The organism is Bradyrhizobium sp. CB82 (assembly GCF_029714405.1).
In the GTDB taxonomy this organism is placed as follows: Bacteria; Pseudomonadota; Alphaproteobacteria; order Rhizobiales; family Xanthobacteraceae; genus Bradyrhizobium.
The window spans coordinates 230,564-286,283 of sequence record NZ_CP121651.1 but is presented as its reverse complement, the minus strand read 5'-3'; the positions used below and the strand labels follow the sequence as shown (position 1 = coordinate 286,283).

Below are 55,720 nucleotides of genomic sequence, written 5' to 3'. Positions count from 1 at the left end.
CCGTAGGCTCAGTTTTTGCTCTGATGCTTGCAGGTTTTGCTTTCTTGGCGATGAAACGGGCAACCCTGTCACGGACCCGAAGAGGGGGCGGCTTTTCGTTCTTGAGCTTGGTTTCTGTCGGCGGATCGGTCTTCAATGACGCGAATTCGATCGGCTGATGAGCCGCCGTTCCGGTAGCCGCTTGGTATGATGGTTGACGGCTGCAGCCGACCAAGGTCGCCGCGAGCGCGATCATGAGAAGCGTTCTCAAACAATCCACCTCAGAGGATGAATGTCCGCCGTCATTCGCTTTGCGTATTGATCTCCGCGCTAAGGGTCTATCTCTTGCGCAAAAATGTTAAGGGCGCACTAACCGTCAGGGGTCCGTAGTGCGCGATCCCCCATATGGTTAATGTCGGCTCGGCTGTGGCAACGTCGAGTTTCCACCTTAGCGAATTTCTGTCGCCAACGTGCCTCTCGCACCAGAACCGGTCATATGTCAGCTTGTGTGCCCGAAGGCGAAGATCGCGATGGCCTTCGGCACCTCAACAGTCGAGGCCAGACCGGACATGGCGGAGACGCGACCAAATCGACGCGAATGATGTGGTGGACGACGCCCGCTCCCGGCATCGAATGTGCCAAAGGGTGATCGTTGAACCACGAATCACCGGAGGGGGGTCGTCCACATGCAGGTTAGCACCATCGGCGTTGATCTCGCCAAGAACGTGTTCCAAGTGCACGGCGTGGATAGTGCGGGCAAGGTCGTCATCATTCGTCAGTTGCGGCGCAAGCAGGTCATTGACTTCTTTAGCAAGATTTCCCCTTGCCTGGTCGGCATGGAAGCCTGCGGAACCGCGCATCATTGGGCGCGCGAAGTCTCCAAGCTCGGTCACACCGTCCGTCTGATGCCGCCGAGCTACGTGAAGGGCTATGTCAAACGGTCGAAAAACGATGCGGCCGACGCAGCCGCCATCTGTGAGGCCGTGACACGCCCATCGATGCGGTTCGTGCCGATCAAGTCGGCCGATCAGCAAGCCTTGCTGATGTTGCATCGAACGCGGGATCTTTTAATCCGTCAGCGCACGCAGCTGATCAATGCGCTCCGAGCCCACCTTGCCGTGCGGTTGGGCCGGGTGACTCGAACAGCTCACTTCCCGGGGGGCGGCAGCAGATTTCCTCATAAGTGCGGTCATGCCAGCGGTACATCGAGTATTTGAAGCCCTGGACGTCGCCCTTGCCGTCGAAGGTGATTGGCCCGAGCACGGTCTCGTACGTGCCTTCGTGTAATGCCTTCTCCAGCGCGTCGAGTTCGGACGACCCCGCCCTCGTGCCGGCCTCCGCAAAGACTTGGATCGCGGCGTAGGCATACAGGGTATAGCCCTCGGGGCTGAAGCCCTCAGCTTCGAATCTTTTTACCACCTGAGCCGCCGAGGCCAGCTTACGCGGCTCGGGGCCGAAGGTCATCAACGTGCCCTCTGCGGCAGAACCGGCGAGATCCCAATACTCCTGATTGAACGAGCCTGAAGTCACCATCATCGTAGCGGTCAGGCCGTACTCGCGCGCTTGGCGCACGAACAGGCCGCTCTCGGTGAAGTAGCCGCCGAAGTAGATCAGCTCGATGCCGACGGCCTTCATCTTCGTGATCAGGTCACTGAATTCCTTGTCACCTTGCGCTATGGCTTCGTACATCCTCTCCCGGACGCCACGCTCGTTCAGTCGCCTTCTAAACTCATCGGCGATGCCTTTGCCGTATGCGCTCTGATCGTGGACAACGGCGATCCTGTCTGCCAGTTTATGGTCGACGACGTAGTCAGCGGCAAACGCGCCTTGAACGTCGTCACGTCCGCACACGCGGAAAACGTTCGCAAAGCCTTGGTCGGTGAGCCGCGGGTTGGTCGAGGCTGGGCTGATCATCAAGACGCGCTTCTCGTGGTAAACCCGTGAGGCCGGGATTGAGGCGCTGGAACAATAGTGCCCATCGATGAAAACGATCTCCTGCCTAGCGAGTTCGTTGGCGACCTCCACCGCCATCTTGGGGTCGCAGCCGGCGTCGTCGGCGATCACGAGGGTAAGCTTCTGGCCATTGATACCCCCGCTTTCGTTGATGTCGCGCACCGCCAGCTCAGCGCCCCGTCGGAGCTCTTCACCGAACGTCGCGTACTGCGCGGTCATTGGGGAGACGCTCAGCGGGCCGACAACGGCAATCCTGATTTCAGCCCGTGCAACAGCGGTTGCGCCCGCGGTCCCAATCGCAAGGACCGTCGCGCGGATGAGACGCCGGCGGAATGGTGCTGGAAAGTGCATCTTTCCCTCCCTGTTCGATGCCGTTCGCTCGCCGTCTACTTCTGGTCCTCGAGCCGTTGTAGACATCCCGCCCAGTTATTCCGGAATTGTAGCCTAAAGAACGTCGGACCCGGGATTCTTTTTGATGCCTGTGCTGGATGCTCCAACCGATAATGGGCTGTACCGGTGGAGCGGTTGCGCCATTCGGGAGATAGAGTCAATATTGCCGGGCGCCCGATCGTGGGCTCCGTTCGACACCCTCGGGCGGGTCGCAGCTATCCGGCATCGAGGCCGGCGAGGCTCTTCGCTCGACCGGCGGTCGAATAACGCGTAGCGCTAGCTGTACTCCGTCGTTCTCGCTACGCGGCAGAGAGCGCGGCACGGAGGACGAGACCATGCCGGGGCCTGTGAGCGTACGCTGGCGGCTACTGGTTGCGTTCCTCGGCATCAGCGCCTTTGCCGTGCTCGCCGCCGCGGCGTCGATGTGGGCCTTACTCGTACTCGGCAGGGTCGTCGAGCGGACAACTGAGGAGCGTGCCCCGGCGGCCCTCGCCTTGTTGCAATTGTCGCGCCAAGCCGAACGGATCGCGGCCGCCGCTCCGGCGCTTCTCGCAGCCCCGGACGAAGCCGGTCGCACAAAGGTTGCCGCCGACATCCGTACGCAGCTCGCCAAGCTGGAGGCGATCCTTGTTGAGCTGCGCGCCACCAGTGACCCGACCGTGTTCGGCCCGATCGAAACCTCGGTGGCTGGGCTCGGCAGCAATCTCGATGCGCTCGACGGACTCCTCGCGGAGAGGCTCGCGACCGCCCAGACCAAAGCGAAGCTGCTGAGCCGGCTCTCGACCACAGTGGTCGGCAGCAACCGGCTGGTGGCGCCGGGCATTCTCGTGCTCGATTCGCAAATCGCGGTATGGCGGCACGCCGGGGGTGAGGGATCCGGCGAGAACCTCGCCCGTGCGGTCGCAGGTGCCGTTCCACTGCAAAAAGCGCAGCTCGAGATCGCGGCGCTCAATGACAGTCTGCTCAAGGCCGCTGACGCCCGCTCGTCGGCGGACCTGTCGCTGCTCGCCTTTCCGCTCAAGCGCTCGCTTTCCGCGCTTGAGGCGATCGCGGCTGAATTTGAACCGTCGCTCCGGGATCGCTTCCATGACCGGCTGCATGAACTCGTCGTACTCGCGGAGGGGCCGGATGGCTTGCCGGCTGCCCGCGAGCGCGAACTCCAGGCGCTTGGCCGTGGCGAGCGAATGCTGGCCGAGAACGCCGCCCTTTCCCGTGGTCTTACCGAGGCTGTGGATCGACTCGTGGCCGGTGCTAAGGCCGACATTGCGGCCGCCAGCACAGAGTCGAGGCGTGTCCGGGAACTGAGCACCGCTGTGCTTGGCGCAATCGTGCTGGCCAGCCTTCTAAGTTCGGCGTTGATCGTCTGGCTCTACGTCGATCGGCAGCTGATTGGCCGGCTCAAGGCTCTCGCCGGCACCATGCTCCAGATCGCTGGCGGCGAGCTCTGGGTACCGCTGCCCGTGCCCGGAGGGGACGAGATCGGCCGCATGGCCGAGGCGCTCCGCGTATTCCGCGATACAGCCGTGGAGGTTGAGGAGCAGCGGCTGCGTGAACGCCAAGTGGTCCTAGATACGATCGACTATGGCGTCCTTATCCTCGACCCCGAGTTGCGGGTGAGGATGTACAACCGCGCTTTCCGCGATCTCTGGGAGCTCCCCGATGAGGTCCTCCGGGCGCGCCATACCCTGGAAGAGCTGCTGCTGGGCTACAGCCGGCGCGGCCTGCATGGCGTGCCCGAGGAGGAGTGGGATGGTTATGTTGCCCGTCGCTTGGCTGAGGTGCACACGGCATCGACGCCGCCGCAAGAGTGGCATCGCCCCGACGGGCGCGTGCTCCAGTACGAGGTCGTGGCTCTCCCAGATGGCGGGCGGATGCTCACCTACTTCGACTTGACGCGTCTCAAGCGCGCCGAGGAGGCATTGGTCCATGCTCAGAAGATGGCGGCGCTCGGGCAACTGACCGCCGGCATTGCTCATGAGATCAAAAACCCCCTCAATTTCGTCAACAACTTTGCCGGCCTCTCGGTCGACCTGTTGGAGGAGCTGAAGGACGTAGCGGCGAAGGCGGTCGGCGCCCTCGATCCCGGCAAGCGGGCCGAGATTGTCGAGACAATTGGCATGCTGACCGGAAATCTGAAGAGGATCGTCGAGCACGGTCGCCGCGCTGACGGCATTGTTCGGAGCATGCTACAGCACTCACGAGGTAGCAGCGGCGAGTGGCAAGCGACTGATCTGAACATGCTGGTCGAGGAGGCCCTGAATCTTGCCTATCACGGGGCGCGCGCTCAGGATCAAAGCTTCGACATCACATTGGAGCGCAACCTCGACCGCGACCTCGCACCGGTTGACGTTGTACCTCAGGAGCTGACTCGCGTGCTCCTGAATCTCATCGGCAACGGCTTCTATGCCGCTAACAAGCGGAGTCGCGAGAACGACGGAGCTTACCGCCCGGAACTGAAGATCACGACCCGCGAGTTCGGCGAAAGCGTTGAGGTCCGCGTGCGTGACAATGGCATTGGTATTCCGCCGGAGAACAGGGAGAAACTGTTCCAGCCTTTCTTCACGACCAAGCCGACCGGCGAGGGCACGGGGCTTGGGCTGTCGATCAGCTACGAGATCGTAACGCAACAGCACGGCGGCACCATCACGGTCGACAGCGAAGTCGGCGAATTCACGGAGTTCACGGTACGGTTGCCGCGCCGGCGGCATGCAGTGGCGGGAAGAATGGGATGAGCCCAGATGTCGGCAATTGGCCCCATCGCGTCATTTCGCTGCGTTGCGGTATTTGGTCGGTATCGGGACATTGCGGACATCATGCAAAGTCGCACCAATCAAACTCGATTTATGAAACGCGCCCTAGCTAGATATTCCGTGCAGATCGCGGCGAGCGCATTGCCTTGTAGTGATCGATTGGGATTGTCCGGATCGCGCGGCTTGGTCGCCTTGGCTATCGCCCGCTCGACGATCCCGAATTGCTCTCCGTACAGAATGAACGTCATGTCGCGGAATGGCGACCGATCGCCGTCCGGCAATTCGGGCATCGCCTCAAGCTCGCCGATCCCGACGGACAGTTTCGATAACTCGTCCTCGCTGATGCCGGTAAGCCCGATCTCGAAACCGCCTTCCAGCAAGTCGCTCAATTCGAGCCGCAGCATCTCGTCATCCCAATCGCTCGCGTCAGTGAGCCGATTGTCCGCGATGACATAGGCGCGCTTCTGCTGATCGCTCCACTCGCGGGCCACGATGACCGGCACCTCGGCGATGCCGAGGAGTTTGCCTGCCGCCAGTCGGCCGTGACCGGCTAGAACCATTCCATGATCAGCCGCGAGGATCGGCATCGTCCAACCCCACTGCCGGATCGACGCCGCGATCTGCTCGATTTGCCCGGGCGAGTGCCGCCGCGAATTCCGCTCATAGGGCCGCAGGCGATCAATGGGCCATGTTTCCACGGTCGGTTTGACTAGCACATCCATGATTTGCCGCCTGCAAGAGCCTTGCCGGTTGTGACCCACGATGAAGCGAACTGCCGTAAGCACCTGACGGAACTGCGGGCGATCGTCAGCTTGGCAACCTTAGTAATGTCTATTGTTGGCCATCGCGCCGCGTCGCTTGGGGAGCGAAGCTGACATCACTTCGGTGCGTCACGCCACACACAGAGTCAGCGGAGTGCATCGAAAGAAGCCCGCCATTCGCGACGGGCTCAAGTCAAGGGAGGAAAGCGCCATGAAGACGCAGCTGAAGTCTACGACAAATCGCGCCGATGCTGTGTATCGCGATTGACACAGTGAACACCAAACCAGTCGTGAGCTGGTATCCCGCTCTTCTGGGCAGCTGTGAGCTTTGCAGCCAAGGTTGAGAGTAGGCGAAGAAGTAAGGCCGCGTCAGTTGGCGGCCGCTTGTTGAACGGCGACCTGTGGCAGACGACCCTTATGGTGGCCGTCGGCCTGGGGAGCGCCCGCGAGCGCCCATATAGCCTCAGCGAGCGCCATGGATGCCGCCAAAACGCAACTTTGTCGTGCTCCCCCTCGTCTACTCCATCAACATCAAAGCACGTAAGCACCGGTAAGCAATTCTGGCGCCGCCCAGATCGTGCGCAACGTCGCTAAGCGTAAGCCGCCTCCGTTCGGTCGGATGTCGCCTTGTGGCCTCTCGCGACCGCTCGAGACTTGCCTCGACATCAGCTGTCAGGGGCACTCCCGACATGGCCGTCACCGGACGGACATCGGTCAGATCGAGTCCCGCTATGGAGCCGGCTCCTGCGCGCCTTGAGTTGATATGTGAACCTCGCCGCAGCCGGAACATACTCACATTCATAGGCGCAGTAACAATTCGCTCGGGAGTAGCAGGGGGCGTTGCGTCGTGCTGGTCATGCGCTGGATTTCACTAATCGCGGCTATGGGGCTTTGGCTGATGCCATTGCCGACGATGGGGCGTGACCTCGACGGGCGTTACGCGAGCTCTCCACTCAAGCCGTGGTTTGACCAACTGAAAAGCCGCAACGGCCTCTGCTGTTCGTTTGCCGACGGCTACGTCGTTGAAGACGCCGACTGGGAAGCGAAGAACGGTCACTATCGCGTGCGAGTGCCAAAGAGCCCCGACTCCAAAATCATGCTGTGGGTCGATGTGCCGGACAATGCCGTCATCACCGAGCCTAACAAAGCCGAACGAACCATGGTCTGGCCTGTCTATTTCGAGGGCGATACAGACGACGAAGGCTATCCATACGTAGCGATCCGCTGTTTTATGCCAGGGACCATGACCTAGATCGGCAGTTCGATCAACAATGGACGCATGTGAAGCAGTTCACATCGGTAATAGGTGGTCGAGTTTAGATTAGCTTAGGTTTAAGGAGCCACTCAACGGCTGGATATTTCGTATGCGCATCCCTTAGCGAGGAGAAATAACCATGCGCTTTCCTTACATCGTAGTTGCGACAATCGCCGTGACGATCACCGCTCCCGCCGTCGCCGACCCAAGTATTACGAGCTATTACCTCGTTCAAGACAAAGAGACGAACACGTGCAAAGTCTTGGACGTTAAGCCAACCCCTAACGGGGTTCCAACGCTTGTTTACGAAAGTCGTGCGCTGGCTGAAGCTGCTATAGCTCAAGCATCCGCGTACGATTTTTTTGATTGCAGCATCACCGGTGCATTTACCGACGTTGCGCAAACAAAGTAGGGCGTGTGGCGGTCGGCCGGTCGCCGAAGTCAATTTCGTGAGCCCACGAAGCGAGGCTGCTTCATTTGGTGCACGGGGATTTTGCAGGAAACCAAAGACCAAAAACGCGGTCCCGAAATACGCTGATGGCGGGCGGTCCGCGATCCCGCGCCGTTGCGGCTTTCCCAAAGTACCTTAGCAATCAATGGCCCTCCGGGGGCCTCGCGCCTCGGTCAGTCGATCCACGTAGCGCGCCAGCCTTTGCGGTCGGCGTATCCGAGAACCCGCTGCCGATCCCATCCGATCATATAGCGGAGGATGGGTGCTGCTCTCGTGACCCGCCGGGTCTGGTCGACGACTACGGCAGCGTAGAAGTGGGGCGCGTCGATAACAATCATGTCTTCCGAGCGCGAGCCTGATCCAACTCGAATAACTCGACCTTGAGCGCAGCGTCTCGGAAGCCTAGCGAGACCAGCGCATTGTGGGCTTCCTCACGAGAGATGGCGCCTGAGAGGTAGCGCTCGGTGATGCTGCGATAGTATGCGCGCCATTGCGCGAGATAGGCGGGATCGAACCGATTGACCGACCTGTCTCGCGCGACAGGCTGGATCAGCACCGGATCAGTCCTTGTAGGGCGGGACGCCGGGCGCGGGATCTTCCGGCTTATCCGCCTTCGGCTGCTCCTGTTCGACCTTGTCCGCAGGCGGCTTGTCCGCATGGCGCCGGTCCTCGTGCTCGTCTTCTTTCGGCTTGCCTGGCATGGCACCCTCCGTGTTAGCGGCGCCGGATCGACATCGCCCGGATGACCGCAATGGCGAGGTTTTAGCGTCATCTCCTGCCGCATCACCTCGGCGAAGTCCTTGTAGAACGGCACGTCTTGCCGGATCGGGACCGACGGCCGAAGCGAATACATCAGCTTGATGCGGCCACTACGCTTCCGGCTCGACTTGCCCTGGCGTTGGAAGATGAACACACCCGCGCTTGAAGCTGTTCCGCAAGTTCTTCGGCTGTTGCTGGGTCGGCACGGCGCCGCCGCTCGTCCGTTGCACGTTGACCGATGATGGGATCGAGAGGTTGCCGCCCTTAGCCCGGCGCGTGCCGCCCTTGGCATGCAGGGACAGGTTCGCCCGGCCGAGCTTGTCGTAAATCTCAACCGTCAAGTCGCCCTTCGTCGCGCGCGATCCCTTGGTCGTCAGCGCGGCCTTCATGAACGATCGATTGCGGACCGTGACCGACGACGGCCATGTCGTCTCGATCAGATACGACCGGGTATTCTCGGCGGCCATGTTGAGGGTGGTCGCCATGATGTAGGGCATCTGATCGGCGGTCGCGCCGAGAGCCAAGGCTCGCTGCTCGATCTGCGAGAAATCGAAATCGACCCCGAACGTCGGCATAGGTGGTAGGTGTGCTCACTAAGCGTAGATGTCCGCTTCTGACGGGCCAGGCGGAAATCTTACGCTGAGCCAGAGCATTACTGCTCGTGACCCGAAGCAATCTTAGAGCAAGGAGTCGAACCGATGGTGAATCAAGGCAGGCAGTTTATCCTGAATTCTGTGCGACATCTTTTCTGACCTATTTCGCCGTGGTGGGCGTGCTCGTGACGATTTAGGCTAGGACTGCTAAATCCTCTTCAGATTTCCGAATATATCAATTCAACAATTTTCAAGGTGAGGAGCCGCTAGCATGACAACAGCAGATTCGGCACCAATTGTACCCATCGGGGTAAACCACATCGTGTTGAACGTCCGCAACATTGAGGAAAGTCATCAATTCTGGACGGAGGTCGTCGGCCTACGTCTCGTCGGCGAATTCCGGCAACGACCGGGTCGTAAGATGTGGTTTTATAGCGGCATGGGTCCCCATGGCCTCCATCACCACGATCTTGCGCTCGTCGAGAACACGAACCTGCCGGTGCCGCCTGCCGGATGGCAAATGTGGGACTCGCCCATGGCAATCAATCACATTGCGATTGCTTACCCAAGCCGCGAGGCGTGGTTGCGTCAGCTCGCCTATCTCCAAAGGAAGGGCGTGAAGTTCGACCGGCGCATCGATCATGGCATGACGCACAGCCTTTATCTCCACGATCCAAACGGGTATGGCGTCGAGTTGGTTTACGAACTGCCACGGGATGTCTGGGAGGGCGACATCGACGCCGCACTGAACTTTGCTGAGGTACGACCGCACGAAGGGGCCGAATTGCTCGTTGATCGCACCGACGTTCCGGTGTTCGGCACACAATCGAGACCATCAAACTAATCGAAGCCAGCGGAAGCTTTTGCCTAGGCGTCTTCGGCGCAGGTCTGCTAAAGCGGGATGGGGTTAGCTTGAATCGATTTGGGATTCCCAAATCAGTGTGTTTCTGATTCACCATGCTGGCTGGACTGGAGGCCAGCATGGATGGGCAAGCCTTATTCTCTGGATCTTCGCAAGCGGGTCGTGGCGGCAATTGAGAGCGGGATGTCCCGCAATCAGGCCGCCAAGCAGTTTGGGGTAGCGATCAGCACGGCCATTGGCTGGATGAAGCGGGTCGATGAGACCGGCAGCGTTGAGCCCAGTCAGATGGGCGGCTACAAGCCGAAGGCGATTTCGGGCGAGCATGCGGCCTGGCTGTCGCAGCGGATCAAGGACGGCGATTTCACCATCCGTGGTCTCGTTGCCGAGCTTGCCGGCCGCGGCCTGAAGGTCGACTACCACTCGGTGTGGGACTTCGTACATGCCGAGAAGCTCAGCTTCAAAAAAAAGCGTGGCGGCTGGCGAACGCGATCGTCCCGAGGTCGCGCGGCGGCGAGCCCAGTGGGCAAAGTATCAAGGTCGCGTCGAAGCTGAGCGACTGGTCTTCATCGACGAGACCTGGACCAGGACTGATATGGCCCCCTTGCGGGGATGGGCGCCGCGCGGGCTCAGACTTCACGCCAGGGTTCCTCACGGCCGCTGGAAGACCATGACCTTCCTGGCGGCCCTGCGCCATGACCGGATCGATGCGCCATGGTTCCTCGAGGGGCCGATCGATGGCGTGAGCTTCCGCACCTACGTCGAGAAGATCCTCCTGCCGACCCTTCAGCCCGGCGATATCGTCATCTTGGATAACCTCGGCAGCCACAGGAGCAAGGCAGTTCGCCAGCTCATCCGTTCGGTCGGCGCCAAACTCTTCTTCCTGCCAAAATACTCGCCCGACCTGAACCCGATCGAACAGGTCTTTGCCAAGCTCAAGCACCTGCTCCGCAAAGCTGCCGCGCGAACCGTCGATGCGGTCTGCGCCGCTATCGGCCACGCGCTCGACGGCTTCACCTCCGAGGAATGTGCCAACTACCTCAAAAATTCAGGCTATCGAACTTAATGCCATCACGCTTTAGTGGCCCAACCCCGACCTTGGGTGAGGCCCGCTCTCGCGCCGGTGTGGACTACGCGAACCTCCGCGATCTGGTCGATGCAGCGAAGCTTCTGGCGGCGTCCGGGCCTTACCTGCCGCCATTCATGCAGGGCAATGTCGGCGCCTGCTTCGCCAATTGCATGCGGGCGCAGGAGCTTGGGGTCTCGCCGCTCGCCCTGGCGAAGTGGACCTATGTCGTCGAGCAGTTCGTCGGCGGCCAGAAGGTCGAGCAGATCGCCTACGAGAGCCAGATGTTTCACGCCGTGATCGAGGCGCGCGCGCCGATCACCACGCGCCTGCAAGTTGCCGATGAGGGCGAAGGCGATATGCGGCGGTGCCGGGTGTGGGGGCGACCTTCAAGGGCGAGAAGGAGCCGCGCTATTTCCCGCCGCTCGATGCCGCGCCGGATCAGTTCACGCTCGGCAAGTTGCGCCCGAAGCGGAACGACAGTGGCCGGATCAAGGGCTCGCCGCTGTGGGACATCAAGCCCGACCTTCAACTGTTCTACAACATGAGCCGCGATTGGGCGCATGTATGCGCCCGATGTCATCTCCGGCATGCACGGCCGCGACGAGATGGAAGACGCGGGCTTCACCGTCGCGTCTGAGGCCGCGCGCGATGTCTCGCCGCGCCTCGCCGAGCGTCTGCGCGGCACCGCGCCCTCGATCGGTCAGGCGGCAATCGCCGCGATCGATGCGCAAGCTGCATAACACGCCCCGAAATCAAAAGCGAAGGCGCCTGCCGAGGGGTCCTCGGACGACGCGTAAAGACTGGAAGGAGTGGGAAATGCCTGACTGCTGCGACCCCGACGGCTCGCCCTGTACTGCGCCTATCATCGCGACCCGGATCGGCGACGTTCGCGGCGAACCCCGCCCGCCGAGCCGGTGGCCGAAACGCTCATTCCGAAAGCGGGAGGATCACCAATGAGCGCGGAGAAGGCGTTCGTTCATACGACGGTGCCCTACGGTGACGATGGGAAGCTGGTGCGCGGCGTCATCGCGCGCTGTGGCGCCCCGGGCTGCGAGGCCGCCATCCCGCTCGCCGTCAACACCTTGCAGAACTCGCGCGGCGACGACACCGAGATTGAATGGAGGTTCATCGCTCACAAGCTGGAAGCCAAGGGGTGGCATGTGGGCCGCAGCCGAACCGCTCATCGGTGCCCGCGCTGCCACAACGCCGCGAAATTCTCAGCGATCAGGAAGGCCGAAGCCATGCAGAACGGTAACGCGATGACCGACAAACTCAAGGTGGTGGCGGCACAGTGGAATGGCCGCATATGCGCGTCAACCGGCGCCCTGGCCCTTTCCACGCCCCGCCCGAAATAAGGCACTACGGCGTCGCGCTCGCAATCCTGCAGGCCTTCTGCGGCAATCGTTGCCTCTTGTCCGACGCAGCGAACGGGATCACCGTGCGCGCCCATGCCGTCGCACATGTTCGACCTCAGACCCGAACTGACAGGCTATGGCCTGATCCGTCATGTCGAGGTGAGCTTGCCGCTGGTGGCAGCTTCTCGATCAATGGAAGTATTTCATGGTCAGATCAGACCTACCTTCTCTCGACGGCCGCGAATTGCGATGACAGGAGGACGCCTCGGGCCGACGCCGCGATCGTTGGTCAAGTGGGCTGTACGGTTGGCCGAGAGCTCGGCGAGAAGCTCAAACGCCGCTATGAGCGCCAGGCGCTCCGACATCGCCACCGGCCGCCCGCGCCAGGACGCCGAGCTCGAGGAGCGGCTCGACAAGGTGCTTTAGTTTCGGTGAAAGCGCGGGGAGACCGATCTCACCGCGATCCAAACTGCGCTCTGGACACGAGCATAGCGTTCATGTTGGCTGCTATAGGCCGAGCCAACCACCTCAGGAGCCGTACCGATGCCCGACGTAAGGGAAAAGCAACGCGAAGCCCGCCGGAAGATCATTCGCCAATGGGCGAAGCTTCCGAAGGAACGGCGGCAGTCTATGGAGGCGATTTCTGAATTCGCCAGGACCGCTGCCCAGCAGAACGAAAATGCATTCGCCCACAGTCATCGTGATCCCTATGAAAAGATCATGAGCTGGCTATTGCCGCGTGCTCATCTCTGAGCGACCGAGCCGCACGGAACCGTCCTCCTCCTCTTGAGTTCGAGAAGTACTCCGAGGCTCGCAGCGCACCGATCAAGCTGATGCGGGAAAAGGGCGAGGTGCACTGGTCCGAGATCGCCGCCTTCGCGAAGCAGTGGAACGTGCCGACCTACGCCGTTCGCAAGTATCTCAGCAAGGCGGGCATCATGCGTAGGGTCAGTCGGGGCGTGTATGCCCTGAGCGACCGGACCTCATCAGATCGATGAACCATTGCTCCCCTCCAAGGCACGCCATGTTATCGTCGTCCATTTTTGGGGGGATGAAGGCGAGATCGAACCTGATCGCCAAGCGCAAGGCGCTGATGCTGGTTGGCCGATCTCGGTGGCCCGATGATGTTCGCGCGCGTCCCGGGCGCTCCCGTGACGGCCCCGAGCATGTGGTGATGGTGCCGTTGGAAGTTCCCACGAGCCTCAATTCGACCTCGTCGATACCGGCGCCGAACACTGTCGCGTGGCCTGCCGAATGTCTTTTGGTCGTAACGGTGGCGGTAAAACGATCGCCGTCGACTTGGCACGAGTGGTGCTGCCGCAGATAGCCCTCTGGCCCCTGATCCGCGTCTACAGATGCGTGCCCTGCGGAACGGTTGTCTCCGTCAGGGAGATGTAGCGCTGCGTTGATGGTCCGCCTATTCGACGACCCGATCGTCCTACCCGGAGGCCACAGGCTGATCACGCTGCGCGACGCAGCCACCTTCATCACGAAGCTACAGTAACGCGAGCAGGATGCTCCGGAATGGCAGGCGGCGATCGAGGCGCTGATGCTTGTTGCAGAGAGCGGCGGGCCGACCATGTTCGTCATGCGCGCACTCAACTCCGGTAGAAGCGCGGGACTACGCTGTCCAGCTTTCCGGAAGTAGGTGCAACATTGCCAGACCGAGGATTACGACGAAGATTGCAGCGAGTGCAGTGAGCGCAAAAAGAAAGGCTATCCAATAGGAACCCGGCAAATCGGCTGCGCTTTTGATGGCCGCGGCGGCAAGAGCCACCAACAGTATTCCAACAGTTACCCAGATATAAGCGCCCACAGCATTGCCTTCCACTCCACTGCCCAGCCCAGCGGCGAAAAACCAAAGAGATGTAACCCCGGCGACAGCCGACAGGAGCAGCAAGACTGCTCGACTTGTAAAATAGATGCTTGGATAGGAGGCGGCTCTTGCTCCGAGAAAGCAGAGAAACAGAACCGCACCAAAAAGCAAGAAAACTCCGCCTAGTGGGAAAGGCCGCCGATTAAGGGCATCAAGAAGAAGTTCCAAACCGCCGCCACCGAACATCAATATTCCAGCACTAGCGATTGATAGACTGCGTGCTGCCGCGAACAGTACAGCGACAATCACGGCGCCGATCACGATGATTTGCCCGGGAAGAAGTTGGATGGGACCTTTCATTCCGAGAGACCTCCTCGTGCCACATCATTCAGGTCGTACTTGCCCCGTCAGTTGCTCGCGAACGGTAGCCCGGCCTCGCGCAAATGCCCATCGTTGCGCCGATCAATCCCAAGGCCGTACCGGTGATCCTGACCACGGATGAGGAGCGCGACGATTGCGCACGCCGCGGGATGAGGCGAAGGCGTTGCACCGGCCGTCAACCTTAGCCGCCACTGACGCTGCATTGAGGCGAGTCAAGGACGCTAGTGGGGCTCCAATCCTCAGTCGATGCCGATCATCACATCAGACGCCTTGATCACTATGTAGACGCTGCTGCCAACCTTGATATCGAGGCCATCAACGGACTCGTTGGTGATTGAGGACGTGACCACCTGACTGCCAATGTCGACGGACACATGGGCGGTTGTGGCCACCTTCTTCACCTCCTTAACCGTTCCCTTGATCTGATTGCGGGCGCTGATACGCATGTTCAGTCCTGTCCTGAAAGGTTACGGCGCAACGTAGCTGACGGTCCACGAAATAGGACACTGTCAAATTGCAAGCTCAGCTACAAAGAAGGGCTGAAGAGCGCGTTTCCGGTGAAGCCTACCTCCAGCGCTATCGCCGCCGCAGGCACCTTGCCCCAGCCCCGGCGTTCGACCGTCTGGCGTTGGTCGAGCAAAGCGCGCTGCGCTGCCGCTCAATCGGGCATTCAAGCGGGAGCGGTAGTCCGCTCTAGATCGCATCACAGACTGCGGCCGGACTTTCCGCCAGTTTCGTGAGGGCCATGTGTGGACGGCTCCAGGTTGGCAAGGAGAATCTTCACTTGCAGCATTGGTCGGAGCAGCCATGTGTTCGGCCTGTTTGCGCGGTACACAGATGACCGCTGGCCATAATGCCCTCCGCGGATCGGGTCCCGATCAACAGCACGCATCCGAAGATGCCTTGGCCATATGGGTTGTCCTGATCGCCGGATCGACCGGCGTAGGCGCGGATCGAGTTGATCACGGCAGTCTGCTGGCGGATGAAGAGATGGCGCGCTCGATGAAGCATCAGACAGCTCTGTTGCTCGACCGTCTTGGTCGGCACGAACCGCATATTGGGTCGCGTGACCGCCTCGCAAATCGCCTCCGCGTCGGTGCTGTCGTTCTTCTGCCGCTTGACGTAGGGCTTCACATTGGCCGGCGGCATCAATCGCACTGTATGCCCAGTGTCTCCAGCTCACGGGACCAATGGTGCGACGATGCGCAAGCCTCGATCCCCACCAGGGGCGGCAGCTTCTGGACAAATACCAGGACATGCCGGCGTCTCAACTGGCGGCGTATGATCACCTGACCGGCTGCATCAACGCCGTGCACTTGAAAGACCGACTTCGCGATGTCGAGCCGATTGTCGAAATTGACTGCATAGGCTGCTCCCCCGAATCTTGGGAGCCTCAAACGGCGCCCGCTCCTTGGCACTCTAGTGCCCGTGGAGGAGCCATTCACAGCATCATTACCGGACTATTCTCCTCGATATCCGCCGTGATCCAACAAGAGCATGTGTGCGAGCATGGTCGGCCGGTTGGGGGTTCCGTCGAGCTCGAGGGCGTGCTCCTCGTAGAGAGTCACGCCGGCCGGTAGGACCACGCCCCTTTGAGCCGAGCGCGTGAAGATATGGCGGCAGTTGTCCTTGCTGCACTCGAACCAGTTGGGATCGTCGAACGTGCCGCCGCAGATTCCCAGGATGTCGGGGAAGCGCTCCAGATCGAGGCAGATGGTCGTCGCGCACCTGCCGCAGAAATTCAGCGTAACGCGCTTGCCGCTGGTGTCGGACCGATGCTCATAGGTTTTCGGTGGGATTCCGTGGAATATGACGTCCTCTCGTTTGAAGATCGGTTCGACCAGGTATGCCGATCCCGTCAATCGCTAGCAGAACGTGCAGTGACAAATAGTGACGCGCAACGGCTCCGCCGTTATTCTGTAGCGGACCTCGCCGCACAGGCACCCTCCTTGATGAACAATCGACATGACGGCTTGTCCAAAGCGGTTTTGCGGTCAGGCATTCCTTGATGGCGACGGGGATGACGGGCTCCTTACCACGGACGCCTGTTTCAGCGAGCCAAAGAGCCAATTCCGGAAGGACAGCATTTCCGGACGCGGTGCCGTGGCGTTGGACCTAACGAGGAAGTAGCTCACGTCCAGCGGCAGCGCGATCTTGAAGGGACGGACCAGCCGACCTGCCGCCAGGTCCCCCTCGGCCAGCACGACGCGCCCGAGCACTACGCCGACGCCATCGATCGCCGCCTGCATGGCCACCTCGGCAAGGGTGAATTTGGCACCCCGGTGCGCGGACACATGCTTTGCGCCCGCAAGCGCCAGCCATCTGTCCCAGGCGGAGTAGTCGCCGCCACCGGGTATCGACATGTCATGAATGAGCCGATGTTTTCGCAGGTCGTCAGGTGTCTTCAGGCGTCCTTTGCCCTTGAGCAGTTCGGGCGAACACAGAGGGGTCAAGGCCTCGTTGAACAGCGGCTCGGCATGAAGTCCCGGGTAGCGCCCGTGGCCCAACCGAATGGCAAGGTCGACGTTGTCGCGCTTAAAGTCCGCGAGGCCGACCGTGGCCGAGATTCGCAGGTCGATATCGGGGTGCCGGTCATAGAAGCCCGGTAGCCTTGGTAGCTTGGGGGCCTAAATGAAATCGCGTCTCATTACTAGGAAGTCATCCGCGCTCCGGCAAAGTCATGCGGCGATAAGGCTATTCCATGAAGATGATACGAAGCGACCATAACGCTGGCTTTGGCGGCGGAGAGCCAAATGCCTCACGTTGAGGCGCCTTACCTCCATGGGCGGCTGAAGGCACGAGCATCACCTGACGAGGTAGATATTTTTAATGACTTTAGGAATTGGTTGAAGCACCTCAGACCACCGGACGAGATTGAAATACGAATTTTGATGCTGCATTAGCCCTCGTGCGGGCAGTCACGAAGTTCAAGGCCGTCTTCAACGAAAGCTCTCACCTGATGGATGAATTTGCGGATTGGATCAGGCAAAAGGGCGGTCCTTCTCCGGAAACAATCTAGTGACCTGTGGCCGCGCTTCGGCGCATCAAGATTTCGGCGTGATCAATCCAGAGCAAAGCATCGTTCGCAATCACAAAGCCAGCGTTCTCAAGCCCCATTAATTAACGCAACGTGATCCACGTACGGCAGATTGCGCGCAATCCAACGGCAGTTCTCTGAGATCATCGGGGCTGTCAGAACGTGAAGGACGACTCTGACCTCAACGACCGACTTCTATCCAGTTGCGCGCCCGGCATTCGCGAGATCTACCACCCTAACTACTACGCCGTCTTCCTCATCGATCCCAGCGGAAACAGGATAGAAGCAGTGACTCGTAATCAGCCGAGAACGTGGACTTGAATGGTCAATCCACCTCGCGAGCGCCCATTGACTGCCGCCGGTTGCGTGTGATGCACGCCCCACGCTGATGCCCGCGATTGCCGAAACAGCCAGCGGGACGCGCCTACAGGTAGGCGCCGGCAGAATAAGTCAGTTCATACGAATGCGAATAGATCTCGACGATATTGCCCCAGGGATCTTCGCAATACACCATGCGGTAAGGCTTCTCGCCAGGATAATAATGCCGAACTGGCATGCGCTGTTTGCCGCCATGCGCGACGATCTTGTTGGCAAGCGCTTCGACATCGGGATCGGTGATGCAGAAATGGAAGATGCCGGTCTTCCAGTATTCGAGATTGTTTTCAGGTTTGACATTGTTGGGAAATGCGAAGAGCTCGATCCCGATCTTGTCCGCCGTGGCCAGATGGCAGATGCGGAAGCTCGTCCAGTCGGGACCGAACACGTCGGTACACATCATTCCTATGACGCTGTCGTCCTTGCTGATCGTCGTCGGCTCCATGATTGGATAAAGGCCTAGCACTTCTGTGTACCACTTGAACGCCGCATCGACGTCGGGAACGGACAGTCCAATATGATTAAAGGCGCGCGGATAGCTCATGGATATTCTTCCTCCTTATTCAACGCGCGGCCCGCTGGCCAGCGCAACCTGGCAAGAAGCCGAATGCGGCTGATCTCGTTACGCCACATGTCGATGCCAACGGCGAGCACGATGATCACGCCGATCACGACGTTTTGTGTCGAGGTCGCGATGGCGTTGAGATTTAGCCCGTTCTGGACAATGGTGATCGTGAGCGCTCCGAACAGCGTCGCCACCACATCGCCGCGACCGCCCGCCAGGCTTGCGCCGCCAATCACCGCGGCGGCAATGGCCTGCAACTCGAGGCCGGCGCCGTAGTTAGGGGAGCCCGAGTTCAAGCGAGCAGCCATCAGCACAGCCCCGATCCCGGCCATGAAGCCAGCGATGACGAAGGCATAGAGCTGCGTGCGACGAACATTGAGGCCGGAAAGATATGCCGCGCTGGCATTTCCGCCGACGGCATAGATGGCGCGGCCAAGTCGCGTGTGGCGCATCAGCCAGTGGGCGACAGCGAAAAAGACAACAACGTAGACGAGCGGCAACGGAATGCCGAGGATATGGCCGTAGAACAGCGGCTCCAGGCGGTCGGAGGCATCAAAAACCGGCGAACCGTTGTTGAACATGAAGGCGATGCCGCGATAGGCGCTGAGCCCGGCAAGGGTGGTGATAAAGGCGGGAATTCGCAAATAGGCCGTCACGATGCCGTTGACGCCACCGAGGACCGCACCGAAAGCCAGGGTGAGCACGATCGCCGCCCAAAACTCGACGCCCCAGAATTTGAGCATGCTGGTCAGCAGAATCGTGAGCAGCGCGATCATGGAGCCGGGACTGAGATCGATGCCGCCGACAAAGATCACCAAGGTCGAGCCAATTGCGACCAGCGCGATAATGCTGACCTGCAAAGCGAGATTGCTGAGATTGCCGGGCGTGAGAAAACGATCGGTCGTGGACAGAACGATGAGCGCGACAGCCACTGTTGCGATCGCAGGCCCTGTGAGTGGATGGCCGAGGTAACGTGGCATCAGGAATCCATCCGTTCGGCGGTGGTCTCCAGCAGATCGGCTTTGCTCAGTTCACCGGCCTTAGCGAAACGGGCGATTCGCCCATGCTGCACGATCGCAATCCGGTCCGACATCGAGAATAACTCCTTGTCGTCGGAGCTGATCAGGATCACCCCCTTGCCGGCGCGGGTCAGCTCATTGATCAAATGATAGATTGCCACCTTAGTACCCACATCGATCCCCTGTGTCGGCTCATCGAAAATAAAGACCTCCGCTGCCGTGCCGAGCCAGCGCCCAAGCAGCAGCTTTTGCTGATTGCCACCCGAGAGGCGATCGACCAGGTCATGCTCCGCCTGAGGCGCGACCCGTAATCTCTCGATCAAGGCTCGACTCACCCGGCGCTCGTGCTCGAGATCGAGCCACAGACCGTGATCGTAATCGCCGAGCGTCGCGGTGGTGATGTTCTGGGCGCCCGTGAAGTTGAAAAACAGCCCGTCGGTCTTGCGATCCTCCGCCAACAGCGCGATCCCGGCGGCTATCGCATCCGCGGGGGAGAGGAGCCGCAGTTTTCGCGCATTACGACGAATCTCACCGCCGACTAGCCGATCGACGCCGAACAGCGCCCGAGCGATCTCGCTCCGTCCCGCTCCCAGCATGCCGCCAAGACCGAGTACTTCGCCACGAAGGAGCGTAAAGCTCACCCTCCGCACGCCACGCTCAGTCGAAATATCCCGCACTTCCAGTAGCGGCTCTCCGGTATTCGCTGAGGCCTTGCTATAGTGCTCACGAACCTGCTCGCCGATCATCAGCGTGATGATTCCGGCAACGTCGAGGGGCGTCGCGTCGGCCGCGCTGACAATCCGGCCGTTGCGCATGACGGTCACAACGTCCGCGAGACGTACCACCTCGTCAAGCCGATGTGAGATATAAAGAATCGCGGCGCCACCATCGCGCATACGCCGCAAGAGGTCATGAAGATGATCTGCCTCGCGCACCCCGAGCGCAGTGGTTGGCTCGTCGAGAATGAAAAGGTTCGCGCGCGCTGCCATGGCCTTGGCGATCTCAATCATTTGGTGCTGCGCCTTGGAAAGATCGCGTACCAGTGCATCAGTTGCAATCTCGATGCCGAGCCCGTCGAGCACCCTCTTCGCGATGTGGTGCATCGAACGCCAGTCGACGCGGCAGGCACCGCCCGGCCAGCGGCCGAGCAGGATGTTTTCGGCAACAGCCAAATGGGGAACCAGGGAGAATTCCTGGAACACGGTCGCGATGCCGAGAGCGCGGGCGGTGAGTGGACTATCCAATTGAACCGGCCTGCCCGCACATAGCACCACGCCGGAATCTGGTTTGTGAGCACCGCAGAGAGTTTTGATCAGTGTGGACTTGCCCGAGCCGTTCTCGCCAACCAGCCCATGAATCTGCCCGGCTCGCAGTCCGAGCGACACATCGTCGTTGGCAACGACCGGCCCGAATGTCTTTCGGATGTTGCGCAGCTCCCAGGCCATGCCCTCTGTCATGCTCATGAGCGCTCCGGCGCGCTTTTTCGCCCGCTTTGGTTCTTGTCGAGGACCGAACGCAGTTCCGACATCGCGATCCAGCTTCCTCAAGCTGGTGGAGCGGATTTGACATTCGCTGCCCCCTCTCCCCGCGGACTCGGAAGCGCTCCACCAGCATTTATATTTGCTAGTGGTCCTTCGATTCTAACAATCGCAAACGAGCCCACCCGAACCGGGTGCAAATGTTCGAATCGGACCACTAGTATTTCTTCGACGGCTTTGGATAAAGCACTTCGGGGTGGCGCAGGACGTCGAGCACGTTGCTCTTGTCGACGATGCGTGTCGGCGTCTCGACCCAACCGCCGGGGTACTTGTTGTCGAGCACGTCGGCCGTGACCTGCAAGACGACCTGCCCCATGACGAACGGCGTCGTGTCGACCGTGGCGGTGACGATCCCCGCCGCGATCGGTTCAAGCCCCGCGCCGGTGTCTCCATCATTGCCGAACAACAGAAGATCCTTCCGACCCAGCGCCTTCGCCGCCTGCGCCGCGCCGAGAATCTCGTAGTCATTGGCGGCAAAGATCAGTTGGATTTCCGGATGCGCCTGCAGCATGTCCATCGCCGCGGCATTGCCGCCTTCGACGTTCCACTTGCCGTCGAGGCTGGAGGCCACCTTCAGCTTCGATCCCTTGATCGCGTCGAGAAATCCACCGACGCGCTCGGTTGAATGATAGCCGGGCTGACCTTCAAGAATACCGACCATCATCGGCTTGTCGTCGACCAGCTTCAGGGCGTACTCGCCCTCGTTGTGCGTCCCATTTCGCTGGGAGTAGCCGACGACCGCGTGAATCGGGGTCGGAAAATCCGCGATGTCGGAATTGACAATCACAACCGCGATGCCCTGGGCCACTGCTCGCTTGACCAACGGTGCAGCGGCGTGCTCGTCGTGCGTGGAAAGGATGATGGCCGCAACTCCTTGATTGATCACGTCCTGGATCATCCCCATCTGGCCATTGATGTCGGCGCCGCTTTGTGGCGCGAGCATGAAGGTTTCGATCCCGCGTTTTGCAGCTGCGTCCTTAATGCCCTCGCCGATAGCGATGTAGTAGTTGAATTCAGTCGCCGGCGGCATGTAGGCCATCCGCGCACTCTTGGCGCCCTTGAAGGCTTTGATCGGAGCTTGCGCTTCCGGTTTCAGCGGCTTGGGCGCGGGATACTCATCGGCTCGTGCGCTACTCGCCATCACCAGCGCGAAGATGGCGGCGGCGACCGCCAACACTTTCCTTCCTGGAGCCATGACTTCCTCCCGTTTTGATGTTCGAACTGTTCTTGCTCGTTCGTTCCTTGTTCGCTGTCTCCGAAGGATATTCCCGCTTCAGCCACAAAATGCGCAGTCCGCGATACCCCTTACGCCCGGCGTGATCGCAAAGAGCGCGCCTGATTGCGGCTCGGCCGCGAATTGCTCGGGCGTCATCAGATAGCGCGCCGTGGTGATGTAGAGCGTGTCGAGGCCATCGCCTCCGAACGTCACGCAAGTCGGATTGAGGACCGGCATCGGCACGATACGGTCGACCCGTCCGTCCGGCGCGAATCGCACCACGCGACGCCCATTCCACTGTGCATTCCAGATGAAGCCTTCGGCATCAATGCAGGACCCGTCTGGTAGGCCCGGCTGATCGTCGAACCGATTGAGGACGCGTCGGTTGGTGACGGCGCTTGTTTGACCATCGTAATCGTAGGCCCACATAGTGCGCGCCGGTGAATCGGCGAAATACATCGTTCGCCCATCCGCGCTGAAGCAGATGCCGTTTGCGCAAGCGACGCCGGTAAGCAACGTCGTCACGCGATGATCTTGGTCAATCCGAACGACGCTCGAGACGAACTTCCCTTCCCGTTCGTCGAATCCGCCCGCAACCAATCGCCCCTGGCGATCAGTCCGGCCGTCGTTGAGGCGCGTGTTGGGGTTTTCGGGTTCGAACGCAACCAAATCCTTGCGTTCTCCGGTTGTCGGATCGTAAAGCGCGAACCCGCTGGCGAACGCAACGATCAATCCATCGTTCGCGCGTGGTGCGAGGCAAGTGACACGCTCCTGCGCCTTGTGGGTAGACGTCCGCCCGGTGGCCGGATCGAGACTCCAGATTTCGCTCGCCTCGATGTCGACCCAGTAGAGATGTCGTGCTGCTGGGTCCCAAGTCAGCCCTTCGCCGAGGATGTTTTGGCAATCGACGATGAGATGCACTTCGCTCATCGGGCTTCGCTCCGAAGGAACACACCGCCGCACCGCTCACCTGCAGAACGCCCGCAAGCATAGGCCGCACCCTGCCCTAAGGTTGACTGATATCTTAGATCTGATACCTTTTCCTTTAGATCTGCTATATCACACACCGGCCGACGGAAGAAGCCATTTTTTCAACAGCTCACGTTGGTGCCACTAAAGCGAAGGCATCTCAGCACATGGTCTCTCTCATCGAACGCCCGGCTTCTCTTGCGGCAATTGCGCTGCAACAAATCCGAACGGCCATCATCGAAGGAACGCTGCCGATTGGTTCAGCTCTTTCCGAGAGTCAGCTCGCTGCCTCCCTCGGGATCAGCAAGACGCCGGTGCGCGAAGCACTGGCGCAGCTGCGAATGGAGGGGCTCGTCACCATCGTCCCGCAATCAGGAACCTTCGTTTTCACTTTGAGTGCGGTGGAGGTGATCGAGATCTGTGAGCTCAGGCAGACGCTGGAAGCGGCCGCTCTCCACCTCGCGATCGAGCGCAATCGCTCGCAGCTTGTCGATGGTCTCGCCAAGGTCTGCGCTCAAATGGATGAGGCGCGTGCTGCCGGCGATGAGCGCACGTATCTTCGGCTCGACAGTGCTTTCCACGAGCAGTTCTTCGCCACTTGCGGCAACCGCTACTTTGCCGATACGTATGGCCGCATTGTGCCGAAGGTGGCGGCGCTGCGGACACATCTCGCCACACGCCCCGATCACACTCGCCTGTCCTATGAGGAACACAAGCAGATCCTCGACGCCATCCGGCGAAAGCAGGAAGACGAAGTGATGGTCATCCTCGACCGCCACATCGAGCGCACGCGATCTGCCTATACGCGCAATATCGAAGACATCGCCGCGGCCGATTCCACCTCACGCGGGCCGCCGCCGCTCGCAATGATCGGTTCGACCCGATGATGACCGCCGAGGCTCGCCTTTCCCCTGATGCCGACCGCCAACCGCGGCTCGCACTCCGCGGCCTCAGCAAAGCATTCAACGGCATTCCCGCGGTGATTGACCTCTCGCTCGACGTGTGGCCAGGCGAGATCCATGCCATCGTGGGCGAAAACGGCGCGGGCAAATCAACGCTCATGAACATGGTCTCCGGCGTGTTCGCGCCGGATGCGGGCGAGATCCGTTTCGACGGCACACCGGTCCGTCTCGCATCACCACGCCAGGCACAGGACCTCGGCATCGGCACAGTATTTCAGGAGCTCAGCCTCGTCCCCGCGGTCAGCATTGCCGAGAATATCTATGCCAACCATCCACCGACCTTGCCGGGCGGAATCATGCGCTGGGGCAAGCTCTACGATCGCGCGCGAAACCTGCTCGCCGAACTTGGCGTGGAGGTAGACGTCAGCCGATCGGTCGCTTCGCTCGACACGGCAACGCGACAGCTCGTTGAAATAGCCAAGGCTTTGTCGCTGCGTGCGGGCTTGCTCCTCCTCGACGAGCCGACCTCGGCGCTTACGTCGCGCGAGGTGAACAGGTTGTTTACTCTTCTCCGCCGGCTGCGGGGTCACGGCATAGCGACCATCTACATCAGCCATCAAATGAGCGAAATACTGGCAATCGCCGACCGCATCACCGTCATGCGCGATGGGCAAAAGATCGGGACTTGGCTCGCTGTTGCGACCTCGGCGGACGAAATCGTCCGCCACATGGTCGGCTGCGACATCGCCGAAGACACAGTAGCTGAGCCGGTTCTGACAGGCGCCGAGCGGCTCAGCGCGCAGCATTTGTCGGCCGATGGGCATTTCCGCGAGATAGGATTGTCGCTTCATGCAGGTGAGATCGTTGGCCTTGCCGGCCTGTTGGGCTCGGGGCGCAGTGAGCTGGGTCGGGCGCTCGTCGGAGCGCGCACAGTCAACGCCGGCCGCATCCTGATCGACGGCCGCCCCGTCAATCTCGGGAGCATTGGCACGGCGATTGAGCACGGAATAGCCTATCTCCCCGGCGACCGTAAAACCGATGGCCTCTTCCTTGACAGGTCGGTTGCCGACAACATCATCGCCGCGTCGCTGTCGCGCGTATCGCGCTTCGGTCTGGTCGATCGCGCGCGGGAAAATGAGCTGGCCCGCAGGGCCGTAAGCCGGTTGCGTATCCGAAGCATGGGCCTCGAGCAATCGATCCGACACCTGAGTGGCGGCAACCAACAGAAGACGTTGCTTGCGAAATGGCTTGCGACCGAGCCGCGCATCCTGATCGTCGACGAGCCGACGAAAGGCGTGGACGTGGCGGCCAAGGTCGAAATCCACGCCGAGCTCCGTCGCCTTGCCAGTAAAGGCGCCGCACTTCTTGTCATCTCTTCGGACCTGCCCGAGCTCATTGGTCTATCGGATCGCATCTTGATCATGCGCGAAGGGGCAATCGTCGAAGAGCTTTCGCGCGCCGAGGCGAGCGAAGACAAGGTGATGGCTCTCGCGACGGGGGTTGCTGTGGCGCCGCGAACCTCGGGAGGCTCACAATGAAGGCCCTGCAGGATTCCATGCACTGGCCGCGCCGAAGGCGGGCCTTCAGGCTCGGACGGGTGGTCGAAGCCCGCGAGATCACGCTGATCGTCCTGATCGCGGCCGTCGTGACCGCAATGGCATTCGTGAGTCCGTATTTCCTGACAGCCGCCAATTTCCGCGCAATGGCCATCGGCCTCGCGCCGACTGCAATCATCGCCGTGGGCATGACCTTCCTCCTTGTGTCCGGAGGTTTCGATCTCTCGGTGGGCTCCGTTCTCGCACTGACCGGTACCGTGCTCGCGCTGCTCGTGGTCAAGGGCCTGCCGATCCAGATCGCGCTGGCCGGGACGATGCTGGTCGGAGCGGCGATAGGCGCGATCAACGGGTTTTTGGTGACCCGCGTCGGTGTCAATCCGTTGGTCGCTACGCTCGGCACGCTTTCGGTCGCCCGTGGCATTGCGCTGGTGCTGACCGACGGCTTCTCGGTCAGCGGCCTGCCCTCGTCCTTCGGCTTCGTTGGCAGCGCGGGAATTGCTGGCATTCCGCTGACAGTCTGGATCATGGCGCTGATCGTTCTGATCGCGGACCTTGCGCTTCGCCATACACGTGCACTGCGCCAGCTCTATTTTGTAGGGGCCAACGAAGCGGCAGCTCGACTGTCCGGCATCCCGGTCGACCGCGTGCGCGTTTCCGCCTATGTCGCCTCCAGCCTGCTCGCGACCCTTGCGGGCATGCTGCTCGCCTCACGGCTAATGGCTGGGACGCCCACCGCCGGCAATGCGCTCGAACTGCAGGTGCTCGCAGCTGCGGTCATCGGCGGCGCTAGTCTGCGCGGCGGCGAAGGCACGGTGCTCGGCGCCTTTTTGGGCGTGATATTCGTGGCCCTCATCAACAATGCGATGATCATGCTCGCCGTCTCCATCTACTGGCAGATGGTGGTCACCGGAATCGTGCTCACTGTCGCGGTCGCGCTGGACATGCTCGTGCGCGGCCGGCCGCGCTGAGATTGAATGTTCTTCGAATCCAGGTTCGCTCAGGAGGACACAGCAAAGATCAAGCGTACTTCCGATTCGGGACGCTCGTGCATCACAACGATCATTCAGGAGGACACGATGACCGAGATGGATATGACAAGACGTCACCTCTTCAACATGGCCGGGGTGCTTGCCGGAGCGGCAGGCGCCGGGCTCCTGGCGTCGAACGATGTCCGCAGCAAGGCCAATGCAGCGGAAGCGAAGGGGGAGTATGTGTTTCTTTCGATCGTAACCCAGGTGCCGTTCTGGGTCGATCACAAGCGCGGTCTTTCAGACTCGGGCAAGCAGCTCGGCGTCACCACCACCTTCACCGGCCCGCTCGATTTCGATACCGCCGGCCAGGCGCGCCAGCTTGACGAGATCGTGGCCCGCAGGCCCGCCGGAATCCTTATTTTTCCGGGGGATGCGGCCACCTTGGCCCCGGGCATCGACCGCGCAGTCGAAGCCGGCATTCCCGTCGCTACCATCATCGGCGACGTGCCGAACAGCAAACGGTTCTGCACGCTCGGCATCAACGGCTTCGACGCAGGCCGAGTTGGCGGCGAAATGCTCGCGCAGGCGATCGGCGGCAAGGGCAAGGTGCTGCTGGGGACCTTCCCCGCACCGAACGTGCTCGACCGCGTCGAAGGCTACAAGGCGATCTTCAAGGAAAAATATCCCGAGATCACCGTCGTCGATGTGGTGAATGACAAGGCCGATCCCTCCTACGCACCGACCGCTTACGCGCAGGCACTTCAAGCCCATCCCGATGTCGTCGGGATCGGGGGCACTGATGGTGACAGCGGTAAGGGCTCCGCCATCGCCGTCCGAGATGCCGACCGGACCGGAAAGGTGAAGATCGTTGCGATGGATCGCAACGACGACATGCTTCCCTTCATCGAGGACGGCACGATCTACGGCTCGGTTGCGCAAAAAAGCTATGCCGAGGCCTATATCGCCACGCACCTCCTCTATTGGCTTAATGCCAATGACATGAAGGTGCTTCCGGACTGGAAGGCGGCCGGCATCGATCCGCTGCCCGAAAAGATCCAGACCGGCACGATGCGGATCACTCGAGAGAACGTAAGACTGTTCAAGCATACCTGATGGTTCCAGCGAGGCGCGAGCGATTGGCCCGGGCTCGCGCCGCTGGGCCGTCTCGCGAGATGACGCAGCGACGGAGGTCGCATGGCGAGTTTCAAAGTCTACGTCAGTGACTACGATTACCCCGATCTCGCGATCGAGCAGAGCGTGCTGGCGCCCATTGGGGCCGAGGTTATCGGCCTGCAGTGCCGGACTGGCGAAGGTCTCGCCGAGCAGGCGTCCGATGCCGATGCTATTCTGCAGCAATATGCCAGGATACCGCGCGAAACCATCGAGCGCCTGACGCGCTGCAAGGCGATCTGCCGCTACGGAATCGGAGTCGACATCGTCGATATACACGCCGCGCATGAGCACGGAATCGTCGTGACCAACGTGCCCGACTACTGTCTCGACGAGGTTGCCGACCACGCGATCGCTCTCGGCTTTTCTCTTCTTCGTCGACTCTTCCAATACGCCGCCGCGACGCGCAGCGGGCGCTGGCACTGGAGCGCGGGTGGCGGCTCCATTCGTCGCTTCCGCGGGCTGACTTGCGGCCTCATCGGCTTTGGCCGAATCGCCCAGAACATGGTCCACAAGCTCGTTCCGTTCGGCTTTTCGGTGGTTGCCTGCGATCCTTACGTGTCGGCGAGCTACATGCGGAGCTTCGGCGTTCGCAAGGTTGAGCTGGATCAACTGCTCGCTAACGCCATGCTGGTGCACGTCCTCTGCCCCTATACGCCCGAGACCCATCACCTTGTCGATGGCGCGGCGCTCGCCCGCATGCGCCCCGATGCTGTCCTGGTGAACTGTACTCGCGGCAAGATCGTCGACAACGCGGCGCTCTTCGAAGCACTCGCAGCGGGCCGGCTCGCCGGCGCCGCGCTCGACGACATCGAGGAAGAACCGGCAAAGCTCGAGCACTGGACGCCAGAGAGCAATGCACTGCTCCGGCTCGAGAACTGTGTCATCACGCCGCATGTCGCCTACGTCTCGGACGAATCCCTGAAGGAGTGCCGGCGGGTGGCCGCCGAGAATGCGCGGGCCGTTCTGCTCGGCCAGAAGCCAATTAATCCGGTCGCGCCCCAGACGTGATTTGCTTTCTCGAAGGAGACTCAGCCATGAGCTTTTATGAAATCAGAGAGATGCCCCGGCCCGACGATGACATCATCGCTCAGTATACCGACATTGCGCAATGCTACAGCGCGTCGTGCGTGTTCGCGGACGTTCAGGGCCGCGCCGGCGTCATGCACTCCTCGATCAAGCCAATCTTCCCGTGCACCCTCGTCGGACCCGCCCTCACGGTCAAGCTTTCGCCCGGCGATCTGCAAGATCCCTTGAAGGCGCTTGAGATCGGAAGATCCGGCGATGTCATCGTCGTCGACGCCAACGGCGAGACTGAGATCTCGGTGGTGGGCGGCCTAATGGGGGGTCTTGCGAAAAACCGCGGCATCGGCGGCATGATCGTCGACGGCGCTGGCCGGGACATTGACGAATTGCGCGACATCGGTTGGCCGATTTTCACCCGCGCCGTCACCGCGCGCGGCACGCATACGATGTTTTCCGGTCGCAAGGAGGATCTATCGCTCAATGTGCCGATCGTATGTGGCGGGGTTCAAGTCAATTCTGGCGACATGATCGTGGCCGACGAGATCGGCATCACCGTCGTGCCGCAAGGGCGCCTCGCCCCAGTGCTCAAGCTCGCGAAGGAGCAGGCCGAACGCGAGGCAGCCACCCGCGAATGGGTGAAGCAAGGCAAGACAATCGAGGACCTGCTGCGCGAGTTCGGCAGGATTTGACGAAGTATTCAGGTCTGCCGCGGTCCAGCCGGCATCCGATAGCTTGGCCGCATGTGGAGCCAGCTTTTAACTCATAAGGTGTGGTCGCAAATGGAGTCAGTCGCCAACTGATAAGGTTTCGAGCAAAAGCTTATCAGTCTTCGAATGCATCTACCGAATTGTGCTGACTTAATGTATGCTTCGGTCGACTTCGCTCTATCATCGCATCTCGTCTTCTCCATTTCGCGTCCCAAGATCGACCACTTCGATATCGACTCTGCCATCTCCCGAGAGTGCAGCATCTGCGTGATCGGCAAACAGCCGATGATATTTGTCGACGAGCCCCTTCTGCCCTCTCCAACCGCCGTCACGTTGCTTGTCCTCGAGCGGCCGATCGATGAGGGCGCACTTCTTTTGCACATCGGCCGGAGCTATCGCCAATTGACGAAGCCGATCATCCGGCTCGATATGCATCGCATCGACGATCACGGATCGACCGTTGCCGAGGACCTTCGCGCTTCGCATACGCACTTCATGGAAAATCTCGGACTGCGCGCCCCGCACTTCGCCGTCCGGGTTTCGTTCCCCTCTGATTTCGTCCGAAGAGATCACCTCGATCCCCTGCTCGGCCGACCAGGTGGACTTCCCGGCTCCGGAAGGACCGACCGTGAGCGTCATGCTCTGTCCGCAGCGCGGCCAGTTCCAGCCCGGGATGTCGAAGTCGACGTCGCCGATCGTCGCCTCGTAGAAGTCGGAGAAGCGTGAGACGACCTCCGGATCGATCAAGTCGACGTGAGGGACCTTGTTGCGTATCCAACCCGCCTGGCTCAGCAGACCGGCTTCGTTGGGACTGAGCAGGTCTTTCGTGAACTCCTTCTCCAGCGACGCAGCTGCTTGCGGTCGAGACCGTCGACGATCAAGCCGCGGATGGACGGCGAGGTCGGCTATTCTCGATGTGCACTATCTCGGTCGTGACATTCAGCTCGCAGAAGCCGCGGTGCTGAAGCTCGAAGCGAGAACAAGCCTGTAAACGGTGGTGTAAACGGTGCTCGTTTTGCCGTTTGCCCAAACCGCTAAGTGATTGATTTATATGGTGGGCGCACCAGGGCTCGAACCTCGGACCCGCTGATTAAGAGTTCAAAACCGGCGCCTCTGGGGCCACCCCCTGTGACAGCGGCGTGCCGCGCGCACGATGGCGCGGCCCGCAACCGCGTTTGACCAAACCGTGCCGATCGAGCACCGCGTGGATCGTGCTCTTGGCCGGCACCCGAAGATCGCCATCCAATCGCCGAACCAGGAGCTCGCGGATCTTGCGCGCGCGCCAATGTGGCTTCGCAGCCTTGAGCTGGACAATCAGGGTCTCGATCTGAGCCGGCAACTGGTTGGCATAGCGTATCGGGCGTTTGGAGCGGTCACTCAGCGCCTCAAGCCCGTGCTCCTTGTAACGGTCAAAGATCTTGGAGCCGGTCTTGCGCGAAATGCCGAACTCCCGGCACACATCCGTCATCGCCTCCCCGTCCAGGAGACGAGCGACAAAGCGCAGACGCTCTTCCATCACCGAACTCGCTTTCCACGGCATCGACACCTCCCGCGGAACAAAAGCGGAAAGTGTAACCCATGTGTCCGGTACGTTCTGTCACCTATGTCTCGGGCCGCTCACCCAACAGGATTTTCCGGAGTTTCTGATCTCGGCTGCTTAGTTTTCAGAAAGCCCCTACAGCGGGTCTTATCGGCGATGTGGCTTGGAGCGGGAGAGCGCTACAAACGGTCCCCCCCACCCAGCGCCGATTGTATCGGCACTAGATTGCCGCCTCGGTCTTCGCGTCGAAAACGTGAAGCTTCGAAGGGCGCATGGCGATGCGCAGCTTATCACGCACCTTCACCCGCACGCCCGGGTCGATGCACGCAACCATGACACTCTCGCCGACCTTCATGTCGAGCAAGATTTCCGAACCAAGTTGCTCAACCACCTCGACCACAGCATCGAAGCACGGGTGGCCGAGATCGGCTGTGTCCGCCACGGTGAGGTCCTCGGGACGCACACCGAGCATGACCTCATGGCCGATATGGCCGCGCAGGCGCTGCGCCGTCTCGTCCGGCAGCTTGATGCGCAAGCCGGAGTTTTCGGCGATCAGCGAGCCATTCGCCTCGATCACCGTAACGGCCGCGAAATTCATCGCAGGAGAGCCGATGAAGCCGGCGACGAACTTGTTGGCGGGCTGGTTGTAGAGCTCGAGCGGCTCCCCCACCTGCTGCACCACGCCGTCCTTCATCACGACGACCCGGTCGCCCAGCGTCATGGCCTCGACCTGATCGTGGGTCACGTAAATGGCCGTCGTGCCCAGGCGCAAATGCAGTTTCTTGAGTTCGACGCGCATCTGCACCCGCAGCTTGGCATCCAGGTTCGACAGCGGCTCGTCGAACAGGAACACGCGGGGGTGGCGCACGATGGCCCGGCCCAATGCCACGCGCTGGCGCTGACCGCCGGAGAGCTGGCGCGGCTTGCGCTTCAGCAATTCGCCGATGCCGAGGATATCGGCCGCCTCCCGCACGCGCTGGTCAATCTCGGGTCTTTCGAATTTGCGCATCTTCAGGCCGAACGCCATGTTGTCGTAGACATTCATGTGCGGGTAGAGCGCGTAGTTCTGGAACACCATGGCGATATCGCGGTCCATCGGCGCAAGCCGATTGACCACGTTGCCGTCGATCGAGATATCGCCGGAGCTGATCGCTTCAAGCCCGGCGATCATCCTGAGCGTCGTCGTCTTGCCGCAGCCGGACGGTCCGACAAACACCACGAACTCCTTGTCGCGGATCTGCAGATTGACGTCTTTGACAGCGTGCACACTGTCGTAGAACTTGTTGATCCCCTTGAGGACGACCTGTCCCATTGGCTCTCACCTGCCTCCCGACGCTCTGCGCGCATTCCGCGCATGAGCACTTCTCAATCCCGTTCGATCCGCGTGGTCAGCCTTTCACCGATCCGGTCAATCCTGCGACGTAGTGCTCGACGAAGAACGAATAGGCGATGGCAACTGGGATCGATCCGAGCAGGGCGCCGGCCATCAGCGGTCCCCAGAAGAACACGTCGCCGCGGATCAGCTCCGATGTGACGCCGACCGGCACGGTCTTCTGCGCAGGCGAAGACAGGAAGACCAGCGCATAGATGAACTCGTTCCATGACAGCGTGAATGCGAAGATGCCGGCCGAGAGAATGCCCGGTATCGCCACCGGGATGACGATGTAGAGCATGGCCTGCCAGCGAGAGGCGCCGTCAATGCGCGCGCATTCCTCAAGCTCCTTGGGCACTGCCTTGAAGTAGCCCATCATGAGCCAGGTGCAGAACGGAATAAGAAAGGTCGGATAGGTCAGTATCAGCGACCAGGGGGTGTCACCCAGCCGATAGTTGCGGATGATCTCGGCCAGCGGAATGAACAGCAGCGTCTGGGGGACCAGATAGGTGATGAAAATGCCCGTGCCCAGGCTGCCAGCAAATGGAAAATTCAGCCGCGACAAGGCATAGCCGGCGAATACGCCGCAGACGAGCGAGATAGCCGTTGACGCGAGCGCGATGAACGTCGTGTTCCACAGCCACGATGCAAACAGCGTCTCCTCGAACAGATATCTGACGTGGTCCCAGGTCGGCTTCCAGGTCCAGAACGGATTGTAGTTGATCGAATTCCAGGGCCGGTAAAGCTCGCCATCCGGCCGCACGGAAGTGATGACCATCCAGTAGAACGGGAACAGCAGAAAGAGCAGGAACAGCGCCATCGGGACGTAGAAGAAAACCCACTTTTGCCACCACGCGCCTTCGATCATGGCTCAGCGGACCTCCACGCGGCGGATATAGAGAAGCTGGATGATGACGACCAGAAACAGGACCGGAAACATCGCAAGCGAGATGGCGGCGCCCTCGCTCAAAAGGCCGGTGCCGATACCGATCTGATAGGCGTAGGTGGCGAACAGGTGCGTTGCGTTGGCCGGTCCGCCGCCCGTCATCACGTAGACGATCTGGAAGTCGGCGAACGTCTGAATCACCGAGAACAGCACCACGACCATGGTCACGGGCAGCAGCAGCGGCCAGGTGATGTACCAGAACCGCTGCCACGGCCTGGCGCCGTCGATCGCAGCGGCCTCGCTGAGTTCGGGGCTGATGGTCTGCAGACCGGCGAGCAGGCTGATGGCGAAGAACGGCACCCCGCGCCAGATGTTGACGATGATGATCGAGATCATGGCGAGGTCCGGGTCGCCCAGCCAATTGATCCGGCCGGTGATCAAGCCGAGATGGTAGAGGAGCCAATTGAGAACGCTGAATGTCGGGTCGAACATCCACTTCCAGGCAAAAGTCGAGAGCACGGTCGGGATGATGAAGGGCAGCAGGATGAAGGCGCGGGTGAATGCCTTGCCGCGGAAATTGCGATTGAGCAGCATGGCCAGCCACAGCCCGAGCGACAGCTTGAAGACCGTGGTTACACCCGTATAAAGGAACGTGTTGTAGACGGAGGTGCGAAAGATCCCGTCATTGAAGATCTTGTAGAAGTTGGCAAGGCCGACGAACTCGCCCGGAACGCCGACGCGCGAGTTGGTCACCGACAGCAGGATGCCGCGCATGAAAGGATAGGCGATGAACATGCCGAGCAGCGCCAGGGTCGGCATCAGCAACACGAATGCGAGCCAGCGCTCGTCCTCAAGCAGCCGGAGCCTGGGCCGCGGCGCCTGCGGCATGTAAACCCGGGTTTCTGCGATCGCCATTTCGCTTCATCTCATATGCCGGTCATGCGGCAGCAATTTCGCAGCCGCACGGACCGGTGAGGGCGCAGTTTCAAGTGTAGATCTTCTTGAGTTCGCCTTCCGCCCATTTCACGGAGTCCTCCGCCGACGCGCCCTGGATTGCCTTCGCGTACATATCGACGATGATGTACTTGGTCAGCGCCTCGGCCGCCCGCTTGCCTGCAGGGCCGGCGAAGCCGGGAGCCTGGCCGAGCTTGCCTGCGACCTTGAAGGGGTCCATCACCGGATCGGCGCCCCACAGCTCGTGGCTTTCCCAGTGCGCCGTCGGCGGCGTGGCAAAGCCCTTCTGTGAGATAAACCACTTCTCGTAGTTTGCAGGCTTATGCAGCCACCTCAAGAGGTCCTTTGCCGCCTTCTGGTTCTGCGAGTAGCTCATCAGCATGTGCGAGAAGAAAGTATGCAGACCGAACTGCCCATGTGGTCCCCTGGGCAGAGGCGCATGCAGGATATCGGTCTTCAGCTGCACACCCTTCTCGGTAATGTACTTGTCCGGATTGCGCAGCGATTCGATGTAGATCGACGCGCCATTGAGCGTGGACGAGATGGTCTGCGACAGGAACGCGCGGTTGTTGCTGGTGTCGTCCCACGCCAGGCCGCCCTCGTCGCAGGTATCCTTGTAGAAGCTCGTCATGAACTTGATGGAGTCGATCGTGTTCTTGCTGTTGATCGCCACCGTCTTGCCGTCGGCCTCCACCTCCTTGCCGCCGTACGACCACAGCAGCGGATAGACGAACGTCGGCGGGTCGCCGAACGAATGGCTGACAGCCTGACCGAACGGATGCCCCTTGGCCTTCAATTTCTTGCCGGCGTCGTAATAGGCTTCCCACGTCTCGGGAAATTTCGTGACCCCGATCTCTTCGAACCAGGACTTGCGGTACGCGTTCATGGCACCGACGATCGTCCACGGCATCGAATTGAATTTCTTGCCGTCGCTGGTAACGGCACGCGAGTATTTGTAGAGCCCGCCTTCCCTGCTCGAGACTTCCTCAGCGAGATCGCTGAGGTCGACCACGCTCTCCGCATAGAGCGCGGACTGGTTGTTGAAGATCATGATGAGATCAGGACCGCTTCCCGATTGAATCGAGGCGGTCACGCGCGGCTGCAGGTCGTTACCGTTCACGGTCTCCAAATTGACCTTGATTCCGAGCTCTTTCTCCGCCGCAGGCAGCAGTTCCTTGCGCAGCAGTTGATCGGAAGCGGGCACGAAGTCGTTCCAGCGCAGCCAGTGGACCGTTGTGCCCTGGGCAAAGGCCGGCGCGCGGCCGGTGGCCAGGATGCCAGCCAAGCCGCCAGCGAGCGCGGTGCCGCCCTTGAGGACGTTGCGTCGGGTTACCGTCGTCATTCATTCCTCCGTTGGTAATGGTGGTGCCCTGCGGCCGGTCTGACGCCAGCTTAAAGTGACTTTTCAGACTATCGCGCCTCCACGGTTGAACGATGCGCACGCTTTCGCGTGCACAGCACGTTGTCTCGACGATCATTTATTGGTGTCCCCGCACTTCTAGCGCTGGTGGCGGTCGCGGCGCGAGCCGGGGTGAATCCTTGGCAGGGCAGGCTCTGCAGCCGGCGGATGATCCTTACGGCCATATCGGCACCTCCCGCGCAGCAGTGGTGTGCCGTCGCCGAGCGAGTTTTCCCCGTCTTGTATAAAGCTTTGGTACCCTGATGCTGGCGCGGCGCCATTGTCGCCGGTCGCAGCAGGAAATCAAGTGCTCCTTTTGACGCCGGCTTCTGTCTCGTCTCGTGAAGTGACCGCCGTCTTCCCGGAAGTCTGATATTGGGATGGTCCGGCCGTGCTCCAGCCCCGCCAGTGACAGAAGCTGGCTCGGGACAGCGAAGACAAGGAGCCCGCCATGTCTCAGCAATCCAACTGCGCAATCGCCGTGATCGGCATCGATATTGGCAAGAACTCATTCCACGTCGTAGGGCACGATCAGGGTGGTGCGATCGTGCTGCGACAGAAATGGTCGCGCGGCCAAGTCGAGGCGCGACTTGCCAACCAGCCACCGTGCCTAATCGGCATGGAGGCCTGCGTCGGCGCCCATCATCTCAGTCGCAAGCTGCAGCTACTCGGCCACAATGCCCGGCTGATGCCGGCGAAATACGTGCGGCCGTATAGCAAAGGACAGAAGAACGACTTCCGCGATGCGGAGGCGATTGCCGAGGCGGTGCAACGCCCGACCATGAAGTTCGTCGCGACCAAGACGGCCGATCAGCTCGACCTGCAGGCGCTGCACCGCGTCCGCGAGCGCTTGGTCGGTCAACGTACCGGCATCATCAATCAGATCCGTGCGTTCCTGCTGGAGCGGGGCATCGCCGTGCGGCGAGACCTGCATTCCCTGCGGTCCGAGTTGCCAGGTATCCTCGCGACGCGCACCGATGTGCTCTTGCCTCGGATGTTGCGCATCATCGAGGATCTGGCGGGCGACTGGCGCCGACTGGATGCGCGTATCGAGGGGCTATCTGGCGAGATCGAAACGCTGGCCCGTCAAGACAAGGCCTGCGAGCGACTGATGACGGTGCCCGGCCCGATCATCTCGAGCGCAATGGTGGCCGCGATCGGCACCGGAGACGTGTTCTCGAAAGGCCGCGACTTCGGCGCCTGGCTTGGACTGGTGCCGAAGCAGATCTCGACCGGCGACTGCACGATCCTCGGCAGCATATCAAGGCGCGGCAATCGCTACCTGCGCGCGCTGTTCGTGCAAGCCGCGTGGGTCGTGCTGGTGAGGGTCAAGTGCTGGGAGCGCTATGGCCTCAAATCTTGGATCGAAGCCGCAAAGAAACGATTGCACCACAACGTGCTGGCGATTGCGCTCGCAAACAAGCTCGCCCGGATCGCCTGGGCGGTTCTCAACAAGGGACGCGCCTTCGAATGCGTCAAGACCGAGGCGACGGCGTCCCGACCTACTTGATCCTCGCGCCGTGCCCGGGGCCGTCAAGGCGCAGCCTGGCAGGGGGTAGAGCCAGACGTCGGGACAGCACGACGGCCGGCCTTGACGGCCCCTGCGCGCGGCGCGTCTGCGCGCGCAGGCCGGGACGAAGGAACGACCGCCAGGCACGAACAAAGGAACAGCGCGAAGTGAGGAGCTATCGATGACGTAACAACACCCTTACCCGCCGAGGTCTGCGAGAGGATGAGACGACGATGGAGGATCGGTCTTCCCGGCGCATGCGAATACTGGTGACCCAAATGGCCCCGGTCGAGGCCTGTCCGGTAATGAGATCGCATGCGCGCTGATACCCATGATGGCCCGGAGCATAACACGCTCCAAGCAGAGGCCGGATACATTGATGCAAGACCGTATCTGCCCGATCGACTCAAAACTCTTGCAACGCATGGCCGGACCATACATGTGGGTCATTCTCGACTGAGCCAGCCGGTCCTGCCTGCCATATGATGTCCGCTTTGACCTGAAAGCGACCTGGTTGTTGCACGCACGCGAAATGACGCGATGGGACAACAGGCGACATTGAAGGCTTGCCTTGGAGACCGCCAGAGGCCTTCGATCTTAACGCCGCGCGGTCGTGGTCCAGCGTGTCCAGCTCGACCTCAGTTTACCGGACCCGCCAGGTTATTAGTTCAGCACAACTCGCCGTTTGAGCAATCGAGCGTGCGCAAGCCGCCCCGTCCTATGCGAACGCGAAGGACCTTCTGAAAATAGCAATCGGAGCCAGGAAAGGTTCGGAAGTTCGCGCGTTACCGGACCAGAGCAACGCACTGGAGGAGACTTATGCGAACCTCAATTCTCGCGATGATTGTCGTTGCCGGAAGCGCGATGGCCTTCCCTGCAACGGCGCAACAGCAGCAGGTCGCACCTAGTGAGCAAACCAAGGAGCAGATGCACCGTGATGCAGACAAAGGGCTCAAGACTAGCGAGCCCAACGAGCAGATGCAGCGTGAGCAGACCACGGGTTCGAGTAGCCAGACTGGCGCCGCAAAAGGTCTCGACAAGAGCGGCCAGCAGCAACAGCAGCCGGGCGAGCGGCGTCAGTAAGCACGACGTTCCCTGAGTTCAGGTCAGTACAGCGCTAGCGATCGCTCACGTCCGCGGACAGCTGCGTCAAGCTCAGCCTGACCGTGGCGCTCAAAGTGGCCACGCCGACACTTTCGTTTGGGCCAGGTACGGACCAACGCCTGGACAGATCAAAATCTCTCGGCGCAGGTTCAGAGCGCGGGTTAAGCGGAAGGGCCATGAGCACTTCGTCGTAGTATTCGGTATTCGCTACCGACCTTCAAGGCTCGCAAAGCGACGCACCTTGAGCGAAATCGTCGGAGCGGACACAACTACCTTGGTCATGAAGTTCGTATAGGTGTGTTGATGTGGGTTCCGCTAGACTGTATGTCCCCTCCACAAAATGAGGTGACTCACCCTCGATGTTGCGACGAGGGTTACCCGGATGGACGGGCAGAGCCTCAAACAAGGAGGGGCGAGTCGTGGGTCATCATACCGAGGTCTTTGTCGGAATCTACCTGGGTTTCGTGCCCTCGGAAAACTCGACCGGCGACAAGGTCAAGCGCGGCGGCATCACCAAAGCCGGTAATGGGCGGGCGCGACGTATTCTTGTGGAGGCAGCCTGGAGCTATCGATATCCGCCGCGCGTGAGCCGAGACAAGCAGCCAAAGGTGGAGGCCGCACCGAGAGGCGCGCGCGAGATTGCGTGGAAAGCGCAAACCAGATTGTGCGGACGCTTCCGCTCACTCGAGCGGAAGGGCAAGCGGCGAACCGTAATCGTCACGGCGATTGCCCGAGAGCTATCCGCCTTCATTTGGGCGATCAATCGCGAGCTCATGTCACCTCGAGTCGTGAGGTGCGCTCGACCGGCCCACAGCCCCCTTTGTTGCAATCAAGTTCAGGGGGGCAGTCGCAGACATCAATCGTGCAGAGGTGAAGGTGGGACCACGGCAGGGGAAATCCTGAAACCCATTATGTGGCCGATCATCCGATCGACGCCCGACGCTAGACCAGGGACAGCCCCAGACGAAAAAACGGAAATGCGGTATCCAACCCGCGCATCAGAGCCTGTTCACCGACGTCTTTGGGTCCCGCCTTCTCCTCTGCACGATCCATCGGCACAAAAACTTCACGATGAGTCCTCGTGGAGATGGGAAACCGTGCGCTGTGTGCTTGACTGGGGACATCAGAATGGAATAGTCCGGCCGTGCTCCGGCCCCGCCAGCACGAGAAGCTGGCAAGGGGCGGCGCCGGTCAGGCAAACCCAGACCAAAGTCCGGTCTACCCGTGACAGCGGACGTATCCACACCCGCGAGGCTCAGTAGCCCCGCCGAGATCCGATCCCCAACAGATTGACAATTTGCGAGCGGCATCGGCTGGCGCTTTGATCAGCGGCATGCCCCCTCTCACCCGCCGCCGAGACCGCAACGCCCGACAAGAAAGCTGGCTGATCTACTACGGCGATGTCCACGTCGGGAGCATCGGCCTGCGCGCCGGCAATCCGACTGAGAGCGACCCATGGCAATGGCGCTGCGGGCTTCTATCCTGGATCATGCCCTGGCGAATGTGCGTCCGGCACAGGCGCGACATTCGAGAGCGCAAGAGCCGCGTTCTTGGCGGCGTGGGTGGTGTTCTTGTCCAAGCGCACGGAGGCCGATTTCGAGGCATGGCGAGAAGAGCGCGATTGGACGGTGCGGAAGTATGCGGCGTGGGCGGTGATAGTCCGGTGAAACGACAAGTCTGGGCTCCTGCACCTAGCGCACTGGCGGCGACTCAGCATATCGACAGCCCCATGAAGTATGCCGACAACCGCCCTTACGCAGACCCCGAAGCCGCCGCCCGCAAGCTGGTTGAGATGAGTTCGGCGCGGGCATCAAGCATGCCGTCGAGCGTGGGTGGCTCGAACTGCACGAGTCCGGCACCTATGTCCGGCTGTTGAAGACAGAGGCCGCCGACTGAGGCGCCGTAGAAAGCGAGGCCCGGCATTGGAGGCTAACCCAACCGGACCTCGCGGTCACCTAATCCCCCGGGGGGAATCAGCAACCGGCCAATAAGGCGTCATGGCTAGCTGACGCCCGCCTGACGAAACTCCTATTAGGACATTGAGGGGCTTGCGTGGCTGATCTCCTTCGGCGATGACGCCCATCCAACTGCGGTTCAGGCCAGCGCTGCTACGCTACATCACGAATTCAACTATGGAGGCTTCGATGGGAAAGCCTATTGCCATTCTACTCTCTTCCGCGGCGTTCGCCGCACTTGCCGCGACCGGCGCCATGCCGATCGTGCCCTTGACTGCGCCAACGTCGGACGTCGAGCAGGTTCGCTGGGTCTGCAACGAATGGGGGCGCTGCTGGCACCAGCGGGACTATTACCGTCCCTACGGTTACTATCGACGCTATGATGATGACGACGAGTGGCGAGAGCGCTATCGGTACCGCCATAGCTATGGCTATTACGGTCCACGCTGGGACCATGGTTGGCGCCGCGGTCGGGAGGATGACAACGAGCAATGAGGCGCCGGCGCCCCGGCGATGGATATCGATTGCGTCCGCCTGTCCAAATGACAAAGGCCGCCAACTGAGACGGCGGCCTTACCACGCCTCATCCTTTGGGAACGGCTCGTAAGCCGGAGAGTGCTTCCCGGGATTGCATCAAATCAGCAAGTCTGGCTGCGGCTCGATCTATTCTGCGAAGGGCTTCCGACTGCTGGAGGCAGAAGCGCGTCATACTGAGGTCACGTCGCGCGGCCCACACCTCGTGCAACATATGATCGAGCGCCTCCGCGACATTGTCCCCGGCCACGGTGCGGCGCACGGGCCTGCGTTGATTAGCCATGAACTACTCCTCCAGATGATGCTCGTCCGAAGTCCGCGGCCCCTTGTCCCATAGTCGGGACGGTCCTGCTTTGTAGCGAACTCGCCCGCTGCTATCCTTGGATCGCCGAGGCTGCCTTGAAAAACCGGCAAAAACATTTCGCTATTGACGTCGAGGCCGTCATCCTCGGCGTCGACGGCACCTCCGATTTTAACGCGGTGCACTCTCGCAAGCACGACCACGAAGTCCAGCTTTTCGCCTTCGATCTCCTGGCGATGGAGGGCGATGATCTGCGGTCCCTGCCCCTACACCTACGCAAAGCCAACCTCGAGCAACTACTGGCGCGGCAGATCGCCTTATGCAACGGACTGGAGTGGCATTCGCTAGCCACCCTCACGACCTGGGGAATGACTCTAGTGATCCAGCGCGCCGAGCACCGCGACACGCAGGCCATCCACGCCAAGTTAGACGAGTTGTTGAAGGTCCACGGCGACGCAAGCAACTCGCTCATGACCGTCGACGATAAACATGCTGAAGAAGTCGAGCGGGAACGCGCAAAAGTCCACTCGTCCATGACATGACATAGGCCCGCCAGCGTGAACCGGCGGACCCTGCTCCAGTTTTCACTTCTTCAGGCAAAGACCAATTGTCGGTGTAGTGCTGCACTTCCTGCCATCCGCGCTGCCACCACTTGGACAGAACACTGAGACAAGCGTTTCACTGCTGTCGCAATTGACGGCGCCATCGGCCTGCACCGCCCGAATATTGACCGCCGCCGGATCGCCCTTGTCTCCCTTGTCACCTTTTGGCCCCTGCGGTCCTTGTGGTCCTTGCGCACCGGCCGGGCCCTGTGGACCTGGCACACCCTGAATCCCTTGGGCACCCTGCGGGCCGGCCGGGCCCTGCGGTCCTGGATCACCCTTTGGTCCAGGCTCTCTGCCACAGGCTGCAAGCACGAGTGCGGCAGTCATTACGGCCACCGAAATTATTTTTTGCATTGCGATCCTCCCAGTGATCGAGACCATTAAACTGGTCGTCTGAGAGGGCCGCAAGAGAGAAGCCCGCCAGCTTACTGTCAACGGCCTCGCATTCACTGCCTCAGCCGACGAGCATGCGCTGCCGGTTGCGCTTCCTCGAATACGGTCAGGATTCCGAAGGACGTTGCAGGCAAGGCCAACCATCATGAGCGCTTTAGCTGCGTCCTTTCACGCAACGGCTTTATTTGCACTGGGGAAAAACTGGCAAATTAACGTTTGAAAGCCGAAAAATCGGCGCTTAATCCCCGACCATGGAGAGTCGGAGGATATTCGTGGGCCTCTACTTATTCCTTATGGCTGCGTGTGCTGTCGGCCTGTTGCTCCTCTTGGCATTCGGCCGATAGGGCCGATACTGAGCGCATTTGTTGCCGCGAATCCCCAGCCAGGGCTGAAACCGTTGGCTCCGGCACGATGGTTTTTGACTGTGCATGGATCGGCGCATTCACTCTGAGTATGGACGTGGTCGTTACTTGGATTTTCGTCTTGCTCATCGCTGCGAGCGTAGCGGTTTTGATTGCTCATGCGATCGATGCAATGCGTTCATGATCGAACCGGGTGTGACCTGCCGGCGGCATCTCATGACGGGCTCGCAATTGGCGTATTGGTGATCGAGGTATCAATTAGGCGCGGCTATTGAGTCTTGATCGCTGCAAAGGGGAAGGACTCGGCGGTCCGACCAGGCGCTTCGCCGTCGCTTTTCATTGGAAGCTTCGTGAAGCTTAACAGGCCCTCGGGCCCGCAGTCCGCACGGGTGCCGTTCGGAACCGGCTTCTCCGGCTGCGCTAGCACTGGCGTGATCTCATCGGCATAACCGATATCGAACATAAACCTTCGGCAATCTCGCCCGCCACCTTTCGCGGCGCGAGGTTCACGATAAGCGGCGCCTGCCGGCTTTCAATTTCCTATGGGATGGCCGACGAGATTGGAGCGCGCGTGGTCGCCGAAATCGACACGCAGCGTACGAGCTTCTCCGAATGTGCCACGTCCTCGACAGCGAGAATGGTCCCGACGCTGACGTCGATCTTGTCGAGGTCCGAGGTCGAGATGAGGGGTTTGATGGGCGCAGGATTCATGTTCCACTCTTTGCTGAGGCTCGGTCGATCGCGTCGAACTCGGTCTCACTCAAGCGCCAACCGAGTGCATCGAGATTGGCCCTGGCGTGATGAGGTTTGGTCGCGCCGGGGATGGGGATTACGTGACTGTCGCGCGCCAGCAACCAGTTCAGGGCGACCTGGCTGAGGCTGGCGTCGCGCGCGCGGGCAATATCGGCGAGACACGTTAGCACTGCTTTCGTGCCTCTGCTGTCCGACGGCTGCGTGAGGCGGCCGGACGTAAGGGGAAAATACGCGACCAGTGCCACATCGAGCTCACGGCAGACTTCGAGCACGTCGTTTGTTTCCGCCCCTCGTCGGAGCAGGCTGTAGTTGACCTGATTGGCGGCGAGCGGAACGCCTGCCCTTGCGAGGTGATTGGCGATGCGGCGCATTTGGGCCGCACTGAAGTTTGCCACGCCGACCGCGCGTGCCTTGCCGGACTTCACTGCTTCGACGAGGCCTTCGGCGAACCCTCCCACGTCGATCAAGGGCAGCGGATAATGGACGTAGTAGAGATCGATTGTTTTGAGGCCAAGGCGCGCAAGCGAACCGTCTAGCGCGCTCATCAGGCGGCGCGGCGAGGTTCGGCCCGGAAAGGGAAGGAATTTCGATGCTATCACCGCGCGCATGGGACCGGCGCGCAAGCAGTCGCCCACGACGCGCTCCGAAAAATAGATCTCGGCCGTGTCGATCATGCACGGGCCGGCGTCATGAACGGTCCTGTATGTTTCCAACACGGCCCCACGATCGGCACGCCGCCACTTGTTCGTGCCGATGCCCAAGGGCAGCACATGGATGCCGGTTCGACCCAAGGGGCGCGTATCATAGCGCGTATCATGGTCTGCGGGCATCGCTGGACCTCTCGCAAGGCGAAAGCGCCATGGGTCACCTCGCCGACAATGGAACGGATTGGGACAGCTTAATCACTTTGGAGGGAAGCCTTGCGTTGCCTTGTGCCGATAGTTTGCGTTCCCAAGCAAGCGCATGGCAGACGATCTGGGAAAGATCATCCCATTGGGGCCGCCAGCCTAGCAGATTGCGCATCCGTTCCGCCGACGCCACGATCTCCGCTGGATCGCCAGGTCGGCGGGCGGTAAGTTCAACGGGAAAGTCGTTTCCGGATTCGTGGCGCATGGCCTCGATCACCTGCAAGACCGAGCAGCCGCGGCCGTACCCGCAATTTAGCGTCAGGGGCTCTCCACCATCGCGCAGGTATGAAAGCGCGTGACAATGAGCATTTGCGAGGTCGCTCGCTGTTCGCCACGATCAGCAAGTTCGTGCACCATGTGGCTGCCAACGTATCCGGCACCTCCGGTGATAAGGATCGCCATTGCTATCCGCCTTGGGAGACCTGATTTGAAACTTCGAAACAAAGTTCCCTTCAGGCGTGTTATCGAAGCCCAGCCAAGGACAACATTTGAGGTGCGCTGGGGGTCCGTTCGCGGCTGAGCCGGACGTCGCCTGATGTGATGCAGGCGGCAGTGTCGGCCGATGACAGGACCGTCTGCGTCTGGACCCGCCGCTTGAACTCCTCGTGCAGCGGCTCGATCGCAGGACAATGCATGGCGCTTGAACAGGTGGATGACCACGGTTCTCGCGCGCTGTGCTGGTCGTCAGTGTGGCAGCGTTCGGGCCTATCGTGGTGCTGATCCTGCAGGGCTCGACGCTCTATGACGGTGTCCGCCACGTCTTGTTCGTGGTCCCGATGCTCGCCATCGTGGCCGCGCGCGGGCTCACGAGCCTCGTGCCCTTCTTGCGACGCCTAGCGCAGCGCCGCTCGCGAGCAGGCCGATGCTCGGCACCGTCCGCTGCACCGACCAGGCGTAGATCAGTACCAACGCCAGAAAGCCTGTCAGCAACAGCTGCGCGATCATCAGTAGAGCCTCCGCGCAAACAGATCGATCAGGATCGTCATCGCATCGATGATGCGTTGGCCCTTGCCCAGCGAATAGGCGCTGTACTCGATATTTACCCGGCACCTCGACAAAGCGCAGGCGGCTCTGCGCGATCTGGTGCAGGATCTCGGACGCGTGCGCCATTCGGTTCTGTCGCAAGGAGATCGCGCCGGCGCCGCGCGCCGTCATCGCACGAAGGCCATTGTGGGTGTCGGTCACCGGCAGTCCGGTGCTCGCCCGCGTGAACCAGATCGCGACGCTGAGCAGGATGCGGCGCGACACCGGCAGATTTTGCGGTCGCACCGGTGAGAAAGCGGCTGCCAAGCGCGAAATCGATGCCGGGCTGCTCGATCGCCGCGAGCAACGCCGCGATGGCCGCGGGGGAATGCTGGCCGTCGGTGTCGAACGTGACGAGCGCATCAGCATGCTGCTCAAGGGCGTAGTCGATGCCGGTCTGCAGCGCGGCGCCCTGCCCGAGGTTGACCGGATGCCGAACGACGACCGCGGCTGCGAGCAACGCGACCTCGCCGGTGCGGTCGGCGGAGCCGTCGTCGACCACGACGACCGCGTATCCGGCGCGGCAAATGCCGGACACGACACTGCCGACCACCGGCGCTTCATTGTACGCCGCGACAACCACCCAGGGATTGCGAATCCGGCCGATCATGTCTCATTAACCCACAACAAGCACAAGACCGCAGGTGATCACCGCGATTCCTGCCAGGAGACTCGCCGACAACGGCTCGGCGAACACCAGCGCGCCGAGGACGGGCGTCAGCGCAAACGCGACCGCCACGAACGGATACGCGCGCGACAGCGGCGTGAACGTCAAAAGCCAGACCCACAGGACCGACAAGGCGGCATAGAGCACGATGGCGCCGATGAACGCTGCGTCCTGCGATGCAGCATCGCACGCGTGGACAAGGGATAGCCGTCGCCGAGACGGAGGGCGGCGGCCTTGAACAGGAGCTGCCCCGCCGCCATGCCGGCCGCGTAGGTGAGGAGCAAGGCGATCTGGCCGAGGTTGAGGCGCTCTGTCATGGGAGGCTCTTATCCGAACATGGTGGCGTCTTGCTCAAGACCACGCGCATCGCGTCGAACAGGTTCACCTGAATGCCGAACCGGTTGCGGGTCGGGCTGGCCGCGATCTTGCGGCCGAGCATGCGACCGACCTGGAAGGCGATCAGCGAGAACGGCACGAATTTCCAGGGATGATCGGAACTCTCGACGCGAAGGCCGATCGAATGGGCCAGAGTCGCGATGCTGTCGCGGTTGAAGAACCACAAGTGCTGCGGAGGCGTCATCAGGCGCCAGTGCGCGCCGGTCGACCGCGCTGCCAAGGAACCGCCGCAGCACGGGTTCGGCGCCGCGATAGTCGGCGTAGCCATCGGGCTGACGGCCGGAAAAGTAGCCCTCGTCATAATAGGCAAGGGGATCGAAGCTCGATGCCTCGGTGCGTCCCAGTCCGCAGTCACGACATTGAAGGATGTCGCAACCGTTCTTCGTGTAAAGAAACCGATGCGGCGTCGCCCGACTGCACGCGGGACACTTAAGCGTAAGCACAGTTCGGTCGTTTCGCATCAGCACATGCGTCCCCCCCCGGTGTTTCTTGGTGCGAAAAAACGCCTCCGATGCCGAACTGTTCCGCCTGGCGAACGGCCAGGGGGTCCCTGGCTGCCTTGCTCGCAGCTGCGAAATAGATCGAAGATCGGAGGTTGGCTCTTGCCTGCCATAACGGAAGCCGCTGCAACGATCAGCAGTCAGACGCTTTTGGACGCATTTTTTTTGGAAGGGCTTTCGCTCGATTGTGCTCCAATCGCCAATAGGGACCGCACTATGCACGCATGGTCAGGCTGCCAACTGCAGGACCTTCTCTTCAATCGACCGACGCGAGATACCATATCGGTCGAGCAGTTCGTCTTTCGTGCCGGAGCGCGGCAGCTGCGCGATCCCCAGCCGATTTACTGGCGCCGCCGAGCCGACCGCAGTCGACACGGCATCGCCCAGCCCGCCATCGATTGCGTGGTCCTCGACGACAAGCATCCGTCCGGTGTCCCGGGCCGCCGCCACAGGGTTTCGGCTGCGAGAGCTTTAGGAACGACCAAAGCTTAGACTGGTTGCTGGTCCGATGATCCATTTGGACCGGACCAAGTTGCATCGTTCAGACCTCTAACGGGAAGGTGTAGATGCTGCTTGCATAGCTCCGCCAACTGCACGGGGCGTCCGGCGCCCAGGCGGTTGGTCACGCTACGCCGGCCGCTGACTCGCTAACATCGTAACCCGTGAATTCGCCATGGCGGAAGAAGAAGGCCTGCGCAATTTCACCATCAATTTTGGACCCCAACATCCCGCGGCCCACGGCGTGCTTCGCCTGGTGCTGGAACTTGATGGCGAAGTGGTCCGTCGCGTCGATCCTCACATCGGCCTGCTCCATCGTGGAACCGAAAAGCTGATCGAAAACAAGACCTATCTGCAATCGATCGGCTATTTCGACCGGCTCGACTATGTCGCGCCGATGAACCAAGAGCATGCGTTCTGCCTCGCAGCGGAGAGGCTGCTTGGCCTCGAGGTGCCGCGCCGTGGCCAATTGATTCGCGTGCTGTTCTGTGAAATCGGGCGCTTGCTTTCGCATCTTCTCAACATCACAACCCAGGCGATGGACGTCGGGGCGCTCACTCCACCGCTGTGGGGATTCGAAGAGCGCGAGAAGCTGATGGTGTTCTACGAACGCGCGTCCGGCGCGCGCATGCACGCAAATTACTTCCGTGTCGGTGGCGTCCATCAAGACCTGCCGCCGAAGTTGATCGACGACATTGAAGCGTTTTGCGATCCGTTCCTGCGCGTGGTGGACGATCTGGACCGCCTGCTGACGGAAAATCGCATTTTCAAGCAGCGGAACGTCGACGTCGGCAGCGTGACGTTGAAGCAGGCTTGGGAGTGGGGCTTTTCCGGCGTCATGGTGCGCGGTTCGGGTGCGGCCTGGGACCTGCGAAAGGCGCAGCCATACGAATGCTATGAAGAGATGGATTTTGACATTCCGATCGGCAAGAACGGTGACTGTTACGACCGTTATCTGATCCGGATGGAAGAAATGCGCCAGTCGGTGCGCATCATGAGACAGTGCATTGCCAAGCTCCGGGCTCCAGACGGGCAGGGTCCGGTCGCGGTGCAGGACAACAAGATTTTTCCCCCGCGTCGCGGCGAGATGAAACGCTCGATGGAAGCCCTGATCCACCATTTCAAGCTCTACACGGAAGGCTTTCACGTGCCTGCCGGCGAGGTCTATGCGGCAGTGGAAGCCCCCAAGGGCGAGTTCGGCGTGTATCTGGTTTCCGATGGGACCAACCAACCCTACAAGTGCAAGATCCGCGCGCCCTCGTTCGCACATCTGCAGGCGATGGATTTGCTCTGCCGTGGCCATTTGTTGGCCGATGTGTCGGCGATCATCGGTTCGCTGGACATCGTCTTTGGAGAGATCGATCGATAATGCCGAAGGGAGATTGCCATGCCGCAGATCCAGATCGACCAGCAGCCAATCACGCCAAATTACCATCATCGAGGCCGAACCAGAGAAGCAGGCCGAAGCACTGTCGCTCATGAGGGAGCGAGCTCGCTTCATGCAGCGTCAGCCGGGGTTCATTTCCATCAGCCTGCATCGCAACCTCGATGGGCGCCGTATCGTGAATTACATTCAATGGGAAACCCGTGACCTTCTGGCTGCGCACCAGTCACCTGAATTTCGCAAGGCCTGGAGCCAGTTCGAAAGGGTCACTGACGATATCGATCCTCATCTGTACGAAGTCGCCGAAATCCTCGCTAGTGGGCAGTGAACCGTCGCTTGATGAGCGCGAGGGCGAAACACCACAGCTCATGCGACGGGCTCCCGATGCGGATGGAACCGGCGCAGTACCGGCATGTTAGGCGCTCATGAACATCCGACGCGCTTCTTTGATGGCGGCACGCCCTGCCCTGATGGCCGGACTATTTGCACTTGCGCTGTCGCCGCTGTCCGCCCTTGCTCAAGACAGCTCGGTTCTGACCTATCACGGTGACAACAGCCGAAGCGGCCAGTACGTCGTTCCGACGTTGTCCTGGGAGAAAGCCAGATCGGTTCAACTGGACGGCGCGTTCAACGCCCACGTCGCGGGCTCGATGTACGCCCAGCCACTTTACTGGCGTCCTCCTGGCGCGAACACCGGGATGCTATTCGTGGCCACCGAGGACGACGTCGTCCAGGCCTTCGACGAGACGACCGGCAAGGAATTGTGGAGGCGCGTGGTCGGGCGTCCAGTTCGCCGTTCGTCGCTGCCGTGCGGGAATATCGATCCGCTTGGTATCACCGGGACGCCCGTCATCGACCCTACAACCCAAGCCATCTATTTCGATGCTGCCGTGGAGCGTGGAAACGGCCCGCGCCACGAAGTGTTCGCGCTTTCGACAAAGGATGGCAGCGTTCTCCCCGGCTGGCCGATCGACGTGGCCGACCTTCTGCAAAAGGCAGGACGACATTTCGATCCGAGTGTCCACAACCAGCGTGCGGCACTCACGCTGCTCGACGGCACTGCTTATGTCGCCTTCAGCGGCCATTTTGGTGATTGCGGAAACTATCACGGCTGGGTGGTCGGAATCTCCCTTCACGAGCCCGGCAAGCATGTCAGCTTCGAAACGCGTGGGCGAGGGGGCGGGATCTGGGCGCCGGGCGGTCTGAGCGTCTCCGAGCATGACATCTACTTTGCGACCGGGAACACGCTCGGCGTGCCGACCTGGAGCGACGGTGAAGCCGTGTTTCACGTTGGACCCGACCTGCGCCGCAGTGACGACAAGAGGAGCTATTTTGCGCCATCGGATTGGAAAACACTCGATGCCAGCGATGCGGATCTTGGGGGCAGCAATCCGCTTCCTCTCAGCATATCCGGAGCGGGCGGCGGCCGCGCTCTGATCCTGGCGCTGGGGAAGGATGGCAAGGCTTATCTTCTCGATCGAAATAGTCTCGGCGGCGTTGGCGGCCAGCTGGCGGTCGAAACAGTATCCCAGTCGTCGATCGTCACGTCGCCGGCCGCCTATCGCGTCGGCAATGATGTCTTTGTTGCCTTCCAGGCCTCAGGAGCGCATTGCCCGCAGCCTGGCCGAGGTCACGATTTGACGGTCTTGAAGATCGCAGCAGGCTCCCCGCCGGCGATGGCCACCGCCTGGTGCGGTGCGCTCCGCGGCCGCGGCTCCCCCGTTGCGACCACCACGGACGGCCATTCCAACCTGATTGTGTGGATTGTTGGCGCCGAAGGCGACAATCGGCTGCACGCGTTCCGCGGCGATATCGGCGAACCGATTTTTGTCAGCGAGCCCTTGAGCGGTCTCCGACGCTTCCAGACGCTGATCGCGACGCAGGATCGCCTCTATGTGGGCGCCGACGGGCGCATTTACGCCTTCAAGTTCTGAATTTCACGGTGTCACCTGAACGGTCATGAACCTGCTCCCCAATGCGCTCGTCAACTTTCTGATCCATCAGGCGGGTCGGCCTGCGCATCGTCCTTTTCGAGGCTTGCTCGGCGTTCATTCGCATTACGGCCTGCCCACTCGCGCTGTCACCAAGTCGTGACACGCTAATCGAAGGCTTCAGCCACTTCGTTACAACCATAGCTGCTCCGAGCTTCCGGCTGGAGCGTTTGCCGGGTGGGGCTTGCACCCACTGGAAAGCGCGCCGTCTTGTCACGGCGCACACCCAATCCTGACATCGGGGCTGTCCCGCGCCCGCCCGGGAGGCGCACTGTTGCATGTTCATCGTCCACATTGCTCAGCCTTGCTGCTCCAATGCCGGTTCATTGCGATTTCGATGCAGGCGTCGGCGATTTCGGCGGCGGACCCGAAGCACGACGGCATCGACCTTACGCCGCATCTGCAGGTCGTTGCCCGCGATGCGGGCAGGCACGCGTGAGCCGCAGGCCGCAAAGCCGGTCAATCTTATCTTGAATCTCAGGTCATCGTGCCCGGCATGAAGCACTTGATTACTTTGCCGGGTATGCCGCTGTGACCGGTCCAACCGTCGTAGTACCAGACCAGGGTACGCCCACGATTCGGCCCCGTCACCACGGCCTCGTCGGGCACGTCTGCCCACACGCCATCAAGCCTGACTTTGTAGTGACTTCTCGGCTTGTTCTGTGTCTCCCAGTCACTCGGTTCGACGTGCGCCGAGTCTGAGCCATCGCAGCAAGGACCCTTAAGATGCGGGATGCTTCGTTGCGGTTTTCGTGCAGCGGTCTGGGAGGGAGCATTTCTGCTCATGGCCCAGGCCGTTCTCTAATTCCGGGCCTGCGGTCAAGACTCTCCAAACACATCCTTGCCGGGTTCATGGTTCTCTCCGCGGTAGGGGCATGCCCTCCGCATGATGGCGTAGGATGACGCTGGCGGATCAATGTTCTCTAATTCCGGGCCTGCGGTCAAGACTCTCCAAACACATCCTTGCCGGGTTCATGGTTCTCTCCGCGGTAGGGGCATGCCCTCCGCATGATGGCGTAGGATGACGCTGGCGGATCAATGTGTGAAGCGCGCTTGCCTTTTGAGCATCGCAAAGCCTGGGGCGATCGCACCAACGCCAACGTCCCGGCAGGGACCTTGGATCCCGCCGGTGCTCGGCGGGAATTCGCTATCTGCTATGCTGTTTGCACGGCGGTCTCCTTTGACGACCATCTAAATTCGGTACCATCGATCCACATCCGATGCAGAATGACCGCGAGCTTTCGCGCGACCGCAACTTTGGCCTTGCGTAGCCCAGTTCGCTTTGCAAGCCGAATGCCCCAGGCTTTGAGCGCTGACCATTTTGCTACGCGTGTGAGCAGCACATTGGCTGCCTCATAGAGATAGCCGCGCAACATTTTGTCGCCGCACTTCGAGATTCGACCCGTCCAGTCGATCTCGCCGGATGCGTAGCGTCGGGTCGTTAGTCCGACATAGGCTCCGACGCTTCTTGACCTTTTGAAGCGCGTAGGGTCGTCGATCGTTGCAAGAAAGCAAAGAGCCGTAACAGGGCCGATGCCAGGTGTCGTCATGAACTGTCGCACTTGGGCATTGCTGCGTGCGAGCTTCATGACCTTACGGTCGAGATCAGCAATCTGCTGCTCGATGGCTGCTCGGGCGCTGAGTAGCGGCGTTACCGCAAGGGCGAGTTCCGGCCGCTCTTTGGTGAGCTCCGCAGCACGCAATGCGAATACGTTCATCTTTGCCGGACCAATAACCAGCCCGAGGTTCTTTAAGAGCCCGCGGATTTGGTTCTCGAGATCCCGCTTGATCTTGACGAGCAGAGCCCGGCTGACGAGGAGAGCCTTTACCGCATGACTGTCGAGGCCTTTGACGCACACCTCCTTATACCATCCACATTGCATGATGCGGGCGATGCCTACGGCATCGTTGCGGTCACTCTTGTTGATCTGCATTTTCAACACCGCCTTGGCGTGCCTGGCGTCGATGCAGATGACGGGCAGCCCCAGCTTATTCAACTCGGTCCACAGCCATGTCGACGTTGCCCCTGTTTCGAGTCCAATCCGCGCGACATGCGGCGCGTTTGACTTGATGAATGCTGCGATCGCTTCGGGGTCGGAACGAACAACGCCTTCGTGCTCAATCTTTCCCGTCCGATCAACGATGCAGATCGCTGTTAGCTTCAAAGAAACGTCAAGTCCGACATAGCGCTCCATTGCAGCTCTCCTATCATTGCAAGGCCCAAGAGGTGAGCCTCATCGATTCTTGGAGAGCTGATTCTCAGAGCTTCAGTATGGCTCCGGCCCGGAATTACCCCATGTGTGAAAATCCCGCAATTTGGGCGCGCCGGCGCATTCACGGCCGCCGAGCTTCTAGTCTAATTCGGTGGAATGGACCTCCTGTGGTCTCAGTGGCAGCCGGGAGCTTCATGTAGGCGGTGATTTGGTTGCGCAGAGGCTGGCTTCACGCCACATTGCCTCCAGCAATCCGCCCATGCCCACGAATGCACTGTGCGGCGAGACCCTTGCCTTGATGTGTGGGACATCGGGGTGGGACCAGCCTCCCCACCCCGACCGCTTCATCTTGGGATTGGAAAAGAGCAATTTGGCCTGCGTCGGCTGATCATTTGGCTTGTCTGCGTGGCGTCTCTTCTGGCTAGCAGCGCGTCGGCGCATGACGCGAGCAGCTATGGCGGCGTGTTTCGCTCTCGCGATCTCGGCGCCGCCTGGTTGAATGCAGATGTCGGCCTGTTTCTCAATGCGGCGCTCGTCATTGCGGTCGATCCACGCGATTCGTCCCACCTGCTGGTTGGCACCGATCTCGGAATCCTGACTTCGCACAATGGAGGGCGGAGCTGGGCTCCGGAGGCGCGCGACGTCATCATCGGCGCGGTATTTGCGCTCGCCTTCTCGTCAGACGGCGAGCTGACCGTGTGTGCGGCAGCCAGCGGCGTGTTTCGTCGTGACCAGGAGGGTTGGCTGCGCCGAGATCCCGGGTGCCGCAATCCCGGCGCGGGCGCTGGTTGCCGGGCCGGCGAACCATCGTTTCTATCTGCTCGGCTGGAGGGAGCTGTTCGCGAGCGAGGACGGCGGCCGCACCTATGCGGTCGTGCCCCGAGTCCCAGAGATCGGCGATATGACGGCGCTGGTGACGATCCCGGGATCGGCCGACATTCTGGCGGCCGTGATCGACGGACGGGCGATGATCAGCCACGATGGGGGCGCACTTGGCGCAACACCGGCTTCGGCGGTGCAGATGCGCCGGTCGACACGATCGCGACCGATGCCAGCCGGCCGCAACGCATCTGGGCGGCGGCGGGCGGCCGGATGGCGGTCAGCGTCGATCTCGGCTCCGGTTGGCATTCCGTCGGACGTTCGCTGCCTGAGGCGAGAGCCAGAGTGCGCGGCATTGGAGCCAGCGCAGACGCGACGACCCTGGTCATCTCCTCCGATCGCGGAATCTATCGCAGCGACGACGGCGGCGAAACTTGGGCGCCGAAAGAAGACAACGTTCCAACCCATATCGAGTCCGGGCCCCTCGCCCGGGATCCAAACGATGCAGGCGTCATTTGCGCGGTCTTCTCGCTGATGTCCTATGCGGAGGTCTGGCGAATGACCCTCGAAGGCGGCAACCTGCTGGCGCGCATCGAACCGATCAGCCTCGTCGGCGGGGTCTCGTTCTGTGTGCTGGTGCTGATCGGCGGCTGTCTTGCGGCGCTACATCTGTCGCGCCGGCGCGCCGCCGCGCGTTCGCCGCGTTGATCCGTGTGGGAACCGAGGTTCGTACGGAGTGTGCCGCGAATGCTCGCGAACTTCAAAATCGGGACACTGGCCGCGGCGCTCGGCATCGCGGTCCTGGCGGGAGGCGCGCTTCTGCTGGTCCGCGCCGTCCCGGAGGAGAAATTCGTCGAGTACCGCATGGACGATCCGCAGGATGCGCCGATCGCGATTGCGGCAGGCGCCGACGGCAGCATCTGGTTCACCATCGACCACGCCAATGCGATCGGCCGTCTGCGCAAGGGCCGCATCGAGCGACTGCCTACGTCGAGCCGCAACATCGAGCCGATCGGGCTCGCGGTCGCAGCCGAAGGCAGCGCCTGGTACACGGACCTCGCCGCTCGCGCCATTGCGCGCATCAGCAGCGTAGGCGAGATCGCACGGTTTGTGCTGGACACTCCGATCGCTCGCCTCGGACGGCTGGTGATCGCGCCCGACGGCGCCGCCTGGTTCGCCGATCCGACCGGTTATGGCTTGACCAAGCTGAAGGACGGAGTTTTTACCCGCTATCAGATCGAGTCCGCGCGCGGCGGACCCTATGGGGTCGCAGTGGCGGCCGATGGCAACATATGCCACGCTGCAGAACGGCAACCAGCTGCTCCACCTCGCCGTCGACGGCACCAGCAGGACATTCGACCTCCCGCGTGGCGGCGCCGTGCCGTCTGACGTCGCGGTCGGCTCCGGTGGCTCGGTGTGGTTTCTGCAGTTTCGCGCCAACCGCATCGGACGATTCAAGGATGGACAATTCTCGGATGTCGAGGCGGGTCCGGAAAATGCCGGTCTCAGCGGCATTGCCGTGGCTCCCAATGACGATGTCTGGTTTGGTATGATGCGCCGCGCGAGCCTCGGGCGGCTGCGCAACGGCCACATCGAGATCTTTGCGCTTCCCCGCGACAATGCCCGACCGTTCAGCATCGCCGTCGATCGCGACGGCAATGTCTGGTACGCCGACATCAGCGGGTTTGTCGGCATGCTTCCGGCCAGGCATGCGGTTGCGCGGTAGCCAATGCGGTGGATTTGAAATTCCAATCGGACTCGCGGCAAACCCAATAGGAATTCCAAATCCCCAAGAGTGCGGGTGCCGGTCTTCCGAAAAAATCATGCTCGAATTAGAGCCGAATGCCGCATCGAAGAAAGGCCCTCGCGCTCTAAACATTCAGCCCGCCGGCAACGCCACCAGTTCGGACGCGGCGCGGATGGTCAGTACCACGCCCATGCCGACGATCAGCAGGCTGGTGGCGATCTGCAGGCGGATCATCCAGATGCTGGCCAGCCAGTCGAGCACCTTTTCGCCGACTTTCGCGGCAACGATGCCGACCACCACCAGCGTCGCCGCGAAGCCGAGGCTGAACACCACAACCGTGACCAAGCCCGCTCGACAGCGCGCCGAGCAACAGCGCCAGCGCGGCTGGATCGGGGAGCAGGCCGCCCGCAATACCCAGCGCCAGCAACACAGGCAGTTTCGGACGGTTCTCGACCACGACGTCCAGTCGATGGGCGTGGACCTT

The 55,720-nt window shown here is 61.1% G+C and carries 57 protein-coding genes and 6 pseudogenes (2 of these 63 cut by a window edge); 29 read left to right on the top strand and 34 right to left on the bottom strand.

Annotation, left to right across the window (positions count from 1 at the left end; translation table 11 throughout):
- Positions 1–235: the 5' portion of a hypothetical protein gene (locus tag QA640_RS45230; RefSeq protein WP_283043749.1), read on the bottom strand. 509 nt of this gene lie to the left of the window's left edge; the window shows 235 of its 744 coding nt (coding positions 1–235); the start codon lies at positions 233–235; its stop codon lies off the left edge, out of view.
- A 430-nt stretch (positions 236–665) separates the two neighbouring features.
- On the opposite strand from QA640_RS45230, the pseudogene QA640_RS45225 reads away from it, so the two are divergent.
- Positions 666–1,094 (top strand): annotated as a pseudogene (locus tag QA640_RS45225) (IS110 family transposase); the annotation flags it as partial.
- Here QA640_RS45225 and QA640_RS45220 read toward each other — a convergent pair.
- Positions 1,072–2,283 carry a branched-chain amino acid ABC transporter substrate-binding protein gene (locus QA640_RS45220; protein ID WP_283043748.1) on the bottom strand — a complete coding sequence of 404 codons (1,212 nt, stop codon included), beginning with the start codon at positions 2,281–2,283 and terminating at the stop codon, positions 1,072–1,074. The pseudogene QA640_RS45225 and the gene QA640_RS45220 overlap by 23 nt on opposite strands.
- 374 nt (positions 2,284–2,657) lie before the next feature.
- Between QA640_RS45220 and QA640_RS45215 the strand changes: the two genes are divergently transcribed.
- Positions 2,658–5,054 (top strand): ATP-binding protein, encoded by a 2,397-nt coding sequence (locus QA640_RS45215; RefSeq protein WP_283043747.1) that lies wholly within the window; start codon positions 2,658–2,660, stop codon positions 5,052–5,054.
- A 98-nt stretch (positions 5,055–5,152) separates the two neighbouring features.
- Here the strand turns inward: QA640_RS45215 and QA640_RS45210 are convergent, their stop codons facing one another.
- Complete coding sequence (locus QA640_RS45210) at positions 5,153–5,794, bottom strand: ParB/Srx family N-terminal domain-containing protein (RefSeq protein ID WP_283043746.1); 642 nt, start codon at positions 5,792–5,794, stop codon at positions 5,153–5,155.
- Between the two features lie 895 nt (positions 5,795–6,689).
- Between QA640_RS45210 and QA640_RS45205 the strand changes: the two genes are divergently transcribed.
- Positions 6,690–7,085 (top strand): hypothetical protein, encoded by a 396-nt coding sequence (locus QA640_RS45205; RefSeq protein WP_283043871.1) that lies wholly within the window; start codon positions 6,690–6,692, stop codon positions 7,083–7,085.
- A 142-nt stretch (positions 7,086–7,227) separates the two neighbouring features.
- Positions 7,228–7,500, top strand: a complete 273-nt coding sequence (locus QA640_RS45200; RefSeq protein ID WP_283043745.1) for a hypothetical protein — start codon at positions 7,228–7,230, stop codon at positions 7,498–7,500.
- 373 nt (positions 7,501–7,873) lie between these two features.
- Here QA640_RS45200 and QA640_RS45195 read toward each other — a convergent pair whose 3' ends face one another.
- The 3 genes from QA640_RS45195 to QA640_RS45185 form a co-directional block, all read right to left on the bottom strand.
- Positions 7,874–8,095, bottom strand: a complete 222-nt coding sequence (locus QA640_RS45195; RefSeq protein WP_283043744.1) for a hypothetical protein — start codon at positions 8,093–8,095, stop codon at positions 7,874–7,876.
- Between the two features lie 4 nt (positions 8,096–8,099).
- Complete coding sequence (locus QA640_RS45190) at positions 8,100–8,240, bottom strand: hypothetical protein (protein WP_283043743.1); 141 nt, start codon at positions 8,238–8,240, stop codon at positions 8,100–8,102.
- 168 nt (positions 8,241–8,408) lie between these two features.
- On the bottom strand, positions 8,409–8,873 hold the full coding sequence (locus QA640_RS45185; RefSeq protein ID WP_283043742.1) for a hypothetical protein: 465 nt from the start codon (positions 8,871–8,873) through the stop codon (positions 8,409–8,411).
- A gap of 289 nt (positions 8,874–9,162) precedes the next feature.
- On the opposite strand from QA640_RS45185, the gene QA640_RS45180 reads away from it, so the two are divergent.
- From QA640_RS45180 to QA640_RS45150, 7 genes are all read left to right on the top strand, one after another.
- Positions 9,163–9,735: a VOC family protein gene (locus QA640_RS45180; protein WP_283043741.1), complete on the top strand. Its 573-nt coding sequence runs from the start codon at positions 9,163–9,165 to the stop codon at positions 9,733–9,735.
- A gap of 141 nt (positions 9,736–9,876) precedes the next feature.
- A protein-coding gene (locus QA640_RS45175; RefSeq protein ID WP_283043740.1) for an IS630 family transposase occupies positions 9,877–10,816 on the top strand; the annotation gives its coding sequence in 2 pieces (ribosomal slippage) (positions 9,877–10,223 and positions 10,222–10,816; 942 coding nt in all).
- A gap of 59 nt (positions 10,817–10,875) precedes the next feature.
- Positions 10,876–11,364 carry a hypothetical protein gene (locus tag QA640_RS45170; RefSeq protein WP_283043739.1) on the top strand — a complete coding sequence of 163 codons (489 nt, stop codon included), beginning with the start codon at positions 10,876–10,878 and terminating at the stop codon, positions 11,362–11,364.
- A gap of 15 nt (positions 11,365–11,379) precedes the next feature.
- Entirely contained in the window at positions 11,380–11,559 is a 180-nt protein-coding gene (locus tag QA640_RS45165; protein ID WP_283043738.1) for a hypothetical protein, read from the top strand.
- Between the two features lie 213 nt (positions 11,560–11,772).
- Positions 11,773–12,174: a hypothetical protein gene (locus QA640_RS45160; RefSeq protein ID WP_283043737.1), complete on the top strand. Its 402-nt coding sequence runs from the start codon at positions 11,773–11,775 to the stop codon at positions 12,172–12,174.
- 249 nt (positions 12,175–12,423) lie between these two features.
- Positions 12,424–12,600, top strand: a complete 177-nt coding sequence (locus QA640_RS45155; RefSeq protein ID WP_283043736.1) for a hypothetical protein — start codon at positions 12,424–12,426, stop codon at positions 12,598–12,600.
- Between the two features lie 117 nt (positions 12,601–12,717).
- Positions 12,718–12,927, top strand: a complete 210-nt coding sequence (locus QA640_RS45150) for a hypothetical protein (protein ID WP_074123533.1) — start codon at positions 12,718–12,720, stop codon at positions 12,925–12,927.
- Between the two features lie 868 nt (positions 12,928–13,795).
- Here the strand turns inward: QA640_RS45150 and QA640_RS45140 are convergent.
- The 10 genes and pseudogenes from QA640_RS45140 to QA640_RS45095 form a co-directional block, all read right to left on the bottom strand.
- Positions 13,796–14,350: a hypothetical protein gene (locus QA640_RS45140; RefSeq protein ID WP_283043735.1), complete on the bottom strand. Its 555-nt coding sequence runs from the start codon at positions 14,348–14,350 to the stop codon at positions 13,796–13,798.
- A gap of 260 nt (positions 14,351–14,610) precedes the next feature.
- The gene (locus tag QA640_RS45135) at positions 14,611–14,817 is read right to left on the bottom strand and encodes a TOBE domain-containing protein (protein ID WP_283043734.1); all 207 of its coding nucleotides are present in this window, start codon (positions 14,815–14,817) and stop codon (positions 14,611–14,613) included.
- Positions 14,818–15,319: 502 nt separating this feature from the next.
- Positions 15,320–15,708, bottom strand: a pseudogene (locus QA640_RS45130) (transposase); the annotation flags it as partial.
- 123 nt (positions 15,709–15,831) lie between these two features.
- Complete coding sequence (locus QA640_RS45125; RefSeq protein WP_283043733.1) at positions 15,832–16,233, bottom strand: GFA family protein; 402 nt, start codon at positions 16,231–16,233, stop codon at positions 15,832–15,834.
- A gap of 132 nt (positions 16,234–16,365) precedes the next feature.
- Complete coding sequence (locus QA640_RS45120; RefSeq protein ID WP_283043870.1) at positions 16,366–16,938, bottom strand: LysR substrate-binding domain-containing protein; 573 nt, start codon at positions 16,936–16,938, stop codon at positions 16,366–16,368.
- An 894-nt stretch (positions 16,939–17,832) separates the two neighbouring features.
- The gene (locus QA640_RS45115) at positions 17,833–18,327 is read right to left on the bottom strand and encodes a lactoylglutathione lyase family protein (protein ID WP_283043732.1); all 495 of its coding nucleotides are present in this window, start codon (positions 18,325–18,327) and stop codon (positions 17,833–17,835) included.
- On the bottom strand, positions 18,324–19,328 hold the full coding sequence (locus QA640_RS45110; protein ID WP_283043731.1) for an ABC transporter permease: 1,005 nt from the start codon (positions 19,326–19,328) through the stop codon (positions 18,324–18,326). Before QA640_RS45110 ends, QA640_RS45115 begins: the two co-directional genes overlap by 4 nt.
- Positions 19,328–20,830 (bottom strand): sugar ABC transporter ATP-binding protein, encoded by a 1,503-nt coding sequence (locus QA640_RS45105; RefSeq protein ID WP_283043730.1) that lies wholly within the window; start codon positions 20,828–20,830, stop codon positions 19,328–19,330. Before QA640_RS45105 ends, QA640_RS45110 begins: the two co-directional genes overlap by 1 nt.
- Before the next feature lie 232 nt (positions 20,831–21,062).
- A complete protein-coding gene (locus tag QA640_RS45100; RefSeq protein ID WP_283043729.1) occupies positions 21,063–22,100 on the bottom strand; it encodes a sugar ABC transporter substrate-binding protein in 1,038 nt (345 codons plus the stop codon).
- 78 nt (positions 22,101–22,178) lie between these two features.
- The gene (locus QA640_RS45095) at positions 22,179–23,051 is read right to left on the bottom strand and encodes an SMP-30/gluconolactonase/LRE family protein (RefSeq protein WP_283043728.1); all 873 of its coding nucleotides are present in this window, start codon (positions 23,049–23,051) and stop codon (positions 22,179–22,181) included.
- Positions 23,052–23,257: 206 nt separating this feature from the next.
- Here QA640_RS45095 and QA640_RS45090 point away from each other — a divergent pair, with 206 nt between their 5' ends.
- The 6 genes from QA640_RS45090 to QA640_RS45065 all read left to right on the top strand — a co-directional run bounded on the left by QA640_RS45090 (position 23,258) and on the right by QA640_RS45065 (position 29,404).
- Positions 23,258–23,977: a GntR family transcriptional regulator gene (locus tag QA640_RS45090; RefSeq protein WP_283043727.1), complete on the top strand. Its 720-nt coding sequence runs from the start codon at positions 23,258–23,260 to the stop codon at positions 23,975–23,977.
- Positions 23,977–25,530: a sugar ABC transporter ATP-binding protein gene (locus QA640_RS45085; RefSeq protein WP_283043726.1), complete on the top strand. Its 1,554-nt coding sequence runs from the start codon at positions 23,977–23,979 to the stop codon at positions 25,528–25,530. The genes QA640_RS45090 and QA640_RS45085 overlap by 1 nt, the downstream gene beginning before the upstream one ends.
- Positions 25,527–26,516 carry an ABC transporter permease gene (locus QA640_RS45080; RefSeq protein ID WP_283043725.1) on the top strand — a complete coding sequence of 330 codons (990 nt, stop codon included), beginning with the start codon at positions 25,527–25,529 and terminating at the stop codon, positions 26,514–26,516. The genes QA640_RS45085 and QA640_RS45080 overlap by 4 nt, the downstream gene beginning before the upstream one ends.
- Before the next feature lie 108 nt (positions 26,517–26,624).
- The gene (locus QA640_RS45075) at positions 26,625–27,632 is read left to right on the top strand and encodes a substrate-binding domain-containing protein (protein WP_283043724.1); all 1,008 of its coding nucleotides are present in this window, start codon (positions 26,625–26,627) and stop codon (positions 27,630–27,632) included.
- A gap of 81 nt (positions 27,633–27,713) precedes the next feature.
- Complete coding sequence (locus QA640_RS45070) at positions 27,714–28,700, top strand: C-terminal binding protein (RefSeq protein WP_283043723.1); 987 nt, start codon at positions 27,714–27,716, stop codon at positions 28,698–28,700.
- Positions 28,701–28,726: 26 nt separating this feature from the next.
- Positions 28,727–29,404 (top strand): RraA family protein, encoded by a 678-nt coding sequence (locus tag QA640_RS45065; RefSeq protein ID WP_283043722.1) that lies wholly within the window; start codon positions 28,727–28,729, stop codon positions 29,402–29,404.
- Positions 29,405–29,602: 198 nt separating this feature from the next.
- On the opposite strand, the gene QA640_RS45060 is transcribed toward QA640_RS45065, so the two are convergent.
- The 6 genes and pseudogenes from QA640_RS45060 to QA640_RS45035 form a co-directional block, all read right to left on the bottom strand.
- Positions 29,603–30,061: an AAA family ATPase gene (locus tag QA640_RS45060; RefSeq protein ID WP_283043721.1), complete on the bottom strand. Its 459-nt coding sequence runs from the start codon at positions 30,059–30,061 to the stop codon at positions 29,603–29,605.
- A 487-nt stretch (positions 30,062–30,548) separates the two neighbouring features.
- Positions 30,549–30,962: pseudogene (locus tag QA640_RS45055) on the bottom strand (helix-turn-helix domain-containing protein); the annotation flags it as partial.
- A gap of 220 nt (positions 30,963–31,182) precedes the next feature.
- Positions 31,183–32,274, bottom strand: coding sequence for a sn-glycerol-3-phosphate ABC transporter ATP-binding protein UgpC (gene ugpC / locus QA640_RS45050; protein WP_283043720.1), 1,092 nt, complete (start codon positions 32,272–32,274; stop codon positions 31,183–31,185).
- A 76-nt stretch (positions 32,275–32,350) separates the two neighbouring features.
- Positions 32,351–33,202 carry a carbohydrate ABC transporter permease gene (locus QA640_RS45045; protein ID WP_283043719.1) on the bottom strand — a complete coding sequence of 284 codons (852 nt, stop codon included), beginning with the start codon at positions 33,200–33,202 and terminating at the stop codon, positions 32,351–32,353.
- Positions 33,203–33,205: 3 nt separating this feature from the next.
- On the bottom strand, positions 33,206–34,135 hold the full coding sequence (locus QA640_RS45040; protein ID WP_283043718.1) for a sugar ABC transporter permease: 930 nt from the start codon (positions 34,133–34,135) through the stop codon (positions 33,206–33,208).
- Between the two features lie 70 nt (positions 34,136–34,205).
- Complete coding sequence (locus QA640_RS45035) at positions 34,206–35,516, bottom strand: extracellular solute-binding protein (RefSeq protein WP_283043717.1); 1,311 nt, start codon at positions 35,514–35,516, stop codon at positions 34,206–34,208.
- 508 nt (positions 35,517–36,024) lie between these two features.
- Between QA640_RS45035 and QA640_RS45030 the strand changes: the two genes are divergently transcribed.
- The 5 genes and pseudogenes from QA640_RS45030 to QA640_RS48505 all read left to right on the top strand — a co-directional run bounded on the left by QA640_RS45030 (position 36,025) and on the right by QA640_RS48505 (position 41,519).
- Positions 36,025–37,083 carry an IS110 family transposase gene (locus tag QA640_RS45030; protein WP_283043716.1) on the top strand — a complete coding sequence of 353 codons (1,059 nt, stop codon included), beginning with the start codon at positions 36,025–36,027 and terminating at the stop codon, positions 37,081–37,083.
- Positions 37,084–37,902: 819 nt separating this feature from the next.
- Positions 37,903–38,166, top strand: coding sequence for a hypothetical protein (locus tag QA640_RS45025; protein ID WP_283043715.1), 264 nt, complete (start codon positions 37,903–37,905; stop codon positions 38,164–38,166).
- Between the two features lie 436 nt (positions 38,167–38,602).
- Positions 38,603–38,957 (top strand): annotated as a pseudogene (locus QA640_RS45020) (transposase); the annotation flags it as partial.
- A gap of 1,374 nt (positions 38,958–40,331) precedes the next feature.
- Positions 40,332–40,637 (top strand): hypothetical protein, encoded by a 306-nt coding sequence (locus QA640_RS45015; protein WP_283043714.1) that lies wholly within the window; start codon positions 40,332–40,334, stop codon positions 40,635–40,637.
- 438 nt (positions 40,638–41,075) lie between these two features.
- The gene (locus QA640_RS48505) at positions 41,076–41,519 is read left to right on the top strand and encodes a low affinity iron permease family protein (RefSeq protein WP_349253782.1); all 444 of its coding nucleotides are present in this window, start codon (positions 41,076–41,078) and stop codon (positions 41,517–41,519) included.
- Between the two features lie 1,203 nt (positions 41,520–42,722).
- Here the strand turns inward: QA640_RS48505 and QA640_RS45000 are convergent.
- From QA640_RS45000 to QA640_RS44960, 9 genes and pseudogenes are all read right to left on the bottom strand, one after another.
- Positions 42,723–43,048: pseudogene (locus tag QA640_RS45000) on the bottom strand (hypothetical protein); the annotation flags it as partial.
- Positions 43,045–43,920 carry an aldo/keto reductase gene (locus QA640_RS44995; protein ID WP_283043713.1) on the bottom strand — a complete coding sequence of 292 codons (876 nt, stop codon included), beginning with the start codon at positions 43,918–43,920 and terminating at the stop codon, positions 43,045–43,047. The gene QA640_RS44995 and the pseudogene QA640_RS45000, both read right to left, overlap by 4 nt.
- Positions 43,921–43,954: 34 nt before the next feature.
- Positions 43,955–44,320: pseudogene (locus QA640_RS44990) on the bottom strand (hypothetical protein); the annotation flags it as partial.
- The gene (locus tag QA640_RS44985) at positions 44,257–44,400 is read right to left on the bottom strand and encodes an NAD-dependent epimerase/dehydratase family protein (RefSeq protein ID WP_283043712.1); all 144 of its coding nucleotides are present in this window, start codon (positions 44,398–44,400) and stop codon (positions 44,257–44,259) included. The gene QA640_RS44985 and the pseudogene QA640_RS44990, both read right to left, overlap by 64 nt.
- Positions 44,401–44,802: 402 nt before the next feature.
- A complete protein-coding gene (locus QA640_RS44980; RefSeq protein WP_283043904.1) occupies positions 44,803–45,108 on the bottom strand; it encodes a hypothetical protein in 306 nt (101 codons plus the stop codon).
- Positions 45,038–45,631 carry a glycosyltransferase family 2 protein gene (locus QA640_RS44975; protein WP_283043711.1) on the bottom strand — a complete coding sequence of 198 codons (594 nt, stop codon included), beginning with the start codon at positions 45,629–45,631 and terminating at the stop codon, positions 45,038–45,040. The genes QA640_RS44980 and QA640_RS44975 overlap by 71 nt, the downstream gene beginning before the upstream one ends.
- Before the next feature lie 6 nt (positions 45,632–45,637).
- Positions 45,638–45,835 carry a hypothetical protein gene (locus tag QA640_RS44970; RefSeq protein ID WP_283043710.1) on the bottom strand — a complete coding sequence of 66 codons (198 nt, stop codon included), beginning with the start codon at positions 45,833–45,835 and terminating at the stop codon, positions 45,638–45,640.
- A 166-nt stretch (positions 45,836–46,001) separates the two neighbouring features.
- A complete protein-coding gene (locus QA640_RS44965; protein ID WP_283043709.1) occupies positions 46,002–46,352 on the bottom strand; it encodes a hypothetical protein in 351 nt (116 codons plus the stop codon).
- 460 nt (positions 46,353–46,812) lie between these two features.
- Positions 46,813–47,007, bottom strand: a complete 195-nt coding sequence (locus QA640_RS44960) for a transketolase C-terminal domain-containing protein (protein WP_283043708.1) — start codon at positions 47,005–47,007, stop codon at positions 46,813–46,815.
- 250 nt (positions 47,008–47,257) lie between these two features.
- On the opposite strand from QA640_RS44960, the gene QA640_RS44955 reads away from it, so the two are divergent.
- From QA640_RS44955 to QA640_RS44945, 3 genes are all read left to right on the top strand, one after another.
- Positions 47,258–48,451, top strand: coding sequence for an NADH-quinone oxidoreductase subunit D (locus tag QA640_RS44955; RefSeq protein WP_283043707.1), 1,194 nt, complete (start codon positions 47,258–47,260; stop codon positions 48,449–48,451).
- A complete protein-coding gene (locus tag QA640_RS44950; RefSeq protein WP_283043706.1) occupies positions 48,432–48,794 on the top strand; it encodes an antibiotic biosynthesis monooxygenase family protein in 363 nt (120 codons plus the stop codon). The genes QA640_RS44955 and QA640_RS44950 overlap by 20 nt, the downstream gene beginning before the upstream one ends.
- A gap of 121 nt (positions 48,795–48,915) precedes the next feature.
- Entirely contained in the window at positions 48,916–50,400 is a 1,485-nt protein-coding gene (locus QA640_RS44945; RefSeq protein WP_283043705.1) for a PQQ-binding-like beta-propeller repeat protein, read from the top strand.
- 355 nt (positions 50,401–50,755) lie between these two features.
- Here QA640_RS44945 and QA640_RS44940 read toward each other — a convergent pair whose 3' ends face one another.
- Complete coding sequence (locus tag QA640_RS44940) at positions 50,756–50,920, bottom strand: hypothetical protein (protein ID WP_283043704.1); 165 nt, start codon at positions 50,918–50,920, stop codon at positions 50,756–50,758.
- 691 nt (positions 50,921–51,611) lie between these two features.
- On the bottom strand, positions 51,612–52,652 hold the full coding sequence (locus QA640_RS44935; RefSeq protein ID WP_283035482.1) for an IS110 family transposase: 1,041 nt from the start codon (positions 52,650–52,652) through the stop codon (positions 51,612–51,614).
- A gap of 423 nt (positions 52,653–53,075) precedes the next feature.
- Here QA640_RS44935 and QA640_RS44930 point away from each other — a divergent pair, with 423 nt between their 5' ends.
- Genes QA640_RS44930 through QA640_RS44920 form a run of 3 tightly spaced genes read left to right on the top strand, consistent with a single transcriptional unit; the run spans position 53,076 to position 55,215 of the window.
- Positions 53,076–54,197, top strand: a complete 1,122-nt coding sequence (locus QA640_RS44930) for a hypothetical protein (RefSeq protein ID WP_283043703.1) — start codon at positions 53,076–53,078, stop codon at positions 54,195–54,197.
- Between the two features lie 39 nt (positions 54,198–54,236).
- Positions 54,237–54,878, top strand: coding sequence for a hypothetical protein (locus QA640_RS44925; protein WP_283043702.1), 642 nt, complete (start codon positions 54,237–54,239; stop codon positions 54,876–54,878).
- On the top strand, positions 54,868–55,215 hold the full coding sequence (locus QA640_RS44920; protein ID WP_283043701.1) for a hypothetical protein: 348 nt from the start codon (positions 54,868–54,870) through the stop codon (positions 55,213–55,215). The genes QA640_RS44925 and QA640_RS44920 overlap by 11 nt, the downstream gene beginning before the upstream one ends.
- A gap of 153 nt (positions 55,216–55,368) precedes the next feature.
- Here QA640_RS44920 and QA640_RS44915 read toward each other — a convergent pair whose 3' ends face one another.
- A complete protein-coding gene (locus QA640_RS44915) occupies positions 55,369–55,581 on the bottom strand; it encodes a hypothetical protein (protein ID WP_283043700.1) in 213 nt (70 codons plus the stop codon).
- Here QA640_RS44915 and QA640_RS44910 point away from each other — a divergent pair.
- Positions 55,574–55,720, top strand: partial view of a hypothetical protein gene (locus tag QA640_RS44910; protein WP_283043699.1) — the 5' end (the start) only. It continues 171 nt past the right edge of the window; the window shows 147 of its 318 coding nt (coding positions 1–147); its start codon is at positions 55,574–55,576; its stop codon lies off the right edge, out of view. The two genes, QA640_RS44915 and QA640_RS44910, sit on opposite strands and share 8 nt — an antisense overlap.

What these genes read in the sequence shown, in the direction of transcription:
- QA640_RS45220 (WP_283043748.1), bottom strand. Translation starts at nt 2,283, where the DNA reads ATGCACTTTCCAGCACCATTCCGCCGGCGTCTCATCCGCGCGACGGTC.
- QA640_RS45215 (WP_283043747.1), top strand. Translation starts at nt 2,658, where the DNA reads ATGCCGGGGCCTGTGAGCGTACGCTGGCGGCTACTGGTTGCGTTCCTC.
- QA640_RS45210 (WP_283043746.1), bottom strand. Translation starts at nt 5,794, where the DNA reads ATGGATGTGCTAGTCAAACCGACCGTGGAAACATGGCCCATTGATCGC.
- QA640_RS45205 (WP_283043871.1), top strand. Translation starts at nt 6,690, where the DNA reads ATGCGCTGGATTTCACTAATCGCGGCTATGGGGCTTTGGCTGATGCCA.
- QA640_RS45200 (WP_283043745.1), top strand. Translation starts at nt 7,228, where the DNA reads ATGCGCTTTCCTTACATCGTAGTTGCGACAATCGCCGTGACGATCACC.
- QA640_RS45190 (WP_283043743.1), bottom strand. Translation starts at nt 8,240, where the DNA reads ATGCCAGGCAAGCCGAAAGAAGACGAGCACGAGGACCGGCGCCATGCG.
- QA640_RS45185 (WP_283043742.1), bottom strand. Translation starts at nt 8,873, where the DNA reads ATGCCGACGTTCGGGGTCGATTTCGATTTCTCGCAGATCGAGCAGCGA.
- QA640_RS45180 (WP_283043741.1), top strand. Translation starts at nt 9,163, where the DNA reads ATGACAACAGCAGATTCGGCACCAATTGTACCCATCGGGGTAAACCAC.
- QA640_RS45165 (WP_283043738.1), top strand. Translation starts at nt 11,380, where the DNA reads ATGTATGCGCCCGATGTCATCTCCGGCATGCACGGCCGCGACGAGATG.
- QA640_RS45160 (WP_283043737.1), top strand. Translation starts at nt 11,773, where the DNA reads ATGAGCGCGGAGAAGGCGTTCGTTCATACGACGGTGCCCTACGGTGAC.
- QA640_RS45155 (WP_283043736.1), top strand. Translation starts at nt 12,424, where the DNA reads ATGACAGGAGGACGCCTCGGGCCGACGCCGCGATCGTTGGTCAAGTGG.
- QA640_RS45150 (WP_074123533.1), top strand. Translation starts at nt 12,718, where the DNA reads ATGCCCGACGTAAGGGAAAAGCAACGCGAAGCCCGCCGGAAGATCATT.
- QA640_RS45140 (WP_283043735.1), bottom strand. Translation starts at nt 14,350, where the DNA reads ATGAAAGGTCCCATCCAACTTCTTCCCGGGCAAATCATCGTGATCGGC.
- QA640_RS45135 (WP_283043734.1), bottom strand. Translation starts at nt 14,817, where the DNA reads ATGCGTATCAGCGCCCGCAATCAGATCAAGGGAACGGTTAAGGAGGTG.
- QA640_RS45115 (WP_283043732.1), bottom strand. Translation starts at nt 18,327, where the DNA reads ATGAGCTATCCGCGCGCCTTTAATCATATTGGACTGTCCGTTCCCGAC.
- QA640_RS45110 (WP_283043731.1), bottom strand. Translation starts at nt 19,328, where the DNA reads ATGCCACGTTACCTCGGCCATCCACTCACAGGGCCTGCGATCGCAACA.
- QA640_RS45105 (WP_283043730.1), bottom strand. Translation starts at nt 20,830, where the DNA reads ATGAGCATGACAGAGGGCATGGCCTGGGAGCTGCGCAACATCCGAAAG.
- QA640_RS45100 (WP_283043729.1), bottom strand. Translation starts at nt 22,100, where the DNA reads ATGGCTCCAGGAAGGAAAGTGTTGGCGGTCGCCGCCGCCATCTTCGCG.
- QA640_RS45095 (WP_283043728.1), bottom strand. Translation starts at nt 23,051, where the DNA reads ATGAGCGAAGTGCATCTCATCGTCGATTGCCAAAACATCCTCGGCGAA.
- QA640_RS45090 (WP_283043727.1), top strand. Translation starts at nt 23,258, where the DNA reads ATGGTCTCTCTCATCGAACGCCCGGCTTCTCTTGCGGCAATTGCGCTG.
- QA640_RS45085 (WP_283043726.1), top strand. Translation starts at nt 23,977, where the DNA reads ATGACCGCCGAGGCTCGCCTTTCCCCTGATGCCGACCGCCAACCGCGG.
- QA640_RS45080 (WP_283043725.1), top strand. Translation starts at nt 25,527, where the DNA reads ATGAAGGCCCTGCAGGATTCCATGCACTGGCCGCGCCGAAGGCGGGCC.
- QA640_RS45075 (WP_283043724.1), top strand. Translation starts at nt 26,625, where the DNA reads ATGACCGAGATGGATATGACAAGACGTCACCTCTTCAACATGGCCGGG.
- QA640_RS45070 (WP_283043723.1), top strand. Translation starts at nt 27,714, where the DNA reads ATGGCGAGTTTCAAAGTCTACGTCAGTGACTACGATTACCCCGATCTC.
- QA640_RS45065 (WP_283043722.1), top strand. Translation starts at nt 28,727, where the DNA reads ATGAGCTTTTATGAAATCAGAGAGATGCCCCGGCCCGACGATGACATC.
- QA640_RS45060 (WP_283043721.1), bottom strand. Translation starts at nt 30,061, where the DNA reads ATGACGCTCACGGTCGGTCCTTCCGGAGCCGGGAAGTCCACCTGGTCG.
- ugpC (WP_283043720.1), bottom strand. Translation starts at nt 32,274, where the DNA reads ATGGGACAGGTCGTCCTCAAGGGGATCAACAAGTTCTACGACAGTGTG.
- QA640_RS45045 (WP_283043719.1), bottom strand. Translation starts at nt 33,202, where the DNA reads ATGATCGAAGGCGCGTGGTGGCAAAAGTGGGTTTTCTTCTACGTCCCG.
- QA640_RS45040 (WP_283043718.1), bottom strand. Translation starts at nt 34,135, where the DNA reads ATGGCGATCGCAGAAACCCGGGTTTACATGCCGCAGGCGCCGCGGCCC.
- QA640_RS45035 (WP_283043717.1), bottom strand. Translation starts at nt 35,516, where the DNA reads ATGACGACGGTAACCCGACGCAACGTCCTCAAGGGCGGCACCGCGCTC.
- QA640_RS45030 (WP_283043716.1), top strand. Translation starts at nt 36,025, where the DNA reads ATGTCTCAGCAATCCAACTGCGCAATCGCCGTGATCGGCATCGATATT.
- QA640_RS45025 (WP_283043715.1), top strand. Translation starts at nt 37,903, where the DNA reads ATGCGAACCTCAATTCTCGCGATGATTGTCGTTGCCGGAAGCGCGATG.
- QA640_RS45015 (WP_283043714.1), top strand. Translation starts at nt 40,332, where the DNA reads ATGGGAAAGCCTATTGCCATTCTACTCTCTTCCGCGGCGTTCGCCGCA.
- QA640_RS44995 (WP_283043713.1), bottom strand. Translation starts at nt 43,920, where the DNA reads ATGCCCGCAGACCATGATACGCGCTATGATACGCGCCCCTTGGGTCGA.
- QA640_RS44985 (WP_283043712.1), bottom strand. Translation starts at nt 44,400, where the DNA reads ATGGCGATCCTTATCACCGGAGGTGCCGGATACGTTGGCAGCCACATG.
- QA640_RS44980 (WP_283043904.1), bottom strand. Translation starts at nt 45,108, where the DNA reads ATGGCGCACGCGTCCGAGATCCTGCACCAGATCGCGCAGAGCCGCCTG.
- QA640_RS44975 (WP_283043711.1), bottom strand. Translation starts at nt 45,631, where the DNA reads ATGATCGGCCGGATTCGCAATCCCTGGGTGGTTGTCGCGGCGTACAAT.
- QA640_RS44965 (WP_283043709.1), bottom strand. Translation starts at nt 46,352, where the DNA reads ATGGCTACGCCGACTATCGCGGCGCCGAACCCGTGCTGCGGCGGTTCC.
- QA640_RS44960 (WP_283043708.1), bottom strand. Translation starts at nt 47,007, where the DNA reads ATGCTTGTCGTCGAGGACCACGCAATCGATGGCGGGCTGGGCGATGCC.
- QA640_RS44955 (WP_283043707.1), top strand. Translation starts at nt 47,258, where the DNA reads ATGGCGGAAGAAGAAGGCCTGCGCAATTTCACCATCAATTTTGGACCC.
- QA640_RS44945 (WP_283043705.1), top strand. Translation starts at nt 48,916, where the DNA reads ATGGCGGCACGCCCTGCCCTGATGGCCGGACTATTTGCACTTGCGCTG.
- QA640_RS44935 (WP_283035482.1), bottom strand. Translation starts at nt 52,652, where the DNA reads ATGGAGCGCTATGTCGGACTTGACGTTTCTTTGAAGCTAACAGCGATC.
- QA640_RS44925 (WP_283043702.1), top strand. Translation starts at nt 54,237, where the DNA reads ATGCTCGCGAACTTCAAAATCGGGACACTGGCCGCGGCGCTCGGCATC.